At 70.1% G+C, this 40,820-nt stretch carries 32 protein-coding genes and 1 pseudogene (1 of these 33 only partly in view); 19 read left to right on the plus strand and 14 right to left on the minus strand.

Annotated elements, in window-relative coordinates; all coding sequences use genetic code 11:
* Both DMB66_RS19550 and DMB66_RS19555 read right to left on the minus strand, forming a co-directional pair.
* Positions 1-3,812: the 5' portion of a diguanylate cyclase gene (locus DMB66_RS19550; RefSeq protein WP_125805536.1), read on the minus strand. It extends 1,393 nt beyond the left edge of the window; 3,812 of the gene's 5,205 nt are visible here — the first part of the coding sequence; its start codon is at positions 3,810-3,812; its stop codon lies off the left edge, out of view.
* A 41-nt stretch (positions 3,813-3,853) separates the two neighbouring features.
* Positions 3,854-4,525 (minus strand): TetR/AcrR family transcriptional regulator, encoded by a 672-nt coding sequence (locus DMB66_RS19555; RefSeq protein WP_158647287.1) that lies wholly within the window; start codon positions 4,523-4,525, stop codon positions 3,854-3,856.
* 219 nt (positions 4,526-4,744) lie between these two features.
* On the opposite strand from DMB66_RS19555, the gene DMB66_RS19560 reads away from it, so the two are divergent.
* The 5 genes from DMB66_RS19560 (at position 4,745) to DMB66_RS19580 (ending at position 11,817) form a co-directional block, all read left to right on the plus strand.
* Positions 4,745-6,961 carry an MMPL family transporter gene (locus DMB66_RS19560; protein ID WP_125805538.1) on the plus strand — a complete coding sequence of 739 codons (2,217 nt, stop codon included), beginning with the start codon at positions 4,745-4,747 and terminating at the stop codon, positions 6,959-6,961.
* Between the two features lie 326 nt (positions 6,962-7,287).
* Positions 7,288-7,779, plus strand: a complete 492-nt coding sequence (locus DMB66_RS19565) for a (2Fe-2S)-binding protein (RefSeq protein ID WP_370318768.1) — start codon at positions 7,288-7,290, stop codon at positions 7,777-7,779.
* The gene (locus DMB66_RS19570; protein WP_125805539.1) at positions 7,776-8,771 is read left to right on the plus strand and encodes a xanthine dehydrogenase family protein subunit M; all 996 of its coding nucleotides are present in this window, start codon (positions 7,776-7,778) and stop codon (positions 8,769-8,771) included. The genes DMB66_RS19565 and DMB66_RS19570 overlap by 4 nt, the downstream gene beginning before the upstream one ends.
* Positions 8,768-11,071 carry a xanthine dehydrogenase family protein molybdopterin-binding subunit gene (locus DMB66_RS19575; protein WP_125805540.1) on the plus strand — a complete coding sequence of 768 codons (2,304 nt, stop codon included), beginning with the start codon at positions 8,768-8,770 and terminating at the stop codon, positions 11,069-11,071. The genes DMB66_RS19570 and DMB66_RS19575 overlap by 4 nt, the downstream gene beginning before the upstream one ends.
* 41 nt (positions 11,072-11,112) lie before the next feature.
* On the plus strand, positions 11,113-11,817 hold the full coding sequence (locus tag DMB66_RS19580) for a hypothetical protein (protein WP_125805541.1): 705 nt from the start codon (positions 11,113-11,115) through the stop codon (positions 11,815-11,817).
* Between the two features lie 104 nt (positions 11,818-11,921).
* On the opposite strand, the gene DMB66_RS19585 is transcribed toward DMB66_RS19580, so the two are convergent.
* A complete protein-coding gene (locus DMB66_RS19585) occupies positions 11,922-12,572 on the minus strand; it encodes a TetR/AcrR family transcriptional regulator (protein WP_233624705.1) in 651 nt (216 codons plus the stop codon).
* Between the two features lie 160 nt (positions 12,573-12,732).
* On the opposite strand from DMB66_RS19585, the gene DMB66_RS19590 reads away from it, so the two are divergent.
* Entirely contained in the window at positions 12,733-13,647 is a 915-nt protein-coding gene (locus DMB66_RS19590; protein ID WP_125805543.1) for an NAD-dependent epimerase, read from the plus strand.
* 135 nt (positions 13,648-13,782) lie between these two features.
* Here DMB66_RS19590 and DMB66_RS19595 read toward each other — a convergent pair.
* Both DMB66_RS19595 and DMB66_RS19600 read right to left on the minus strand, forming a co-directional pair.
* Positions 13,783-13,983: pseudogene (locus tag DMB66_RS19595) on the minus strand (aldo/keto reductase); the annotation flags it as partial.
* Between the two features lie 337 nt (positions 13,984-14,320).
* Positions 14,321-14,989, minus strand: coding sequence for a hypothetical protein (locus tag DMB66_RS19600; RefSeq protein WP_125805544.1), 669 nt, complete (start codon positions 14,987-14,989; stop codon positions 14,321-14,323).
* 240 nt (positions 14,990-15,229) lie between these two features.
* Between DMB66_RS19600 and DMB66_RS19605 the strand changes: the two genes are divergently transcribed.
* The 3 genes from DMB66_RS19605 to DMB66_RS19615 are packed head-to-tail and all read left to right on the plus strand — an operon-like array spanning position 15,230 to position 17,117.
* Positions 15,230-15,841 (plus strand): hypothetical protein, encoded by a 612-nt coding sequence (locus DMB66_RS19605; RefSeq protein ID WP_125805545.1) that lies wholly within the window; start codon positions 15,230-15,232, stop codon positions 15,839-15,841.
* Between the two features lie 11 nt (positions 15,842-15,852).
* A complete protein-coding gene (locus DMB66_RS19610) occupies positions 15,853-16,500 on the plus strand; it encodes a hypothetical protein (RefSeq protein ID WP_125805546.1) in 648 nt (215 codons plus the stop codon).
* 20 nt (positions 16,501-16,520) lie between these two features.
* The gene (locus DMB66_RS19615; RefSeq protein WP_125805547.1) at positions 16,521-17,117 is read left to right on the plus strand and encodes a hypothetical protein; all 597 of its coding nucleotides are present in this window, start codon (positions 16,521-16,523) and stop codon (positions 17,115-17,117) included.
* A 348-nt stretch (positions 17,118-17,465) separates the two neighbouring features.
* Here the strand turns inward: DMB66_RS19615 and DMB66_RS19620 are convergent, their stop codons facing one another.
* Together DMB66_RS19620 and DMB66_RS19625 are read right to left on the minus strand one after the other, a co-directional pair.
* A complete protein-coding gene (locus DMB66_RS19620; RefSeq protein ID WP_125805548.1) occupies positions 17,466-20,063 on the minus strand; it encodes a DUF6493 family protein in 2,598 nt (865 codons plus the stop codon).
* A complete protein-coding gene (locus DMB66_RS19625; protein ID WP_233624706.1) occupies positions 20,060-21,337 on the minus strand; it encodes an SWIM zinc finger family protein in 1,278 nt (425 codons plus the stop codon). The genes DMB66_RS19620 and DMB66_RS19625 overlap by 4 nt, the downstream gene beginning before the upstream one ends.
* Positions 21,338-22,326: 989 nt before the next feature.
* Between DMB66_RS19625 and DMB66_RS19630 the strand changes: the two genes are divergently transcribed.
* On the plus strand, positions 22,327-22,839 hold the full coding sequence (locus tag DMB66_RS19630) for an integrase core domain-containing protein (protein WP_233624707.1): 513 nt from the start codon (positions 22,327-22,329) through the stop codon (positions 22,837-22,839).
* Positions 22,840-22,892: 53 nt separating this feature from the next.
* Positions 22,893-23,450: an SAM-dependent methyltransferase gene (locus DMB66_RS19635; protein ID WP_158647288.1), complete on the plus strand. Its 558-nt coding sequence runs from the start codon at positions 22,893-22,895 to the stop codon at positions 23,448-23,450.
* 211 nt (positions 23,451-23,661) lie between these two features.
* Here DMB66_RS19635 and DMB66_RS19640 read toward each other — a convergent pair whose 3' ends face one another.
* From DMB66_RS19640 to DMB66_RS19655, 4 genes are all read right to left on the minus strand, one after another.
* Positions 23,662-25,446, minus strand: coding sequence for a sigma-70 family RNA polymerase sigma factor (locus tag DMB66_RS19640; RefSeq protein WP_125805550.1), 1,785 nt, complete (start codon positions 25,444-25,446; stop codon positions 23,662-23,664).
* Between the two features lie 20 nt (positions 25,447-25,466).
* The gene (locus DMB66_RS19645; protein ID WP_125805551.1) at positions 25,467-26,252 is read right to left on the minus strand and encodes a L,D-transpeptidase; all 786 of its coding nucleotides are present in this window, start codon (positions 26,250-26,252) and stop codon (positions 25,467-25,469) included.
* A 50-nt stretch (positions 26,253-26,302) separates the two neighbouring features.
* Positions 26,303-26,797: a hypothetical protein gene (locus DMB66_RS19650; protein ID WP_125805552.1), complete on the minus strand. Its 495-nt coding sequence runs from the start codon at positions 26,795-26,797 to the stop codon at positions 26,303-26,305.
* A gap of 226 nt (positions 26,798-27,023) precedes the next feature.
* Positions 27,024-27,614 (minus strand): class I SAM-dependent methyltransferase, encoded by a 591-nt coding sequence (locus DMB66_RS19655; RefSeq protein ID WP_125805553.1) that lies wholly within the window; start codon positions 27,612-27,614, stop codon positions 27,024-27,026.
* A 23-nt stretch (positions 27,615-27,637) separates the two neighbouring features.
* On the opposite strand from DMB66_RS19655, the gene DMB66_RS19660 reads away from it, so the two are divergent.
* The 7 genes from DMB66_RS19660 (at position 27,638) to DMB66_RS19690 (ending at position 36,471) form a co-directional block, all read left to right on the plus strand.
* Entirely contained in the window at positions 27,638-28,540 is a 903-nt protein-coding gene (locus DMB66_RS19660; protein WP_370318777.1) for an alpha/beta fold hydrolase, read from the plus strand.
* A 12-nt stretch (positions 28,541-28,552) separates the two neighbouring features.
* Positions 28,553-29,806: an MFS transporter gene (locus DMB66_RS19665; protein WP_125805554.1), complete on the plus strand. Its 1,254-nt coding sequence runs from the start codon at positions 28,553-28,555 to the stop codon at positions 29,804-29,806.
* A gap of 52 nt (positions 29,807-29,858) precedes the next feature.
* Entirely contained in the window at positions 29,859-30,374 is a 516-nt protein-coding gene (locus DMB66_RS19670) for a monooxygenase family protein (RefSeq protein ID WP_125805555.1), read from the plus strand.
* A gap of 26 nt (positions 30,375-30,400) precedes the next feature.
* Positions 30,401-30,637 (plus strand): 2TM domain-containing protein, encoded by a 237-nt coding sequence (locus DMB66_RS19675; protein WP_125805556.1) that lies wholly within the window; start codon positions 30,401-30,403, stop codon positions 30,635-30,637.
* A gap of 181 nt (positions 30,638-30,818) precedes the next feature.
* Entirely contained in the window at positions 30,819-33,923 is a 3,105-nt protein-coding gene (locus tag DMB66_RS19680; RefSeq protein WP_199752503.1) for a BTAD domain-containing putative transcriptional regulator, read from the plus strand.
* Positions 33,920-35,107, plus strand: a complete 1,188-nt coding sequence (locus DMB66_RS19685; RefSeq protein ID WP_125805557.1) for a PLP-dependent aminotransferase family protein — start codon at positions 33,920-33,922, stop codon at positions 35,105-35,107. Before DMB66_RS19680 ends, DMB66_RS19685 begins: the two co-directional genes overlap by 4 nt.
* Entirely contained in the window at positions 35,104-36,471 is a 1,368-nt protein-coding gene (locus tag DMB66_RS19690) for an MFS transporter (protein WP_125805558.1), read from the plus strand. Before DMB66_RS19685 ends, DMB66_RS19690 begins: the two co-directional genes overlap by 4 nt.
* A gap of 141 nt (positions 36,472-36,612) precedes the next feature.
* Here DMB66_RS19690 and DMB66_RS19695 read toward each other — a convergent pair whose 3' ends face one another.
* The 3 genes from DMB66_RS19695 to DMB66_RS19705 all read right to left on the minus strand — a co-directional run bounded on the left by DMB66_RS19695 (position 36,613) and on the right by DMB66_RS19705 (position 39,867).
* The gene (locus tag DMB66_RS19695; RefSeq protein ID WP_233624708.1) at positions 36,613-37,599 is read right to left on the minus strand and encodes an integrase core domain-containing protein; all 987 of its coding nucleotides are present in this window, start codon (positions 37,597-37,599) and stop codon (positions 36,613-36,615) included.
* Between the two features lie 374 nt (positions 37,600-37,973).
* Positions 37,974-38,264, minus strand: coding sequence for a hypothetical protein (locus DMB66_RS19700; RefSeq protein ID WP_125805559.1), 291 nt, complete (start codon positions 38,262-38,264; stop codon positions 37,974-37,976).
* Positions 38,265-38,628: 364 nt separating this feature from the next.
* Positions 38,629-39,867, minus strand: a complete 1,239-nt coding sequence (locus DMB66_RS19705) for a hypothetical protein (RefSeq protein ID WP_125805560.1) — start codon at positions 39,865-39,867, stop codon at positions 38,629-38,631.
* A gap of 18 nt (positions 39,868-39,885) precedes the next feature.
* Between DMB66_RS19705 and DMB66_RS19710 the strand changes: the two genes are divergently transcribed.
* On the plus strand, positions 39,886-40,820 hold a 935-nt coding region (locus DMB66_RS19710; RefSeq protein WP_148112752.1), incomplete at its 3' end, for a DDE-type integrase/transposase/recombinase.

The following is a 40,820-nucleotide window of genomic DNA, read 5'->3' on the forward strand; positions in this document are numbered from 1 at the left end:
ACCTCGTCGAGGGCGACCCGGGTGAGTTCGGCCGGGTCGAGGATCCGGGCGGCGGCGACGCTGAGTCGTTCGACGGCGGCCAGGCGCTGCCGGTCGACGCTGTGCGTGCCGCTGGAGACGACCTGGGCGGTGCGGCTCAGGCCGGTGGTGCAGAGGCCGAAGGCGGACCGGATCCAGTTCGCGCGGTGCGGCCAGCCGTGCTGGTCGGCCACTGCCAGCGCGGTGGCGGCCTGCGCGGCCGCGTCCTGCGGCCGGCCGAGCGCGGCGAGGGCCCGGGCCCGCAGCCGGGCCGCTTCGTAGGTGACCAGCGGCGCGTCGGCGTCGTGCAGCGCGCGTTCGGCGGCACCCAGGGCTGCGAGTGCACCCTGGTGGTCGCCGTGCAGGTGCTTGAGGTAGGTCCGGACAACGGCGTGGTGCGCCGCCATCGTTCCCCTGCCCCTGGTGGCGCGGCGCAGATCCCGCTCGGCCCGCTCGAACGCCGCGAGCGCCTCCGGCCGCCGGTCCACGGGCGCGGCGAGGCACTGCTCGATGCGGCCATAGGCGATCGTCGTGAAGACGCAGCGACGAGACAGTGGCATGGTCACGGGTTTGACCCGCATCGCGGCGAGGTCGTCCGCTGCACGGTCGAAGGCGGCGAAGTCGCGCTGCTCGACGGCGGCGAGGGCGGCCGCGTGCAGGCGGGTGTGCCGGTCGCCGCGGTTGGTGAAGCGAGGGGTCTGCGTGTCGCTGCGTCGCTGCAGGGTGTCCGCTTCGGCGACCCGGCCGCGGGCGGCTGCTGCCGCCATGCCCCACACTGCGACGGAGTGCTCGGCCAGGTCAGCCTCGGCGACCCGGCGGCTGCCCTCCTCGTACAGCAGGTATGCGTCCTCGGCGAACCCGGCGTCGAGCAGCATGAACACGCCGCCTTCGAGCATCTTGAGGTACCTGCCGGTGTCGACCACCCGGGACCGGTCGAAGACGGCCGACACGATGTGCCGCGCGCCGGCTGTGCCGAGTATGGCGGACATACCGCGACGCACCCAGTCGACGTATTCGGTCAGGGCGGGCTCGCCTACCTGGGCGCAAGCCTGACGGGCCAGCAGGTAGGAGCGTGCGGAAGGCAGCCCCGCCGCCTGCAGTAGGCCGGCCGTGTTACATCGGGCAAGGGTGTACTCGGCGCTGGCCCCGAGCCGGCTCGCCGGGTAGAGCCCTCGCAGGGTCAGCATCGCGCTGCGCAGCGAGTCCATCATGAACAGGGCGGTGATCGCGGCCGTGTTGTGCAGCCCGGATAGAAGCTGGTACCGGGCGCGACGTGCGGGGTCGCCGGTGCCGAATCCGATCCGGGTTCGCTCCACGGCCATGCCGGCGATCACGTTGAGCGCGGTGGAGACGACCAGCAGCGGCGGGTTGGTCGGCAGCCGGTGACCCAACTCGGCGCAGGCCCGGTGGACGGTGGCGGTGGATTCCTCGAGGTCGCCGGCGGCTTGGTGGAGTTCGGCCAGCCGGGCCAGTATCCGGGCCCGGTCGAGCCGGGCCGGGGCGGCGGCCAGTGCACGGGTGAAGGCCTGCTGTGCCTCGGTGAGACGGCCGGCCTGGTAGCAGGCGGCGCCGAGCAGTTCGTCCACTTCGTATCCCGGGGTCTCCGCCTCCGGGCCGGCCCATCGGTTGACTGCTTCCAGGAATTCGACGGCGTCGGCCGGGGCGTGCCGGGCGAGCGCGGACCGGCCCGCAGCGAGGCAGGCGCGGGCGACCCGCTGCGGGGTCCGGTCGGGGTGGCCGGCGAGGTAGTGCCGGGCGATGGCGTGCACCCGGTCCAGGTCGTCGCCGCCGTCGGAGTCCATCGCCTCGGCGAGGCGCTGGTGGGTCTCGCGGCGTTGCGGCTCGTCGAGCTCGGCGAGCAGGGCGGCGCGGATTCCCTCGTGGACGAACGCGAGCAACACGCCGCGGCGCTCCAGCACTCGGCAGCCGATCGCCTCGTTCAGTGCCGTGGTCACCGTCTCGGCGAGTCCGTCGACGGCCTCCAGCGAGCACGGTGTGAAGGCGGGGCCAATCACCGCGGCGACCGCGAGAACGGATCGGCTCGCGGCGCCGAGGCCGTCCATCCGGCGCAGCATCAGGCCGTAGACGTCGTCCGGCAGGGCCACCGCGTCCAGGCCGTCGGCGTCCAGCTGCCACCGACCCCAGTGCGGCGCGAGCAGGCCGGCGTCCACGACCGCCCGCAGGTACTCGACCACCTCGAACGGCGTGACCCCGCCCCGCGACGCCAGGCGCTGCATCAGGTCGTCGGCGACCTCCAGGCCGCGCGCGCAGGACTGTACGAGCCGGTGCACGGAGGCGGGGTCCAGCGCCTCGAGCGCGACCACCGAGGCCGTGTCCAGCCAGCCGGGGCCCGCCACTCGGTCCGGTGCGGTGGCGAGCACGAGCAGCGGTGCGCTGTCCAGCTGTCCCACGAGGTGGGTGAGGACCGCAACGGTGGCCGAATCGGCGAGGTGTGCGTCGTCAAGGCAGACAAGCAGGCCACCGTGATGGCTGCGGGCCAGCGCCAGGAGGAACCCGGCGGCCCCGTGGCTCAGCCGGTTCGGCTCGTCGATGGCCGGGACGGTGCCCGGCGGGCCCGTGAGGGCGGGTGACAGCGCGTCGAGCCCCGGCGTACCGGCCGCGGCGGCACGGAACAGCTCGGCGCGTCGTACCCGGTCGGTCTCCGAGGTCTGCGCATCGCCGGTGAGGTACTGCTCGATCGCAGAGCGGATCGCCGCGAGCGGGGCCTCGCCGGCAGTGCATCGGGCCCGCAGGACAATGCCGCCATCCCGGCCGGCGGCCGCGACGAGTTCCTGTGCCATCCGCGTCTTGCCCGCGCCAGGTCCGCCGGTCACCAGGGCGACGCCGCCGTGCCCGGACTGGGCCCGGTTCCAGGAGGCGCGCAGTTCGGCGAGCTGCTTGTCGCGCCCGACCAGGGGCTCCGGGTGATCCAAGGCCGGCTCCGGCCGGTCGGCCGGATCGATCAGCAGGGTCAGGTCGGCGGCGAGGGCACCCGCCTCGGGGTAGCGGTCGTCCGGATCCTTGGCCAGTAGCCTCGCCACGATGGCACCGAGCTGTGCGGGCGCGTCCGGTAGGTGGTCGGCCAGCGGCGGGGCGGGCGTGACGGCGTGCATCTGCAGCAGCGTGCCGGTGTCCTCGGCGACGAACGGCGGGCGCCCGGTCAGGCATTCGAACAGCACGGCGCCCAGCGCGTACAGGTCGGACCGGCCGTCCACCGGCCGTTTGATCATGCCGCTCTGCTCGGGCGCCGCGTAGAGGAAGGTTCCGCCGGCCAGGTCGCCGCCGCCGTCGCGGTCGGCCCGCGTCGCCATCCCGAAGTCGATCAGCCGGGCACGGCCGCCCGGCTCGAGCATGATGTTCTGTGGTTTGACGTCGCGGTGCACCAGCCCGGCCCGGTGCACCGCGGCCAGCACATCGGCCACGGCCAGGCCGAGGCGGACCGCCTCGCCGACCGGAAGCCGGTCGGTGGCCAGCACGTCGGCCAGCGGGCGGCCGTCGACCAGATCCATGATCATGTACGCCTGGTCGGCGACCTGTCCGACCTCGTGCACCCCGGTCAGACCTGGATGGCCCACCCAGGCCAGCTGAGCAGCCTCTCGGCGCAGGGTGAGCAACGCCGCCCGGCCGGCACCGGCGCGCCCGGCGTACACCTTCATGGCCCAGTCGGTGCCGTCCCGGCGGACCCGGTAAGTCACGGCGTTCGCGCCGCGGCCGAGCTCGCCCAGGACCGTCACGCCCTGCACCCGGGGAAGTCCCGCGTGCCGGTGCGCGGGGTCTTCCAGCGAGACCGTCACAGAGAACCCTTCGGCACAGTCAGTGAAGAACTTGAGCGTTGTCAGCGTGCCAGTCGGCCCGGGCCTGAGGCTGTGGCGTGAGCCGTGGACGCGGGCACGCCGAGCACGGCCGAAGCGGCGGCGACGACGAATGATTTCTCGTCGGCGGTGAGCCGGCGTCGTTGTGCGAAGGACCCCCGGGGCTCGCCGGTGCGTCGTTCCGGCGGGGTGGCGGTCTCTCCTGCGGTCAGCACGCCCGCGTGGATGACACCCACGACGCACCGGCCGCGCAGTACGGCGGCTTGGTCGGTGCCGCCGCCGATGGCCTGTTGCAGGGTGAGCATGCGCTCTGGCAGGCGCAGGCGCAGCAGTTCGCGGGCCACTGACGGGTCGCCGAACAGGGAGCGCAGCAGCGAGGCGTGCTCGTCGAAGATGTCAACAAGGCGGGCCAGGAGGTCGGCGGTCATCGTTCCGGCGGCGTCGAGGTCGGCGACGAACGCCTCGTGTTCGCTCAGCGGGGGTGTCATCAGGGCGTGCAGCAGCTCCTCCTTGGAGGAGAAGTGGTAGTACAGGGAGCCCTTGGTCATCCGGACCTGCTCGGCGATCTCCTGCACTGACGTGCCGGCGTATCCGCGTTCGACGAACAGCTGCCGGGCCACGTCCAGGATCCGTCGGCGGGTCTCCTCCGCCGCGCTGCCCACCGTCCGCGCCATGACCACCTCCCGTGCTGCCATCCGAGCCTGCGTGTTTGATCCAGCGCCGAACCGTGGTCGATCGTCGGCGATCGGCCGTGGTCGCCCGCTCAGCAAACCGGTTGCGTCCCTGCGACGCAAACGGCCCGATGCCGCGTGAGACGTCGCCGTCGGCGCGCGGCCGCTCTCAGCCAGGTCACAGGAATCGTCGGCTAGGTTCCGCGCGAACATACCGACCGTTTGATTAAAAGGGAGTCCGGCATGGCTGGAATCGCGCGCTGGTGTTTTCGCCGGCGGTATATCGTCGTGTTGCTGTGGGTAGCGGTGCTGGTCGGCCTCGGAGCGATCAACCAGGCCGCGGGCAGCGCCTATTCCAACAGCTTCTCGCTGCCCGGCACCGATTCCAGCAAGGCGCTCGACCTGCTCAGATCCGCCTTCCCGGCGCAGGCCGGCGACTCCGACACCATCGTCTGGCGGGTGTCCGCCGGGTCAGTCCGTGACCCCCAGGTCCAGCAGTCGATCACCGCGATGCTGGACAAGGTCGCCGACGCGCCGTCGGTCGCGGCCGTCAGCAGCCCGTACGCCGCCGGCGGCGCGGCGCAGATCAGCCCGGACGGGCGCACCGCGTACGCCACGGTGAATCTGGATGGACTTGCCCAGGAGGTCCCCAAGCCAGACGTCGAGAACGTGATCTCCCTGGCCGAGTCCGCGCGCACCGACGACGTCGCGGTGGAACTCGGCGGCAACGCGATCCGCCAGGTCAACGAGGTCTCCACCTCGGTATCGGAAATCGTCGGTGTCGTCGCCGCCGCGGTGGTGCTGCTCATCGCGTTCGGATCGTTGCTGTCGATGCTGTTGCCCCTGGTCACCGCGATCGTGTCGCTGGTCGTCAGCGTCCTGAGCATCGGCCTGTTGAGCCACGCCGTCGCCATGAACGACATCGCGCCGACCCTGTCCGTACTCATCGGCCTCGGCGTGGGCATCGACTATGCGCTGTTCATCGTCTCCCGGCACCGCACCGGTCTCAAGGCTGGGCTCACCGCCGAGGAGGCGGCGGTGCGAGCGCTGAACACCTCGGGCCGAGCCGTCATCTTCGCCGGCCTCACGGTCTGCATCGCCATGCTCGGCATGCTGGTCCTGCGGCTGTCGTTCCTCACCGGCATCGGCATCGCCGCGGCGGTGATGGTGCTCATCAGCGTGGCCGCGGCGACAACCCTGCTGCCAGCGATGCTGGGCGTCATCGGGCACCGGGTGCTGAGCCGGCGGGAACGGCGCCAACTCGCCACCGAGGGCCCGCGCGACATGTCCGCCCAGGGCTTCTGGGCCCGCTGGGCCGCCTTCGTGCAGCGGCACCCGCGACTGCTGGCGCCGGCCGCGCTGGCCGTCATGGCAGCGCTGGTCATCCCGGTCTTCTCGCTGCAACTCGGCTCCTCCGACCAGGGCAACGACCCGGCCGGCACCACCACCCGCAAGGCCTACGACATGCTCGCCACGGGATTCGGGCCGGGCTTCAACGGGCCGTTGCAACTGGTCGCCGCGACCTCCTCCCCCGCCGACCAACAGGCGCTGGCAGACCTCGCGAACACCGTCAGCAGGATGCCCGGCGTGGCGGCGGCCGCCGCCCTGCCGGCACAGCCCAGCGTGAAGCTCGGCATCATCCAGGTCATCCCGACCACCTCACCGCAGGACTCCAAAACCAGTGACCTGATCACACACTTGCGCAAGGACGTCATACCCGCCGCCGAGGCGGACACCGGCCTGCGGGTATACGTCGGCGGCCAGACCGCCATCTTCGACGACTTCGCCGACGTCATCACCGCGAAGCTGCCGCTGTTCATCGGTGTCATCGTCGGCCTGGGCTTCCTGCTGCTGCTCCTCGCGTTCCGCAGCATCGTGGTATCGCTGACCGCGGCGGTGATGAACCTGCTCGCGGCCGGCGCCTCGTTCGGCGTGGTGGTCGCGTTCTTCCAATGGGGGTGGGGCTCCGAGACGTTCGGCCTCGGCAAGGCCGGTCCGGTCGAGGCGTTCCTGCCCGTGATGATGCTCGCCATCCTCTTCGGGCTGTCCATGGACTACCAGGTGTTCCTGGTCAGCCGCATGCACGAGGAGTGGGTGCAGAGCCGCGACAACCGGCGGGCGGTCACCGTCGGTCAGGCCTCCACCGGCCGGGTCATCACCGCCGCGGCAACGATCATGATCTGCGTCTTCCTGGCGTTCGTCTTCGGCGGTCAACGGGTCATCGCCGAGTTCGGCGTCGGTCTGGCCAGCGCGGTGCTCATCGACGCTTTCGTGCTGCGGACGGTGCTGGTGCCGGCCCTGATGCACCTACTGGGCAAGGCCAACTGGTGGCTGCCGACGTGGATCGACAGGTGGTTGCCGCACGTTTCGGTCGAACCGGCCGACGACGCCGCTTCGGTTACCGGTCGGGGCCCCGCCGCGGACCCGGCACACCAGGCGATGCCGGCGGCATCGAGCTGAGGTCGCCGAGCCGGCGGCGCAGGCCCGGCAAATCAGCCCGAAGCGGGCGTGCGTCCCGGTATGCGTACGTACGATGAGCTGGACTACAGAGCGCGCGGACGCTTACGAGAGCACTTGCTCTTGACAACGAGGGCCGCCTGGCGTGAACATTGGCTCCGATTAAAGAGCACACGCTCTCGGCTTTCCCTCATGGCGACGCCCGCCGCCTGGCAAGCCCGATTGCCCAGGTAGGGAGCAGCACCATTCAGCACCCCGAACCTGACGTCGTGCGCTGTCAGCCGGCCGGCCGCTCGGCAACCAGCGCCGCACAACGAAGGAGCCCAGTAGTGGAGATACGCATGCGGGTCAACGGGGCCGTCCAGCTGCTCGATGTGGAGCCGCGGGTCAGCCTGCTCGACGCTCTGCGCGAGCAGGTCGGCCTGACCGGCACGAAGAAGGGCTGTGATCAGGGTGCCTGCGGCGCCTGCACGGTCCTGGTCGACGGGGTGCGGATCAACTCGTGCCTGGCGCTTGCGGTGCAGTACGCCAGCCGTGACATCACCACGATCGAGGGCGTCACCGGGCATCCGTTGCCGGCGGCGTTCGTGCGCCACGACGGCTTCCAGTGCGGTTACTGCACGTCCGGGCAGATCTGCTCGGCGATCGGGATGCTCGCCGAGCATTCCGCCGGGGCACCCAGTGCGGTGAGCGAGCACGTCGGCGCGAGCGACATCACGTTGTCGGATGCCGAGATCCGGGAGCGGATGAGCGGCAACCTGTGCCGCTGCGGCGCCTACAACGGCATCGTCGCGGCCATCCAGGAGGTGGCGACACCGTGAAGTCCTTCGCCTATGTGAGCGCGCCGGACGTCGCGACGGCGCTGGACGCGATCACCGAGCATCCGCATGCGAAGTTCCTGGGCGGCGGCACGAACCTGGTCGACCTGATGCGGGTGGGCATCGAAGCGCCGGACACGGTCGTCGACATCACCGGCCTGCCGCTGACCGCCGTCGCGGAGCTGCCCGGCGGCGGCGTGCGCATCGGCGCGCTGGTGCGCAACAGCGTGCTGGCCGCGCATCCGCTGATCCGCGCCCGCTATCCGGTGCTGTCGCAGGCGCTGCTGGCCGGCGCGTCCGGGCAGCTGCGCAACATGGCCACCGTCGGCGGGAACCTACTGCAGCGCACCCGGTGCATGTACTTCTACGACCGGGCGGCCGCCTGCAACAAGCGGACACCGGGCAGCGGGTGCGACGCGATCGGCGGATTCACCCGCAGCCACGCGATTCTGGGCGCCAGCGAGCACTGCATCGCCACCCACCCGTCGGACATGGCCGTCGCACTGGCTGCCCTGGACGCCGAGGTGGAGATACACAGCCCGCGTGGGATCCTCCGGATCCCGCTGCTCGACCTGCACCGGCTGCCCGGCGGCACCCCCCATATCGAGACCGTGCTGGCCGCCGACGAATTGATCACCGCAGTCGACCTACCGCCGGCACCGGTCGCGGCCCACTCCCGGTACCGCAAGGTCCGCGACCGGGCCTCGTATGCCTTCGCCCTGGTCTCCGTCGCCGCCGCCCTCACCACCGAGAAGGGCACGGTCACCGGCATACGGCTCGCGCTCGGCGGTGTCGCGGCCAAGCCGTGGCGGGCCTTCGAGGCCGAGCGGGTCCTGCTCGGCGCCCCCGCCACCGAGGAGTCGTTCCGGCGCGCGGCCGAGGCCGAACTCGCCGCCGCGACGCCCCAATCCGAGAACGCGTTCAAGATCGAGCTGGCGCAACGGACGATCGTCGCCACCCTGCGACAGCTCCTCACCGATGGAAGTGCGCAATGACGCAGACCCGAGCGCGCGACGCCCGCAGCGAAGCGACCGGCGGTGCTGTCGGCAAGCCGGTCGACCGGCTCGACGGGACGGCGAAGACCACCGGTGCGGCCCGCTACTCCGCCGAGTACCCGTACCCGAACCTGGCGTATGCCGCGCTCGTCTATGCCACGATCAGCCGCGGCCGGATCACCCAGCTGGACACCTCGGCCGCCCAGGCACATCCCGGCGTGCTCACCGTGATCACCCACCAGAACGCGCCGGCCATGAAGCCACCGCCCAAGCCGAGCACGATGGACCTGAGCACCCGAGCCTCGCCGATCAACGTCAACTACCTCAACACCGACGAGGTGCACTGGAACGGCCAACCCGTCGCGGTCGTCGTCGCCGACACCCTGGAGGCCGCCCGCCACGCCGCCGATCTGGTACGGGTCACCTACGAGCAGATGCCGGCCCTGGTGGACTTCGACGCCGCGAAGGACACCGCCGTACCGCAGAAAGGCAACGCGTTCCTGCCCGCATCCGGACGCAAGGGAGACGCCCAGGCGGCGCTGCTCGCGGCGCCGATGTCGGTGGACATGACGTTCAGCACGCCGACCCACCACCACAACGCGATCGAACCGCATGCCACCACCGCAGCGTGGGACGGCGACCGGCTGACCGTGCACGACGCCACCCAGAACATCGACTGGACCCGCACGCATCTCGCCCTGCGGTTCGGCATCCCGGCCCCGGACGTACGGGTCATCTCCCTGTTCGTCGGGGGCGCCTTCGGCGGTAAGGCGGCGGTCTGGCCCAACACGGTGCTCACCGTGCTCGCCGCCCGGGTCACCGGCCGTCCCGTACGGATGATGCTCACCCGCGAAGGCGTCTACCGCATCGTCGGCGGACGCTCCGCCACGGCCCAGCGTGTCGCGCTCGGTGCCACCACCGACGGCAGCCTGACCTCACTGATCCACACCAGCGTGGCCCGTATCGGCCGGATCGGCGGCATGCCGGACCAGGTGACCTACCAGTCTCGGCACCTGTATGCCGCGCAGAACATGCTGTTGCAGCAGAACCTCGTCGAGCTGGACCTGATCCCGAACACGTTCATGCGCGCGCCCGGCGAGGCGGTCGGCACGTTCGCCGTGGAGTCGGCGGTTGACGAACTGGCCCACCGGCTCGCCATCGACCCGATCGAGCTGCGCATGCGCAACGAGCCCGACACCGATCCGCTGGACGGCAAGGCGTTCTCGCACCGCCGGCTGCGCCAGGCCTACGAGGTGGGTGCGCAACGGTTCGGCTGGGGCCGGCGCAACCCGGAGCCGGGCTCGATGCGCGACGGAAAGTGGCTGGTCGGTATGGGCGTCGCGACCGCCTACCACCCCGCCAACCAGCTCAGTGCCAGCGTCACCGTACGGCTGTCCGCCGACGGCACCGTCCTGGTCCGATGCGGGCTGCACGAGATGGGCATGGGCGCGGCCACCGTCCAGGCGCAGATCGCCGCCGACGCGCTCGGCGTGCCCTTGGACGCGGTACGCGTCGACTACGGCGACTCCACCCTGCCCGTCGCCCCGCAGGCCGCCGCCTCCACCCAGACCGCCACCATCGCGGCCAGCCTGCTGGCCGCCTGCGACAAACTCAAAGCCGCCGTGCTCAGCCTTGCCCACCACTCCCCCGACTCGTCGCTTCGCCGGCACCGCTTGGCCGACCTCCAGGCCCGCGACGGCGGCCTCTACCGCACCGACCAGCCGGCGATCGGCGAAACCTACGCCCAGATCCTCACCAGGGCCGGCCGGGCCGACATCGAGGCCGGCTTCGGCTCCGACACCCGCTTCGGCGCCATGGCCGGGCAGATGCGGTTCTTCGCCCGGTACATCCGCGACAGCCGCCGCTGGGTACGCGCCGCCTCCGGCGCCCAGTTCTGCGAGGTCCGCGTCGACCCGGACACCGGCGAAGTACGGGTCTCGCGCTGGCTGGGCGTCTTCGACATCGGCACCGTCATCAACCCCAAGACCGCGAGCAGTCAACTGCGCGGCGCCATCGTCATGGGCATCGGCATGGCCCTGGCCGAGGAAACCCTCATCGACCCGAACACCGGCCGGATCATGAACGCCAACCTGGCCGACTACCACGTCCCCGCCCACGCCGACATCCCCGCCATCGACATCCACTGCCTCGGCGACCCGGACCCCACCACCCCGCTCGGCGTGCTCGGCGCCGGCGAAGTCGGCATCACCGGCGCCGCCGCAGCCATCGCCAACGCCATCCACCACGCCACCGGCAAACGCGTCACCGACCTGCCCATCACTCTCGACAAACTGCTCTGACGATGACCCGAGCCATCGCAAACAGGACGGACCGATCCGACGTGACGACCTCCCCCAACCGCATCAGAATCGGCGCCGCCGCCCTGACCGTGGCCGGCGTCCTGTTCCTCCTCTACCCCGTTACTCGCCCCTACGAGGACGAATCCACCCTCGCCGGCGCCACCACCGCGATGAGCTCCACCGCGTGGGTCGCCGCCCATCTCTTCGGCATCATCGGCTTCGTCCTGCTGGCGCTCAGCCTTCTCACGCTGCACACCGTGCTCAGCCGCACCCGGGCGGAGCCGCTCGCATACGCCGCGCTGCTGACCGGCTGGCTCGGCACCGGCCTGGCCGTGCCGGGGCAAGGCGCCGAAGACTTCGGCCTGCACGCCACCGCGCTCGAAGCCGCAAACAACCCCCAGATCAACCTGCTCAACGTGATCGAAACGTCCCGACAGAGCCCCGGCCCCATCCTGACCAGCGGCACCGGCATGCTGCTGCTCGCACTCAGCATCGTCCTGGCCGCCGTAGCGATCTGGCGTTCCGGTGTGCTCGCCCGCGCGAGTGGCATACCGCTCGCGGTGGGCATCGCCGCGTTCCTGCCACAGCTATTCGCACCGCCGCCCGTACGGATCGCGCACGGCGTGCTCATTGCCGTCGGGTCGCTCTGGTTGGCCAGGGAGCTGTGGCGCACAAGCGCTTCGTCGTCGGGCCGGCATCTCCAGCGTACGGCCGAAGCCACCGCAGACAGGCGAGCACCGGCCTGATCCCGACGGTTCGGATCAGATGCCAAGAGTGTGCGGCGCAGCGCTGCGCCGTGCACTCGAAGGGCCGGCCGCCACCTTCCGGGGGGGCGCCCGGCCGTATGCGGCTACAGGCCGATCAGGTCGGCGATCTGGCGCATCTGATAGTCGAAGTAGGACTCGCGGGCCTCGATCACGTCTTTGAGCTGACCGAACAGCTCGAAGGTGATGGCGCCGACCAGGTGGGTCCAGCCGAGCAGAGCGTGTGCCAGCGATGCTTCCGGCAGGTCGGGCAGGTAGGTGTACCGGATGCGGGTGCAGTCGGCCAGCACGTCGTCCGGGATATCGCCGGCGCCCGGATCGGTCAGCCCACCGCTGATGACGCCGTCGATGAAAATACCGGTCAGGACGCGCTGGGTCCGCGTTGACGCGGGCAGGGTGTCCGGCGGTGCGGTATAGCCGGGCACCGGGCTACCGAAGATCAACGTGTAGTCCGCCGGGTTGGCCAGCGCCCACCGCCGTACGCCGTGACAGGTGCTCAGCCACCGACCGCGTAGGTCGCCCCGGTCGGCAACCTGGGCGTCCGCGGTTTCGGCCGCGTCCCCCAGCCCGTTGTACGCATCGGTGATCAGCGCGGTGAGCAGGTCGTCGCGGCTGGCGAAATAGCGGTACAGCGCCGAGGAGACCATGCCCATCTCCCGCGCGACCGCCCGCAGCGACAGGTTCGCGCCGTCGGTGGTCAGCAGGTGCCGCGCGGCCGACTTGATCTCACCGATCATCTCAGCCCGAACGCGGGCTCGGACCCGGCCAGGCACCGAGGGACGTGTCATAAGGAACAGTGTGACACATTCGAGAGCAATCGCTCTTGACGGGTACCTCCTCAACATGAACAGTAGTACTCACGAGAGAGCATACGCTCTCGAACGATGAGGAGCTTCGATGTCTCTACACGTGATCGTCGGCGCCAGCGGTGTGGGGGTGGCCACCGCGCGTCTACTGGCCGACCGTGGCGAGCAGGTCAAGATCGTGACGCGCAGCGGCTCCGGCCCCGAACACCCGGCCATCGAGCGGATCGCCGCCGACGCCACCGACGGCAAGCGACTGACCGCCATCACCGAGGGCGCCGCAGCGCTGTACAACGCCGCGAACCCGCGCTACGACCGGTGGCTGACCGATTGGCCCCCGCTGGCGTCCGCCCTGATGACCGCCGCGGAACGCACCGGTGCGGTCCTGGCCTCCGCCGCCACCCTCTACGGCTACGGCCTGGTGACCGGGCCGATGAGTGAAACCACCCCGCTCACGGCGACTCATCCGAAGCTGCGGCTGCGCGCCCAGATGTGGCGCGACGCGCTCGCCGCCCACCGGGCCGGGCGGATCCGCGCCACCGAGGTCCGGTCCAGTGACTTCGTCCAGGGCACCGGAGCCTTCGGTCTGATGGTCGCCAAACCGGTGCTCGCCGGCAAACGGACGGTGGTGACCTTCGCACCCGACCAGCCGCACAGCTTCACCTCGGTCAACGACGCAGCCGCCGCCCTGATCGCCGTCGCTGCTGACCCGCGGGCCTGGGGCAGGGCCTGGCACGCCCCCACGAATGCGCCGTTGACCCTGCGCCAGCTCGCCGCGAGGTTCGCCGAGGTCGCCGGGGCACCGGCGCCGAAACTGACCGCGGTCCCGTACGCCGCGCTGTGGACCGCCGGCGTGTTCGTTCCGATCGTGCGTGAACTGCGCACCACCCGCTACCAGTGGGACCGCCCGTTCATCATGGATTCCGCCGCCACCGAGGAGACCTTCGACCTCAAGCCCCAGCCGCTGGACGACGCCCTGCGCGAGGTGGCCCGAGACCTCCAGCGCTGAGCGGCAAACCTCGACGAGGACCCAGCGGATCCACCCATCCCCGGCCCACGCAAAGTGCGGGCATGGATTCGGGGGGTCTCGCCGGAATTCGTGGACTCGCCGATGTCAGACCACCCAGGATGGAGATCCGCCGAGCTTGCCGACCAGTTCCTCGTTGAGGTACGGGCCGTAGATCTCCGCCGTGTCGACGAGCGTGACACCGAGCTCGACCGCCCGGTGGATGGTGCGGATCGACTCGGCGTCGTCGCTGCCGGCGCCGGTGTAGCCGTGCGACATCCCTATGGCGCCGAGGCCGATGCGGGAGACCTCGAGTCCACCGAGCTTCGCGGTACGCATGGTGTCTCCTCCGTCCCGCGTTCGTCGACTTCCGCCCCGGCACCTTCGTCAACGAGCGCAACCCCAAGACCGCACCCACCCGCAACTGACCACCACCGATGCCGGTTCGGCCGGTAGCGGGTCACGCCGCAGTACCACGGTGCCGTCGAGGGTGCCGTAGGTGATGCGGACCTCGGCGCACACCCGGGTTGCCAGCCACAGGCTGGTGGCCGCGGCGAGCATGTCCCCGAGCTGTGTCGACGCCGGCGGTGCCGGTCCCGCAGTGAGATATCGGGGGTGGAACGTGCCATCGGCATAGTCGCGGGCGCAACGACGGTCGATCCTTGCCGACACGGGGTCAACTGCTCAGGCAGGTGTCGTCGGGTAACCGGCCCGCGATCTGGGTCCAGCCGGGTCCGGCGGCGTCACCCGTGGGTTGGAAGCCGAGCAGGCAGGCCCGCCGGGCGGCGACGGCGTACAGCACCGCACCGGTCGGTGCGGGATCGTCGGGGCGGGCCGTGCGGACGATCGCATCCGGGAACCCGGCTGCGGTCAACGCGCGGCGGACCTTGCCGGCATCGGCGGGGCCGAGAATCAGAGCGCAAGCCCTCGAGTCGGGGTCGCATTGCGTGCGGCGGCTGCGGGTGCCGTTCACGGCCGAGTCGATGATGGGGGCGAGCCGGGCGGCGCCGTCTGACTGCGCTGCTGTCAGCACAGCCCGGCGAATACCGTCGAGGCCGATCCTGGCGCAGTATCCGTCATCGCTCGCGCCCGGCGGCGGTGCGGGGCACACTACGGCGCGTGCCCCGGCGCCCGGGGCCGCCCCACGCGACGCGTGCACGACCAGGGTGGATGCCGACGGCCCGCCCACCGGGGTGCCGGAGGGCCGCAGGGAGTGCACCAACGGCAGCAGGGTCGCGGCGGCGCTGGCAACGACGAAGACCAGCAGCAGGGACCACCAGACGCGCCCCGATCGAGGCCCTCGCCGCGGCCCGTCCGACGGTTGCTCATCGACGTCTTTCGTCATGTCGTGCAGGGTACGACCGTGCCGGACGAGCCCGCCACCTCTGGGGAACAGGGCACGATCGCACGAAGACAGCGCCCGGCGCGATGCCGACGAGCAGGATCCCGACAACGCCGAAGGTGACCGCCGCCCGATCCGGGTCGCGGTTCGCCACGACGATGACCGTGATGGCACGCCCAATGGGTTTAGTCGATCTCCATCGATCGAAATCGTCCTCAATGGACTTGATCCAGGGGAGGACCAATGCGCAAGATGCTCATGCCCGCGGCGGGAATCGTGCTGATGCTCGCCACCACGACGCAGCCCGCCGCCGCAAGCGACCGGACCCCGCCGGAGGCGAAACCTGCCCCGGCCTCGGCAACTGTGCTCACACCGAGTGCGAGCCGTACGGTCGATGGCTGCACGACGGTCCAGGCGCGGCTGCCGGAACTCGCCCGCGCGGCGGCGAAGACCGGCAAGACATCGATCAGCTGTCTCGAACCGACCAAGTCGAGTACGGGCAAGGCACGGCAGCCGGGTCCGTCAGCACGGCTGGAGCCGTTCCCTGACTGGTGCAACGACGCACCAGGCTCCTGGATCTTCAGCTATGAGATCGGCCGCGAATGGATCTGTTCATACGCGGACCTGACGCTGAATGTGATCAACCTGAACACCGGCGCGGTGATCGGGCAAATCTACTTCGACCAGTACGCCTTCGAGTTCACCTCGTCCAGCAGCCCCACGTTCGGGTATCAGGTCTTGCTCGACATGTACGGCGGATGGGGCGAGATCGGCGGCACCTTCGCGCAGGGTAGCGCCTCCTGCATCGGCGTGTGCACGGTGAACAGTTCCGACTTCCCGCCCCAGGCCGTGTGACCCTGACCAGCTTGCCGGACGGAGAGGCGTTCTTCCGATCCACCGCCACCGCTCGCGGATCGGTGGGCACCGCCACCGTGACCTGGTCGTACTTCTTCACCAACCCGGCCTGGACGGCGCCGTCGACCCCGGTGGCCGTGACTCCGCCAGTGACCCGCTGCGATCACAACCTGCCCGGCAACAACACGGTGGCCGGCTGCGTCATCCGCGACATCGCGCCGATGATGCTCTACAGCTATTCGGGACCGTACGAGGAACTCGCCTGGCACATTCTGGCCGCGCAGGACTCCGGGCTTGCCGGCTCGCACCCCGACTACGGCCTGTCGCACCCGGCCCCGCTGAACCGCCTGATCGACGCCGCGCAACAGGACGCCAACTACCGCCGCGCCTGCCCGTCCAGCTACCCACGACCAGCCGGACTCAGCTGCGACGAATACCCGTTCCAGTCCAGCCAACAGGGCGCCTCCACCGGCGGCGGACCCGGCCGCACCTTCGAAGGATGCCAGGTGCCGCTACCGGCCGGAACCGGGCCGAGCGGCTACAGCGCCTGCATGATCGACGAAACCGACAACAGCGACGGCGGCAACGCTCTCGGCTCCTTCTACCTCGATCAACGGATGCTCAACGGCGACGCTTTCTACGTCTGGATCACACCGTAAGGGACGGATAACCTGTCGTGGTGGACAACCGAGGGGACGTACCGGTTTCCGAGCACCTGTTCCACCTGGCCGACACCGGCATCAACCTTCGTTCGCCACTCGACTTCACCAACGGGCTTGCCTCAGTCCATCCGGGCGGCATCGTGGTGTTCACCGGTATCAGCTCCGGGCCCGTGCGGGTCACCGTCGACGCCCGCGACAGCCCGCCGTCCACGGTCGACACCGAGGCATGGGACGACGTGGTCGAGGTTTCGGTGCACGCACCGGCCGGCCGAATGGTGGTCTCCGGCGTGTTCAGCGACGCGCCAGAGCTTCCCGTCCTGACCATCGCGGGTCCGGGCGACTACCGGATCCGGCTACATGCCCGCGGCCGCGACACCGCAATCGACCTAGGCGTTCCCGAACCCGTCGAGGACTACCTCATGATCGCCTGGCCGGCGCCACTGGCGCCGGAAACCAGACTCAAGCACACCGACACCTACGGCGCCGGGCTGCGCCGCCCCCGAAGCCGCCGCCCGGCACCGGCCGCTCGCACGGACGACACACAGGCCGCTCTCCGTGCCCGACTACAAGCCAGACTGCAGGCTGAGGACGACAAGTCCAATCAACAGAGCTAACACAGTGATCCCAGATGGGCCGCACCTGTTCTACAAAACTGCCGGTCAACCGGTTGAGGACCTGCCACCTGGCCGGCTTGCGGGTGGAGCGGCGGTCGCGGGCGGCGCGGTACATGCGTGGTCTGGTCGCGGGCTTGGATCGGCGTAACGGCTGGACGATCGCCGAGCATGCTGACGTTGTCGGAGCCCTTGACGCTCTGCGAGTCCAACACCCCGACCGAGGGCTCCGGAGCGCGGCCCTGGGCCAGCCGGGCCTTGACCCGCAACACGGTGAGCAGGTTCTCCGTGACGCCGGCCTCCTCCCAGCGGACGAAGGACCGGTACACCGTGGGTCAGCGGGACCGCGGCTTACCGGCTCAGGTAGTCGCGCAGGCGGCGGGCCTGTTTGACGGTCAGCGAGCTGCCCTTGGCATCGGCCACCGCGTCCAGGCCGTCGATCGCACCGGCCGCACCGACCCGGCTCGCGCAGTCCGCGGCGAGCGACAGCAGAGCACCGATCTTGCGCGGCCGCCGGCCCTCCGGGAGCAGGCCGGGCAGCGCGCCGGAGAGAATGCCCCAGACCGTGGCCGGCGCGCCGGCCCGAGCCAGCTCGGTCAGCAGATCCAGCGGCTCCGGCGGTTGGTGCTCCCTCCCGGACCAGGCCGCGTTGACCCGGCCGAGTTCCGTGCCGCAGCGCACCGGGTCGAGTTCGCCGCGCGCGATCAGCTGGAGCAGCCCGTCGATCAGTCCCGGCCACTCCGCCCGGTCGGCCCGGGCCAGGCCGTTGGCCACCAGTTCGTGGATGGCCGGTGTCATCGGGCCGTCCGCCTCCACCAGCAGCGGCAGATCACTGGCCCACCCCGTCGTCTTGTGCGCCTTGATCCGCAATGCCTGGTCCACGATGTGCCCGCGCAGGACCGGCGTCGTGGCGACCCACTGTCGCAGACGAAGGTCGCTGGACCGGTGGCTGCGCTGACGATCGCCGAGCCGCCGGACCGGGTCGCCGAAGGTCTCCCGTACGACCGGCAGGACGATGTCCGCGTCCTCCTCGGCGATCCGCAGGCCGTCGATCGACATCCATTCCGCCAGCCGGGCGCCGTCCCGCGTGCCCAGCGCCGCCGCCGCCGCGGCCAGCCGGTCGCGCTCCGGGCCGGGTTGTGTGCGGCGCATGCGCAGCAGCGCCTGATCAAAGTCGACCGGTCCGGCCGGCCGGCTCTGCCGCGCGTACTCCGCGAGCCGTTCCACCAGTGCGTCCGTTTCGATCGCCCCGGTGTTCCAGGACGGCGTGGCGAGCAGCAGCGGCGCGTCGAAGCCGATCAGGTGGGCGGCCTCCCAGGTCCGCATCTTCCAGATGTCGTCGATGACGTCTTCTCCGTCCCAGCGCCCGCCGGTGTGGTTGCCGGCCGGCGGCCGGTTCGGCACGTCCTCGATGGCCACCTCGCCGGTCAGGACCTTCGCGACGAGGGGGATCCCGAATCCGGGCGGGTTCTCTCGCGCCTCCCACTCGTGACGAAACTCGAGAGTGCGCAAGGCTTCGGCCAGCTTCGTGCGGTCCCGGTGAGCGAACCGGACCAGCCCGTCCAGGATCTGCTCGGCCCGCTCGGTCCACCGCCATCCGTGCCAGCAGCATCCCTCCGGGCAGCGTTGTTCGAACTGCACGGCCACGTCCTGCACAAGCTCGGTTAGCGTCTCGTGCGGCACGGCACGCAGCGGCCGGCTGATCGGCGGCAGTGTCTCCCGATGGTCGACGTCCGCCTCCTCGGCGGTGCCGAGTTCGGCCCGGGCCTTGCTCTGCAGATCCGGTGTCAGGTTGGGCAGGGCTTCGATCACTTGGGTACGCGCCTCCGCGTCAACCGCCGAGATGTGCTTCACCACGATCTTCCACGCCTGCTCCTGAACCGATGCGTCCTCGTGGCCGAACGCGACCGCGACGGCCGGGAGCAGCGTGCTCGGCGCGTACCCGTGGTCGCCGAGCGCGACACCGATTACCTTGAGCTGGGCCACCACCACAGTCTTCTCCGGCCGCGCGAGAATCTCCCGCGAAGCGTCGGTGAGCCCGGCCGGGGCGAGCCGGCCCGTCTCGGTCAGCCGGCGCAACCGGGCGACGGCGTCACCGGCGGCGGGCGTCTCCGCGTCGGCCGCCACCCGTGCCCAGTCACCGGCCCGATGGGTGAGTTCGTCGTCGGTCAGTTCCAGCCGATCCAGGATCTGCCGGAATGCGCGCAGCTCCTGCGACTTCCCGCCGCGGATCAGGCGCCCGGCACACTGGTCGATCAGCGCCGCGCGATCGAGCTCGCCGGACTCCGTCAGGGCCACGAGCACGTCCTTCCAGCCCGGGGTGGCGGTGTACTCCTGGCCGGTATTCGCCATACGTTTTTCGTAATCCGCCTGACTTCGCTCCATCCGGTCGATGTACGTGCCGGCGCCGTCGATATCTAGGGCGATGGGCAGCAGCGTCCCGGTGGCCGGATCGGCCCGGAGGTCGTCCAGTCTGTCGACCATCCTCATGTAGAGCGCGGCATACCCCTCGCTGGTCGGCGTCGCGCATCCCGACATCGTCTGCAGGGCCTGGATCAGGGCCCATCGCGGATGCGTGCCCCACTCGAAATGCCGCCCTTGATCCAGGGTGGCGGCCAGCAGATGGGTCAGTTCGCCGAGAAAGGCTGGATCCCGCCGCGGCAGGAACGGCAGCGATTCCGCCGGAAACAGGTTTCCCGACCCGCCGGCCAGGCGCGACCGTTTGCGATCCGTGGCCAGGATCCACTTTACCGCCGAGGCGGGCGTGGCCTGACAGCCGAGACCGGCCAGCTCGGCCGCGTCGAAGACCGGCCAGTCGGGTACGTCGAGGAACTTCCGCACGGCCGGCAAGCTCTTCTTGCGGGTCGCTTCGTCGAGCGTCTCGACGACGTCCCGGACGCGCTCCCGGTCGCCGGCCCGGATCGCTTCGAACAATGCGTCGGCGGTCACTCGTCGTCTCCTCGGGTTGTCATGCGCACGGCCAGGACGTGTTTGCAGGGACCACGACCGCCGCGGTGCTCGGTCCACCACGTGCAGGTGCAGCCGAGGGACCGTTCCGACCGGCTGACCAGATAGACGCGATCACCCGACCGGACGGTGGCGGCGTCGCCGTCGACGGTCACCGCGCCCGCCTCCACCAGCGTCCGGGCATCTCGCAGCCGCGGGTTGTGCCGCTCCGCCCGGCCGGCCCGGAAGGGGAGCTCGCGGTGGAAGTGGGCGGCCTCCGCCGCGTCGTACCCGACCCGGCCGTCGGTGCCGAGCCGGGTCAGCGCGGCGCGGACCCGGTCGGTCGGCATGCCGGATCGGTCGGCCAGATCCGCCACGTCGATGCGCGGCTCCCAGGCGAGGAGCACCGAGACGAGCTCGGCATCCTCGGCCGATCCCATGTCGTCGAGGACCGCGCCCTCGCCGGAGAAGCCACGGGCGGCGCGTGGCGACAGCATCAGGGTCAGCCGCATTCCAGGCAGCACCGCTTCCCAGGCGCTGGATCGTGGTGGGCAGCCGGCAGTGACCGGTGGGCCGTACACCCGCAGGGCGGCGGCGTGCCGCATCACCCGGGCCAGCGCGGCCAGGCGGTCCGGGCCGCCGAGGAACACGGCGCCAGGGGCGGGCCGGCCGGTCGGGCGCAACGCCCGGCCGGACGGCATCAGCCAGCCGTCCGGGGCCCGGCCACGCAGCAGCCGCGTCGCCTCGGCCGCGGGCAACTCGGCCCGCACGTCCATGCCGGACGCGATCAGCTGTGTCTCGGCGAAACCGCGGAGCCAACGGTCGGGCAGCGCGACCTTCTTCTCGACGAGCGGGCTGTCCAGGGTGGTGACGGCGAGTTCGTCCGGGCCGACGCGTAGGTGCATCGGATCGGCCCCGGTGATCCGGGACAAAGCCAGGCGCAGCGGATTGTTGACGTCGACGTTCGTGGTGCCTTGCCCGGGCTCACCGCCGTCGAGGCCGTCCTCGAGCACATCCAGGCGCGCGTACACGCCGCCGCAGGCGGAGAACGACTCGAAGCGCAACCGGTCGCCGTTGCCGGTGACCACCGGATCGAGGGACGCCTTGAGCAGCGGCTGGTAGTAGCGGGCGGCGGCCACGTCGGCGACGGCCAGCAGGCCGGCCGCAGCGACCCGCGGGGTGGTCAGGAAGCCGGAGAAGAAATGTGGATGGGCCGCCCGTCCGCGCGCGGTCCGTCCGCCCGACGTCTCCAGTCCGATTCGGTCGTCGACAATCATCGAATTCTTCATATATGCATATGAATGGCCCGCCGTCACGGGCGACATATTAAGGCGTGAATCACGACTCGATCAAGGGCGAGACGAGGACCAGTCGCGCTCTGAGCCACGTCGCAGGCCCGGACGACGTGGGTGGTTTCCCCAGGCACGTTCCTCAGGCGTCGCGGACCGCGGGAGACAGTCGGCCCATCTAGTTACAATGAGCGACTCCGAGGTAGGCAGAGTTAGGTCCCGCTTTGGGTCTCCGCAACACGATCAGAGTTGACAGGGAAAGCCACGGCGCCGAGACCGAGCTGGTGGCCTTGCCTGTACCGCTCGAAATCGCGGTTCGGGCAACGCTGCCTGCGAGTATTCGTTGATCAGTCCGTTGAGGATCTTCCTACGGCAGATCCGCGCCGAGGCGAGGTCGACGACGGCTGGCCGGTTTCCGTGGCGTTGGGTGGGCGTTGGTAACGGCTCTGGTGGGGCCGATGCTCGTGACGAGGACACCGAAATCCTCGCGCTCCGGCACCAGATCCTGGTCCTGCAACGACAGCTACACGGCGAAAGGGTCCAGTTCACGCGAGCCGACCGGGCCTGGCTCGCCGCCCTGCTGCACCCACTACCACAAACCGTACTGAACCATCTGCGACTACTGGTACGCCCGGAGACCGTGCTGCGCTGGCACCGCGATCTGATCGCCCGACGACACGCCCGACGTTCCCGACCCCAACACGCCGGACGGCCACGAACCATCCGGGTCCATCCGCCGCCTCGTCCTGCGCCTGGCCCGCGAGAACACCACCTGGGGATACCGCCGCATCCACGGCGAACTCCTCGTCCTGGGCGTCAAGGTCGCCGCGTCCACCGTCTGGGAGATCCTCAAAGACGCCGACGTCGAGCCGGCACCCCAGCGCACCAGCAGCACGTGGGCGGCGTTCCTACGTTCCCAGGGCCACGCGATCATCGCCGCCGACTTCTTCGAAACGACCACCCTGACCCGCACCAAGATGTACGTCCTGGCCGTCATCGACCACGCCAACCGCCGCGTCCGGATCCTCGGCGCCACCGCACATCCCACCGCAGCCTGGGTGACCCAGACCGCCCGCAACCTGGTCATGGACCTCGAAGACGCAGGACGCCCGGTGAAATACCTGCTCCGCGACCGGGACGGCAAATACCCGGCCCTGTTCGACACGATCCTCACCGACGCCGGCATCGACGTCGTACTCACCGGGGTACGGATACCCCGAATGAACGCGATCATGGAACGCTGGGTACGAACCTGCCGCCGCGAACTCCTCGACTGCACTCTGATCCTCAACCAGCGGCACCTGCTGCACGCGCTGCGCGAGTACGAGACCTTCTACAACGAACACCGTCCGCATCAGGGCATCACCAACGCCCGGCCACTGGCACCGCTACCCGAACCGATCACCGACCCGGACCGGCTCACCCACCTGAACATCCACCGACACGACCGCCTCGGAGGCATCCTCCACGAATACGAACATGCTGCCTGACCTGCCCGGATGACATTTCCGGCAGGTACAACGCCGCCGACGACCTGGCCGCCGTGCTGTTCGGCCAGCGGGAGCTACGCGACCACCCGAACGCCCTCATGATCTGCGGTGATCCGAGCGACCCCGGCACCATCCTGAACGGGGAAGCGGCCGAGTTCCTCGACCTCAGCGAGCCGTGCGCCGTGCTGCTGCCCGGGGTCCTCGACCTCATACCCGAGCTGGCCGCGCCCTGGTGGGTCGTCGCCCGGATCGCCAGCTACCTCGCACCGGGTAGCTGGATGGTGGCCACCCACCTCACCCAGCCCCAGGCTGGCGAGGACCGGGACGCGCAGAACCTGCTCTGCTCGCTGTGGACGACCCTCGGCGCCGGCCTGTTCCCCGCCCGGCAGCGGAGCTCACCGACTGGTTCCGTCCGGTGTCCGAACTGGCCGCCCCGGTCTGCCCGGCAGAGCGGTTTTGGCCGGACCCCGAAGACAGACCACTGCCCTCCCCGGCGTGCCCGGAACTTCTCGGCATCGCCGCCCGGGTACCGGCTGGCGCCCGCGGGGCGGTACGGCATCCCTGAACTCCCGCCGCCACCGACGGCGGCGGGCCTGCGGCGCCACCCCTGAGCGGCACCGGCGGCCGTCCGTGACAGCGGACGCTCGCCGGTCAGGTCAGACCCGATCCGCCACCACCCAGGCCTCTCTTCCTGGAAGGACCCACCCGGCCCCGGCTGCCCTGGGCGCCGCAACTGCGCGGGCTGATCGCCGACCCACGCCGGCGATCGAGCTGCTGGACAGCTGTACGACGACGAGTCCGACTCTGTACGTGCGCCAGGGCTCACCCGGGGGCGATCCAGGGCACAGCCACCGTGAGATCGGGGCTGCCGGCTGCCGTCAGGACGACCTGCCCGCCGCTACGGGTGGGTGGGCCGGTCCTGGGGATGGCGACCTTGAGGGTGATCGACTCGCCGGGCTCCAGGCGCCCTTGTCGCGGCGACACCGTCAGCCCGGCGGGTGTCGGTGTCGCGACCCAGTCCGCTGTGGCGTCACCATCGTTGTTGAGCGTGAACGAGTCGGACAGGTTACCTGGCGCCCACAGCGGCCCGAGCACGCCGTTGGCTTCGAGTCGGGGCCGGAGCACTGGCTTTCTCTTCTGGACCACGGTGATCGTGACCGTTTCGAACCCTGCCGCCCGGACGGTGAGCGTTACCGGGTCCGCGCCTCGGGCCGCAGCCGCCCGCCAGCTCAGTTCGACCTGCGCTGATCCGCCTCGGGGCACCGACAGCCTGACGGGCGTGACCTGCAGCACGTCGGGCGCATCGAGTGAGATGTCCACCGTCCGCCGGCCGGTGTGGGACACGGCCACTGCCAGGACCGCTGCGCCTGTGGACAGTGCCACCGGGTCCCCGTCTCCCCCCGGCTTCACGACGAGTCGAGGCGTCGCGGGCGCAGGCGGTGGGTCGTTCCCGGAGTCGGGGGTCTTCGACGGTGTGAGCGGGGAAGCTGACACGGTCGTGCTCGGGTCGGATCTCGTCGTCGGGACCGCGGTCGTACCGCCGCTCGGCTGTCCACCGGATGCTCGCTCGAGTGGGTCCGACGATGTCCCCGCGAGTGCTGCTGCAACCATCAGGACGATGCTGAGCATGGCGGCGCCCGCGATCAGCGGGAGGGTCTTACGCGGCCAGGTCCGCGCCCTGCCGGTGGCAAGGAGGTCGAGCCCTCCGTCTGCTCCGGGCGGGAACCCGTCCTCGCGCCAGGCCTCCCGGGTCGGCGTGGATGTCGTGGTGGGAGCGGTGCCAGCCGTCGCACTGGTCGGTTCCGAGAAGCTGCTCGAAAGCACCCGTTCGCGCAGATCGGCGGGCAGGGCCAGGACCGGTAGCGCGACGCTGAGCGCGGCGGGCGATAGCACCCTCTGTTCCAGAGTGGCGCATATGTCGCACGTGTCCACGTGCCGTGCCACCCGCTTGCGCCAGACCGTCGAGAACGTCCCGTTCCAGCCCTCGAGGAGCCCGGCCAGGTCGGGGCAGTCCCGGCGGCCGCGACGAGCGACGAGCAGCGCGCCCAGTGACGTCCTCAGCCGCTGCCGGGCACGGCTGAGCAGCTGGTGGGCGTTGTCCTCGCCGATGCCCAGGGCTGCCGCGATGTCGGCGCCGGCGAGTTGCTCGCCGTAGGCGAGCTCAAGCACCAGACGGTCGCGGTTGTCGAGGCCGGCCCGGGTGTCGGTCAGCAATGTGCGCAGCTCCTCGGCACGGACCCGGTCGTAGCCTGGCGACCCCTCGGCGGGTATGTCGTAGTCCTCAATACGGTCGGTGACGACGTGGCGTCGCTCGCGCCGGATGTGGTCGATGATCTGGTGCCGGGCGATGGCGAACAGCCAGGGCCCCAGCCGATCAGGCTCGCGCAGGCTGGGCAGCCGCTGGGCGGCGAGGACAAAGGTGTCCTGGGTGACATCGGCGGCGGCCTCGCGATCACGCAACTGCCGGACGGCGAGGGAGTGGATCCGAGGTGCGAAGCGGTCGTAGATCTCCCCGAGCGCCGAGCGATCCCCGCCGGTCGCAGCGAGTGCCAGGTCGGCGTCGCTGCGACCGGACCGGTACACCGTTCCGGCATCGTCGTCGCGCATGAGACTGATTCTCACGGCCCTCAGACCTTGACGTCTACGGGAACCCCGATCGGCAGGAGCGCCGCGAGCTGCGAGACGACCTTGTTCGGCAGCCGGATGCAGCCGTGTGAGACCGCTCGCCCGATCAACTCGGGTTGATCGGTGCCGTGCAGCCCGATCTGGCCATCGCCACCACCGAACTCGCTGAGCGTCTCCGACCAGGCCGACAGGCCGAAGGCATACGGCCCGTAGGCGCCGCCGGCCTTGGTGGCGACTTTGTCGGTGATGAAGAACTCCCCCGTCGGTGTCGGGTTGTCGCGTGTACCGACCGCGACCGACGTCGTCAGGACCGGAGATCCGTCCTCGCTGAGCACCAGGGTGCGCTCGCTCAGGTCGATGGCAATGTGATGGCGTACGGCTCGGATGGTGACGTCGGCGGCACGGACCCAACCCTCGGTGTTGTTGGGCCGCGACGGAACCCTGACTTCCAGCCACTGACCGTTCGCAGCGGCCCCGAGGACGCGCAGCACACGCCGGGTGCCCAGAGACGTCGTCGTGGACAGCTCCACCGAGTCGCTGTCGGGGTCCGGGGCTTCGTGAACGCTCACCTGCCTCCGCACGAGCGCCACCGGGTACGCGCCAGCCTCCCGCTCGGATGCCCCCGTGGGTGCGGCACTCGCCGGTGCGGCGCTTGTCGGTGCCGGGCCGGTCGCGGACGACCGGGACGTACAGCCGGTCAGGGCCACACTGGTCGCAAGCAGGGCCACGGCCGAGAGGACGGCGACCCGGGCGGGGGTCCGGCTCGCGCCGGGCTCGGAACTGGTCATGACGTTGCTTCCTTCGTGGCGTGGGTCGGTATGGCGGGCAGGTGGGTGGCTCAGCCGGTGAAGGTGACCTTGTCTCCGGGGGTGGGCACCTCGCACTCGGCAACCTCGCCGGTGAGGTCGAGGTCCGTCCCATCGTCTGTGGGAACGTTCAGGGAGGCCTTGGGCAGGTCACCGACCGGATCCTCGGTGGGCTCCTCACACGGGTCGACGGTCGGAGGGCCGGAAGGCCGCTCCGGGCCGGGGTGCTCACAGTTGTCGTAGACGCCCTGCTCGACGTCAAAGCCCGCGCACGGGGCCAGCGAGCCGCCTCCAGGGCCGACCGGACCGGCGCCCTGCGGATCAAGCGGCTGCGGCGTCGGGTCTGCAACGACCGTCGAGACCGGGACCGGTGCGAGGCCGTCAGGCCCCTGCGGCCCGGCGGCAAAAGCCGTGCCCGCCGTGAGTGCGATTCCCCCGAGCGCCAAGACGCTCGAGACGGCTAGCGCGATCAGCCCGAGCGCAGCGCGGTGGGCTGCGGTGCGGGTCCGGGTGACTGTGCTCAGCATGGGACGCCTCCTGTCTAGGGGCCGCGGCACGCTGCCGGGCTCGATAACAGAGACGACACCACCGAGCTGTCCTGACACTTTTTTCGCCACTGTTAGAACGCGTCACCCACGGGAGCCGCGGCCCAGTGCTTGGGACGTGACCCCAACCACCAAGTTACCGGCGAGTAACTTATGCGCCGGGATGGTCTTGTGGTGTCGCGGCCGGAGCTGGCCTGCCAGGCACTGCCTACTGCAGGCATGACGACCAGCGCGGTCGACGACAGTAGTACACCAGCGCGGGCGGCAGGTTGGCCCAGACCGTCCGGCTGATCAGCACCTCGTCGAAGCCTTCCCGCAGCGATCGCAGCAGGCGCCGGGCCGGAGGCGCCCACCGGGTGTGCACGTAAGCGAAGGTGGTGAACACGCCGTCCGGTGCCAGGCTGTCGACCACCGCGGACAACACGTTGCGCTGATCGGTTTCGGCGAAGGCGACCCACGGAAGGCCGCTGATGATGACGTCAGCGCGATCGAGCCGGCGCTTCAGAAGGACGGCGGTGAGGTCGGTCGCGTCCGCGATCGCCACGTCGACGGCCGGATGCAGCGCCGCCAGCCGGCGCGCGAACCGGGCGTTGACCTCCACCGCGACATGCCGGCCGCGGCCCGCGAGGCGCTGCTGGATGACCCCGGTGAACGCACCAGTGCCCGGGCCCAGCTCGACGACCACCGGGGCACCGGTCCGCGGCAGCGCTGCCGTCGCGACCTCAGCCAGCGCCGAGCCGCTCGGTGCGATCGCACCAACCGTCATCGGATCGCGGGCGAACTCAAGAAGAAAAGACATGCGAGGAACCTAGAACCGGGCACTTGACAAGCGCTGAATTGCTTATTCAGACGGCCATCGCACTCATTCACCAATTGTCAAGTAAACGGTTGCATGCTGATCCGCGAATCACTCGTCACGAAAGGTATCCGATGATGGCCACTCGCCGTATCCTTCTTGCCGGATCTGCCGCGATCACCGCCGGCGCCATGCTGAGCACCCCTGCCGCACAGGCCGGAACCGCCGCTCGAAGTGCCAAGCCAACCGTCGTGCTCGTGCACGGCGCGTTCGCCGACGCGTCCGGCTGGAACGAGGTCGCCGGCCGGCTGCTGCGCGACGGCTACCCGGTGATCGCACCGGCGAATCCGCTGCGCGGCGTGTCCGTCGATGCCGCCTACCTGAACAGCGTCCTGGCCACCATCGGCGGCCCGGTCGTGCTCGTGGGGCACTCCTACGGTGGAATCGTCATCACCAACGCAGCCAACGGCAACTCGAACGTGCAGGCATTGGTCTACGTGGCCGCGTTCGCGCCGGACCAGGGTGAAACCCTGCTCGACCTGCAGAACCGGCACCCCGGAAGCCGGCTGACAGAGGCGGCGCTCGACTTCCGCCCCTACGGTGAAGGCCTCGTCGACGCCTACATCCAACGTGACGCCTTCCCGAGCGTCTTCGCCGGCGACGTGCCGAAAACCACCGCCCGGCTGATGTGGGCCGGCCAGCGCCCGGCTGACCTGCGCGCCCTGGGTGAACCGTCCGGTGCGCCGGCCTGGACCAGCATCCCCTCCTGGTTTCTCGCGGCCCGCGAGGACCTGGTGCTGCCGGTCGCGGCCCAACGGTTCATGGCACAACGCGCCGGCGCGCGGGTCCGGGAGATTGACGCCTCGCACGTCGCGATGATCTCGCAACCGGCCGCGACCACCGACCTGATCAAACGCGCCGCACGCTGAGAGGACGAAACCGTGCATCAACGCGCCTACGAAGGACAGTGCGCATTCGCGGAAAACCGGCACGGCGTCGTCAGATCGCCGAAGCTGACCCTCTTCGCTCTGGCACTGGGCACCTTCGCGATCGGCACCGGCGAGTTCGGCAGCAACGGCATCATCCAGCTGACCGCGTCCGACCTGGACGTCCCTCTCCCCGTCGCCACGTACGCGATCACCGCGTACGCCGCCGGCGTCATCATCGGCTCCCCAGCGATCACCCTTCTCGCCGCCCGGGTCAACCGGCGCACCCTGCTGCTCAGCCTCATCGTGTTGTTCCTTGCCGGCAACGGCCTGTCCGCGCTCGCGCCGAACCTCACCCTGCTGGTCGTCTTCCGGTTCGTCGCCGGAAGCGTCCAGGGCGCGTTCTTCGGTGCGGGCGCCGTCGTCGCCGCATACGTGTACGGCCCGGGAAGGAGCGGTAAGGCATTCGCCACAGTGATGGGCGGGCTCACGATCGCTACCATCATCGGCTCGCCGCTGGGCACCGTCATCGGCCAGAACGCCGGCTGGCGCGCCATGTACTGGGCCGTGGTCGCCATCGGCGCGCTGGCCGGGCTCACCCTGGTCGCCTGGCTGCCGCGCACCGGCGACCTGCGCGGCAGCTCGATCCGCGACGAACTGGGCGCGCTGCGCCGGGTCAACGTCTGGCTGATGGTCGCGGTCGCGGCGCTCGGAATCTCGAGCATCTTCGCCGTCTACACGTTCATCGGCCCGTTCGTCACCGACGCGGCCCGCCGCGACGCCTCGCTCATCCCGGTCGCGCTCGCCGTCTTCGGCCTCGGCATGGCGGCCGGCAACCACCTGGGCGGACGGATCGCCGACCGCTCCGAACACAGCGGACTGATCGGGGGGTACGGCGGAACGCTGGCCCTGCTCGTGCCGATCGGTGTGGCCGGCAGCAACCTGGCGGTGCTGTTCCTCTGCCTGTTCGGCGTCGGTGCGGCCATGATGTTCGCGATCCCCACCGTCCAGGTGCGGCTGACCGGCTTCGCCCCGGACGCGCCGGCTCTGATGGGCGCGCTTAACCTCGCCGCTCTCAACCTGGCCAACTCCCTCGGCGCGATCGGCGGCGCGATCACCCTCGACGCCGGCCGGGGCGCCTTGGCCACTGTCTGGGCGGGGTTCGTGCTCACCTCGGCCGGCCTGCTCCTGTACCTCCTGACGATCGTCCGCCGCGCGACACCGGCGTCCGAGTTGTCGTTCAGTCGGCATCAAGTGCTCAGTCAGTAGCTCTGTCTAGCTTCGGTTCAACCGCACATCGAATCCAAGGGAGCGCCCCGCGATGCCTACTCGGGTCAATCGACAGACCGTCGACCTCTCCTCGTATCCGGATCTCGTCGTGGTCTATCTCGGCATGCGCGTCAATCGGATCTACGGCCTGCGGACGCTGATGGGCTACGGCCCGCAGATCGGCCGTTCCGCGAGCCCCAAGCCGGACGGGCTCCTCCAGCACGAGTCGCTGATGTGGTCGCTGTTCCCCATGCACGTCGGCATCCGCCAGTACTGGCGCGACCTGCCCTCCCTGCTGTCGTGGGCGCGCTCCGAACCACACCGGCTGTGGTGGCGCGACTTCCTGCACAACAGCGGCGGCACCGGTTTCTGGCACGAGACCTACCTGATCCGGGGCGGAATGGAAGCGGTGTACGACGACATCCCGCACCACCGAGGCTTCGCCTCCTTCGCCCCGGTACAGCCGGCACGCGGCCCGATGTTCGGCTCAGCCGCGCGAGTCGGGCGTCCCGAGGACGACACCGCCCCGGTCATCACCGAGGCCGACCTCTACACCCAGCAGATCTGAGCCGTCCCGCCTACGGAGGTAAACAGATGCAGAGAAGTAGCAGTGCCATTCGATGGGGTCTGTGGTCCCACCTCATCTGGTACGTCCTCGCCAACGTCGGCCAGGTCGTCACGTGGTGGTTCGCCACTCCGGAGAAGTTCTTCTGGCCATTGTGGTCGATCGTGGGCTGGGGCTTCGGCCTGGTCATCCACATCTGGGCGGCCCGACGAACGCTCCGCGCGCCGACCGGGCTCGAACCACAGGCAATCCGGCGTGCGGCATAGCGCCGATCTCGACCGCGCCGAACAGGCCCGCTCGGCGAACAACCGCGGCGGACCCGTTCGGCGGCGGCCGGCCCATCAGGTCGCCACGATCACCCGACGATCGCGGCAGTTTCGGCGTAACGGCGTCGACGTGCACCTACGGTATGATCCCGGAGCTGTGTCGATCCTCTCCTGGCCTCCCGTGCAACTCCAGATCCTGGGCCCGTTGCGGGTCTGGCGCGATGGTGCCGAAGTCGCCGCCGGCCCACCGCAACAGACTCTGCTCCTGGCCGTGCTCCTGGCCCGGGCCGGCCGACCGACCAGCACGAGCGAGCTGATCGACCTGCTGTGGGGTGACAACGCCCCCGCCAGCGCTCTGAACGTCATCCAGAAGTACATCGGTGCGCTCCGGCGGGTGCTCGAGCCGCAGTTGGCCAGCCGGGGGACCGGCTCGTTCCTGCAGCGTCGCGGGAACTCGTACCTGTTCACCGCCGCCCCGGGCATGCTGGACCTCGTCGACTTCCGGGAACATGTCCACGCCGCCCGGGCCGACCTGACCCGGCAACACCATCGAACGGCACTCGATCACTACGTCCAGGCGCTCGGCCTGTGGCGTGGCCCGGCAGGCAACGGCATCGCCGACGGGACCAGCGCGACGACGGTGTTCGCCGCACTCGACGAGGAGTTCTACGACGCGTGCACGGCAGCCGGCGAATGCGCGGTGTCGACAGGCGTGCCGGAACGCGTTCTCCCCGCGGTGCAGCTGGCCGCGTCGATGGCCCCTTTCCACGAGCCTGTCCAGGCCGGCCTCATTGACGTCCTCGGCGCCGCCGGACGCCAGGCGGAGGCGCTGGCGGTGTTCCGTACGGTTCGAGGCCGCCTCGCCGACGAGCTCGGTATCGATCCCGGCCCCGGGCTGGAAGAGGCACAGCGGCGGGTTCTCGCCAAACCCACTCCCCCGGCACCACCCCCAGCATCGCCGGAGCCTCCCACCGGCCTGGTCGGTCGCGTCGAGGAACTCGCCGTGCTGCGGCACACTGTCGAGACCGCCGCAGCGGGCGCGACGGCAATCGGCATCGTCGAGGGCGAGCCAGGGGTCGGCAAGACACGTTTGTTGGAAGAGGCCGCAGCAGTTGCCGGCCGATGCGACGCGCTCGTCGTCTGGGGCAGCTGCCTGGAGGGCGACGGGACGCCCTCGATGTGGCCCTGGGAACAGGCACTGGGTTCCATCGTCAACGTCCTGCCCGCGCCGGCACGAGAGAAGTGGCTGGCCAGCGAGCTCGCCATCCTCCTCACACCGCAGGACACCGCCGACCGGACGGTGCCCGACGGCAACGCCCAGTTCCGGCTGTTCGAGCAGGTCGTCGCCCTCATCGGCCAGGCTTCCGCCGAACAGCCGACGGTCTTGATCCTCGACGACCTCCAGTGGGCCGACGTGGCCTCGCTGCGCTTGTTCAGCCATCTTGCCGCCCGGCTGCCGCCGCGCACCGCGATCATCGGCGCGCTCCGCGACCGGGCGCCCACCCTCGCCACCGATCTCGCTCAGGTGCTGGCCGCCGCCAGCCGGCGGCCCGGCCACCGCAGGCTACGGCTCGGCCCTCTCGGTCTGGGCGACGTGACGGCACTCGTCCACCGGGAGACCGGCCACGATCTCGGCGACGCGGTCGTCCGGGCCATCCACGACCGGACCTCCGGCAACCCGTTCTTCGTACGCGAATTGTCGCGGCTCCTACACGAAGCCGGCCCGCACGACGCCGCCGCGTCCACCGGGGTTCCGTCCACCGTGCGCGACGTGGTCCGCGACCGGATGGCGGGACTCGACGACCGCGCACGTGACCTGCTGCACGTCGCCGCGCTCATCGGCCGCACCATCGACCTCCGGCTGCTGTCCAGCGCCGCTGGGGTGGGCGTCGCGGACTGCCTCCGGCGCCTCGAGCCGGTGCAGGCGCTCGGCCTGCTCGAGCCCAGGCCGGACGATCCGTCCTCGCTGACCTTCACGCACGACCTGGTTCGCGAGTCGGTCTCCGAGACCACGACCCAACAACAGATCGGGTGGCTGCACCTGCGCGTCGCAGACGCGCTCGAACGGATCCACGGCGGTGACGAGGCCATTGCCGAACGCCTCGCCTACCACCTGTGGGCCGCCGGACCGCTCGCCGAGCCCGCCCGCACGGCGGCCGCGCTGATCCAGGCCGGGCGCCGCGCGGCGAACAAACTCGCGTTCGAGGCGGCCAACCGGCAGCTGCGATCCGCCGCCCAGGTCACCCGCGCCTGCGGCTTGCACGAGCTGGAGTTGTCCGCCCTCACGCTGCTGGCCATCGTCGTCCGTCGAGAGTCGGGCTACGACGCCTCAACCTTCGAACTGCTGGAGCGGGCCGAGTATCTCGCGCGCACTCTCGACAGCGATGCGGAGGCCGCCGACTTTTTCTTCATCCGCGTGATGGGAGCCTTCACTTCCATCGAGGAAGGTCGTGGAGAATTGGCCCGCCAGATGTATGGACGCGGTCAGGTGTCGTCCGATCCGGCTGTGCGGCGCTACGGTCGGCACACGTGGGGCCTGCATCAATGGGATGTCGGCAACATCGGCGACGCGTACCGGATCTTGACCACGCCGGGCGAGGACGGGCCGGGCGAGGACACGCCGCTGCGCCGGGACGGCAGCATTCCGGGTGAAGGGCCCGGCTGGCGGGCAGTGATCACGGCGCTGCATGGTGACGTCGGTGAGGCGCTGGCGTTCGTCGACACCTGGGACGCCCCGAACGATCCGTACGCGGCCTCGGTCTGGGTCTACTACACCACCATGATCGCTTCCATGGCCGGCGACGCCGGCTTGGCGAAACACGCCGGTGAGCGGTGGTTCGCCGCCGGCCTCACCCGGCTGCGCTCTCAGCTCGAGCACTACATCCGGCAGTACTGGTGCTGGGCACACGCGCTCACCGGCGACGATCCCGCCGACTTCGCGGCCGAGGCCGAACAGCTCCTGGCCGTCAACCTGCTCGACCCACCGCAGTGGGGCATCGCCTACCACTACGGGCTCATCGGCGAGATGTGGCTGGCGGCCGGGTTGCCCGACCGAGCGGCCGCCGCCCTGGACCGGGCCGATCAGGCGGTCTGGCAGCACGGCCAGCGATACAGCGAAGGTCATCTCCTTCTGGTCAAGGCGCGCCTGGCGCAAGCCCGAGGGGAGCCCCTGCCCGCGGTCCGGGCTGCAGCCGGACGTGCCCTCGCGCATTCGACCGCTTCCGGCGCCTATCTGTTCGCGCGACGAGCCGAACGATTCCTCGCCGAACTGGGAGCTGCCGCATGACTGCCCTGTCCTCCCTCTCCCGCGGTCTCGCGGCGCCGAGAGGCTTCGTCGACGCCAGTTTCCACCCGCCACCCGGGGCGATCCGCCTGCTTGCCGGCATCCCCGCGCCCGAGGCGCTGCCGGCGGAGGCCATCGCGGAGGCGTCGGCGGAGCTGTGGCGCGACCATGACGCCGCGGCCGCGGCCGTGCAATACTCCCCGGCTCAGGGCTTCACCGGGCTGCGGGAGTGGATCGCCAGGCGAGAGGACGTCGACCCGCGCCGGATCGTGGTGACCAACGGCGGCATGCACGGCCTCACCCTGGCCGTGCTGACCGTCGTCGAGCGCGGCGCCACCGTCGCCGTGGACGATCCGGTGTTCCCGGGATTCCTGTGGGCCTTGGACGTCGCGACGACCCGGATCCTGCCGGTGCCGGTCCTGGCCGACGGCTTCGACGTCCAGCACCTCGCCGGGCGGCTCGCCGCCGGCGCGCGGATTGCCGCCGCGTACACCGTGCCCGACTTCCACAACCCGGCCCAGGCCAGCCTCTCCGCGGAGAAGCGGCACGGGCTCGTCGAGCTGGCCGAGCGGCACGGCTTCTACGTCATCGTCGACAACCCGTACCGGGAGCTGCGCTTCGCCGGGCAGGAGCTGGGCGTCGCGGCCTTCAACGAGTCGGACCGGGTCATCCACGTCAACACGTTCACCAAAACCCTCGGGCCGGGCTGGCGCGTCGGCTGGCTGGTGCTGCCCGAACACCTCGTGGAGCCGGTGATCCGGCTGCGCGGCCGCCTCGACGTACACACCTCCTCGGTGACCCAGGCGATCGTGGAACGGTTGGTCACCCGCGACGACCACTGGTACGACGGGGTCGTGCGCAGCGCCACCCGCCTGTACCGGGAGCGCGCCGGTGTGCTGGTCGACGCATTGCACGAACAGCTACCGGGCGCCTTCGAAATCCGCGCGCCCGAGGGCGGACTGTTCCTCTGGCCGCGCCTCACCGACGACAGCATCGACCCCGGCGCGCTGTTCCGGCGGGCGGCCGCCAACGGCGTGGTCTACCAGCAGGGAGAGTTCTTCGCGGCCGACCCGGAGCAGCTCTCCTCGGCGCGGCACCTCCGGTTCGCCTACAGCGACCGCACACCCGACGAACTCAACGAGGCCGTGCGCCGGCTGGCCGCAGCATTCCCAGGAGGCAGCCGATGACGAATGCTCGATTGCCGATGAGCGCGCTCGCCCCTTTCGCCGCCGGCTCGATCGGCATGGGCATCTGGGTCACGGTGCCAGGCATTTTCCTGCTGTATTTCCTCACCGACGTGCTGGCCGTGCCCCCGCTCGTGGCCGGCACCACCCTGCTGCTGGCCAACATCCTCGACGTCGTGCTGCACCCGTGGGCGGGCCGGCTCTCCGACACCGACCGTGCCCGCGGCGGCAGTCGCCGCCGGCTGATGTTCGCCGGCACCGCGGTCGTCCTCGTGTTCGTGGCCATGTTCGCAGTCCCGTCGGGCCTCCGCGGGACACCCGCCGTGGCGTGGGTCGCGGTGACGTTCGTCGCCGGCAACCTCCTCTACTCCGGCTATCAGGTGTCCTACCTGGCCACGCCCGCCGACCTCGGCATCGGCTACCACGAGCGGACCCGGCTGATGGGCTACCGCAACGTGGTGATCACGGTCAGCGTCCTGCTCGCCGGCGTCATCGCGCCGCTGCTCACCGGCGACGACCCGGGCGTCGGCGACTACACCCGGATGGCAATGTTGCTCGGCGCCGCCATGCTTACCGGGATGCTGGCCGGCATCCTCGGCGTCGCCCGCCTCAACCGGGCCGCACCGGGCACCCCGGTCGACCACGGACACCGCGGCGGACTGCTGGTGGCCTTGCGCGACCGGCACTTCCGCGCCCTGACCGCGTCCTACCTGACCGTGGCGATCACGATGAACCTGGTGCTGGCCGCGATGCCCTACTTCGCCGAGTACGAGATGGGCCGCGCCAACCTCACCTCGACACTCGTCGCCGCGTTCATGGCACCGGCGGTCCTCGCCACACCCCTCTGGGTTCTGGTGGCCCGGCGGTTCGGCAAACAGCGCAGCCTCCTCGCCGCCCAGGGCGCGTTCGTCGCCGGCTCGCTGGCGCTGGGCTTGGGCGCACAGGCCGGACTGCCGCTGATCATCGGGACCGTGGCAGTACTGGGCGTCGCGTTCGCCGCGATGCAGCTGATGCCGCTGTCCATGGTGCCCGACGTGATCGCCTCCGCCGGACGCGGCGGAGCCGCAAGCGCCGGCAGCTACACCGGTGTGTGGACCACAGCGGAGGCCACCGGGGGTGCGCTCGGCCCATACCTCTTCTCGGCCTGCCTGGCCGTGGGCGGTTTCGCCGCCAGCGGCGCCGGCGAACAGATTACCCAGACTCCCGACGCGCTGACCGCAGTCCGCTACGGCTTCACTCTCGTGCCGGCCGCCCTCATGACGGTCGCCATCGTGCTCCAACGGCGCTACACGCTGGACAACGCGGCGTCCGCCGGTGAAGTCACCTTGGCAGCCAGCGGACAGTCCCGCGTTCCGCCTTCCCGATGAACGGCGCCGTTCCCCGCGAAGCATCCTTGCTGTCGCTCTGCTTGAGTACGCGCCGCAATCGAGCTGCCAACAGCCGAAGGTCAACCCTGTACCGTGCCAAAACTGCGTTGGCTGCTGTGAACTGGGGTTTTGAAGATCGGTTCAGGCTGCTCGGTGGTACTCGTTGATCACGCCGCCGAGGCGTTGTCGGCGTCGTATCGGGGCGTCCATCGCGATGACGACGGCTGGGTCGTGGTTCTGTGGCAGTTGCTGTCGGCCTTGATGGGGGCGGTAGTTGTTGAAGTGGTCCACGTACTCGCCGGCCACAGTTCGGGCGTGTCGTTCGTCGTAGATCAGCAGCCGGTCGGTGCACTCCTCGCGGAGGCTGCGTCCCCAGCGTTCGATGTAGCAGTTCGCCCGCGGTGTCTGTGCCGGGATCTTGACCACGGTGATGCCCTCGGCGGCGAAGACCTCGTCGAACGCTGCGCTGTACTTGCCGTCCCGGTCGCGGATCAGGAAACGGTACCGGCTGGTCTGTTGGTCGAGGTCCATGACGAGGTTGCGGGCCTGCTGGACGGCCCAGGCATGATCCGGGTTGGCGGTGACCCCGAGTAGATGGACGCGGCGGGTGGCCACCTCCATCACCGCCAGCACGTACAAGCGTCGTAGCAGGATCGTGTCGACGTGGAAGAAATCGATGGCCAGCAGGCCGTGCGCTTGGGCACGCAGGAACGTCCGCCAACTGGTGTCCACGGTTCGCGGTGCCGGGCCGGGTCGCCGGGCGGCGAGGAGGCGCCGGATCGTGCCCACGCCGACATGATGGCCCAGCCGTAGCAGTTCGCCCTGGATGCGTCGATGTCCCCATCGGGGGTTCTCTCGGGCGAGGCGTCGGATCAGGTCGCGGATCTCGTCGCTGATCGGCGGCCGGCCGGTCTTGCGTGGGTGGGTCCAGTGCCGGCGCAGCAGCCGCCGGTGCCAGCCGAGCAGCGTGGCGGGGGTGACCAGCCGGTAGGCCCGGACGGCGGTGGGCAGTAGACGGGCCAGGGCCGACAGGACAGCCCGGTCCGGCCAGGACAACCGAGGCCGACCCTTCAACTGCCGGCGCAGCACCGCCACCTCATGGCGCAGGGCGAGGACCTCCGCCAGCAACGCGGTGTCGCCTCGGACAGCAGCCCCAGAGCGCCGACCAACCGGATCACCATCAGGTAAACCAGCCGAACCACCACACCGATGGTCCTCGACGCAAACCGGGAAATCCCAGCTCACCGTGTGTGCGACGAGTTCTGGCACGGTACAGGGTCCGGCGACGATGCCGAGCATGGTCACCGCGCGGAGGACAAGCGCGGCGTACTCGGCGGTCAGGGGTGCGGGCAGGCTGTGGGCGATGCCGTGGCGCAGGTTCGCGCCCCAGGGACCGGCGAGAAGCCGGTTGAGGAAGTCCGCCCACGACTCGTCTAGGGCGATCTCCGTGAGTTTGTCGAGCAGGATGTACAGGCCGGGGTAGCCGCCAGGGGTGGTGGTGGCTACGGCGCGGAGATGCCTTCGTCGAGTTCGAGGAGCAGGGGGCGGGCGGCGGCCTCAACTTTCGGCGTGGCCAAGTGGATGCAGGATTCGGTGTCGTGGTGCCAGAAGTGGCGCATGGCCTTGGCGAGGCTGCGGGCCAGGGCCAGGGCCTGGTCGCGGGCGCCGCGGCTGAGCAGGCAGGTGACGAGGTTGTCCTCGGTGGGGATGCCGTAGCGGTCGGCGAGGCGGGTCAGGCCTTCGGCCAGGAGCCGTCCGTAGTTCTCGGCCCGGATCTGGGCGACGAAGCTCATCTCGTGCTTTTCGAAGTCTTCACCCCGAGGAAGGCGCCACCGAACACATCGACCTCGACCATCTCCCCCACCTCAGCACCTTCATCGACCACTGGGTGTCCGACACGGCCCTGGCCCTGGCCCTGGCGCGGTAAGCGGAACCAGGCCAGCACACGGTGCCGGCGTGCTGGACCGGCGTGGCGCTGGCATCCTTCTGGCAGCCAGCGCCATGGGCGCCCTAGCGGCGCTGGCATCGCACAGGTCTCCAGCAACTTCCGTATCGCGCCAGCGGGGTACAGAAATCGGCGTGTTCTAGCGAGGGAAGATACAAGGCGGTGCGGATCGCCCTTCCTGCGCACTTCCGAGCCGGCCCACCAGAAGCTCCTCAGCTACCCGGCTGACGGATTGCGGCGCCCGGATCGGTGCTCTGCTCAAGAGCCGTCCACCACTCCTCCAGCTCATCGACCCGGCTCTGGAGTGCGGCGTTCGCCGCCCGGGCCGTCGCCAGTTCCTCGGTCAGCGCACCGATCGGCCCGGAGGCGGTCAGGGCGTCGAGCCAGCCAGCGACCAGCCGATCCTCAGCGGCGACCCGGCGGAGCGCGGAGGCGATCACCTCCGGTGACAACTCAGCCACGAACTCTCTCGGGAGCGTGAGCAGGCGAGCGACCTCGCCGAGGCTCCGCGCGGCGCTCATCTGGCGCCGAAGGCGCTCGGCGGACGGCACCGCCGGTTCGGCCGGTATCGCAGCCGCGATCGGCTTGGCGGGAGAAGGAGCGGCCTTCGACACAGGCGCGGGCGTAGGTGCCGGCTCCGGGTCAGGCTCCGCCTCTGACGGGAGTTCGGGAAGGTCGTCCCCCACCCAGGCGTAAGCCAGAGTGTCACCCTTCTGCCGTCGGACGACATTTGGCCACTTGGGCAGAACCGCCAGCGCGCGGGGCCCGTGCCGGGCCCAGGTCTCGTTCCGGAGACCGAGCTCGGCCAGACGCTCCCGGATCTCTCGCACCTTCAGCGGGACCGACGACTCGGCCAACAGGTGGAGAACCACCGCGAGGGGCTCTTGGGCGAAGACGGCGTGGAACAGCCGGGAGTCGGACAGAGCCAGGAAACGCAGCGAATCCCTCGTCGCGACGTGAACGCCGGCGCCCCGTGGGACAAGCTCTTCCTCATCGGTGTCATCCCACTTGACCTGATAGTTTGTCCCGTCATCCGCGAGGATCGATCCGGCTCGGGTTCGGCGTACGCCGAACGAATCGGACACCCGGACAAGACCCTGATCTGCGCTCACGAATGCGACTGTAATGGTTATCGTCGCGGCCGGGGCGCCGGCCGGAGCCAGCCCATCCTGGCCAGGCTCATCGGCCGTGTGCGCCCAGCGCCGGCTTGGCGGAACAACTCTGAGAGGAGATGGGCGCGCTTGCCAGCCGCCCGTACGGACAGATCGGTGAGCTTGCCACTCGGTTCGAGGTCGAGCGTGAACGTGTGCCCGTCCCAGGGCTTCCTGGACGCTGTGGGTGCCGAAAACCTCATCCACGCTGGTCACAGTCATCTTGATCACCGAGGCCAGGAGGCAGGTGCCGACACGGATCCTCTCGGCTGAATCGCGACGGCGCTCTACGTCGAGCACTGCGCGACGATGACGAGTGTGCTGTTTCGACTGGCCTACCTCGGCGTGACCAACGCCCTCGCGCTGCTACGGCTGCTACCGATGAGCGACGGCGACAAGGACGCCGAGATCCTCGCGCTCCGGCACCAGATCATGGTCCTCGAGCGACAGCTGTACGGCGCCCGGCCCCGGTTCACCCCAGCCGATCGGGCCTGGCTGGCAGCCCTGCTGTACCCGCTACCACGAACCGTACTGGACCGTCTGCGGCTGCTGGTATGCCCGGAGACGGTCCTACGCTGGCACCGGGACCTGATCGCCCGCCGGCACGCCCGGATCTCCCGGCCCCGCCAGATCGGGCGACCACGAACGATCCAGTCGATCCGCACGTTGGTGCTGCGCCTGGCCCGAGAGAACAGCAACTGGGGCTACCGCCGCATCCACGGCGAACTGCTCGTGCTGGGCGTCAAGGTCGCAGCCTCCACCGTCTGGGAGATCCTGAAAGAGGCCGGTGTCGATCCGACGCCCCAGCGCACCAGCAGCACCTGGGCCGCGTTCCTGAACTCCCAGGCCCACGCCGTCATCGCCGCCGACTTCTTCGAGACGACCACGCTGACCGGCGCCCGCCTCTACGTACTCGCGGTCATCGAGCATGCCACCCGCCGCATCCGGATCCTCGGCGCCACCGCGCACCCGACCGCTGGCTGGGTGGCCCAGACCGCCCGCAACCTCGTCATGGACCTCGAAGACACCGGCTGCCAGGTGAAATACCTGATCCGCGACCGTGACCGCAAGTACCCGGCCCTGTTCGACACCGTCCTGGCCGACGCCGGAATCGATGTCGTGCTCACCGGAATACGGACACCCCGGATGAACGCGATCATGGAACGCTGGGTACGAACCTGCCGCCGCGAACTCCTCGACCGCACTCTGATCCTCAACCAGCGGCACCTGCTGCACGCGCTGCGCGAGTACGA

The sequence above is a fragment of the Actinoplanes sp. ATCC 53533 genome, assembly GCF_003947245.1.

Bases quoted from the DNA above. Each gene is read 5' to 3' on its own strand.
- DMB66_RS19555 (WP_158647287.1), bottom strand. From the start codon at position 4,525: ATGGCAGCACGGGAGGTGGTCATGGCGCGGACGGTGGGCAGCGCGGCG.
- DMB66_RS19560 (WP_125805538.1), top strand. From the start codon at position 4,745: ATGGCTGGAATCGCGCGCTGGTGTTTTCGCCGGCGGTATATCGTCGTG.
- DMB66_RS19575 (WP_125805540.1), top strand. From the start codon at position 8,768: ATGACGCAGACCCGAGCGCGCGACGCCCGCAGCGAAGCGACCGGCGGT.
- DMB66_RS19585 (WP_233624705.1), bottom strand. From the start codon at position 12,572: ATGATCGGTGAGATCAAGTCGGCCGCGCGGCACCTGCTGACCACCGAC.
- DMB66_RS19590 (WP_125805543.1), top strand. From the start codon at position 12,733: ATGTCTCTACACGTGATCGTCGGCGCCAGCGGTGTGGGGGTGGCCACC.
- DMB66_RS19600 (WP_125805544.1), bottom strand. From the start codon at position 14,989: ATGACGAAAGACGTCGATGAGCAACCGTCGGACGGGCCGCGGCGAGGG.
- DMB66_RS19605 (WP_125805545.1), top strand. From the start codon at position 15,230: ATGCGCAAGATGCTCATGCCCGCGGCGGGAATCGTGCTGATGCTCGCC.
- DMB66_RS19625 (WP_233624706.1), bottom strand. From the start codon at position 21,337: ATGATTGTCGACGACCGAATCGGACTGGAGACGTCGGGCGGACGGACC.
- DMB66_RS19630 (WP_233624707.1), top strand. From the start codon at position 22,327: ATGTACGTCCTGGCCGTCATCGACCACGCCAACCGCCGCGTCCGGATC.
- DMB66_RS19640 (WP_125805550.1), bottom strand. From the start codon at position 25,446: ATGCGCGACGACGATGCCGGAACGGTGTACCGGTCCGGTCGCAGCGAC.
- DMB66_RS19645 (WP_125805551.1), bottom strand. From the start codon at position 26,252: ATGACCAGTTCCGAGCCCGGCGCGAGCCGGACCCCCGCCCGGGTCGCC.
- DMB66_RS19650 (WP_125805552.1), bottom strand. From the start codon at position 26,797: ATGCTGAGCACAGTCACCCGGACCCGCACCGCAGCCCACCGCGCTGCG.
- DMB66_RS19655 (WP_125805553.1), bottom strand. From the start codon at position 27,614: ATGTCTTTTCTTCTTGAGTTCGCCCGCGATCCGATGACGGTTGGTGCG.
- DMB66_RS19670 (WP_125805555.1), top strand. From the start codon at position 29,859: ATGCCTACTCGGGTCAATCGACAGACCGTCGACCTCTCCTCGTATCCG.
- DMB66_RS19675 (WP_125805556.1), top strand. From the start codon at position 30,401: ATGCAGAGAAGTAGCAGTGCCATTCGATGGGGTCTGTGGTCCCACCTC.
- DMB66_RS19685 (WP_125805557.1), top strand. From the start codon at position 33,920: ATGACTGCCCTGTCCTCCCTCTCCCGCGGTCTCGCGGCGCCGAGAGGC.
- DMB66_RS19690 (WP_125805558.1), top strand. From the start codon at position 35,104: ATGACGAATGCTCGATTGCCGATGAGCGCGCTCGCCCCTTTCGCCGCC.
- DMB66_RS19700 (WP_125805559.1), bottom strand. From the start codon at position 38,264: ATGAGCTTCGTCGCCCAGATCCGGGCCGAGAACTACGGACGGCTCCTG.